This is a genomic window from Candidatus Pelagibacter sp. PS_37, from assembly GCF_059417825.1.
The window spans coordinates 113,958-171,628 of record NZ_CM182067.1; the positions used below are offsets into that span (position 1 = coordinate 113,958).

The 57,671-nt window shown below is 24.2% G+C and carries 55 protein-coding genes, 2 tRNA genes, 2 rRNA genes and 1 pseudogene (2 of these 60 cut by a window edge); 38 read left to right on the plus strand and 22 right to left on the minus strand.

The window, feature by feature from the left end; genetic code table 11:
* From AC5SL9_RS00600 to AC5SL9_RS00615, 4 genes are all read left to right on the plus strand, one after another.
* Window positions 1–778 (plus strand): 16S ribosomal RNA (locus AC5SL9_RS00600); it begins 697 nt to the left of the window's first position.
* Window positions 779–876: 98 nt separating this feature from the next.
* Window positions 877–953, plus strand: a tRNA-Ile gene (locus AC5SL9_RS00605).
* Between the two features lie 11 nt (window positions 954–964).
* A tRNA-Ala gene (locus AC5SL9_RS00610) sits at window positions 965–1,040 on the plus strand.
* Between the two features lie 149 nt (window positions 1,041–1,189).
* Window positions 1,190–3,943: ribosomal RNA gene (locus AC5SL9_RS00615) — 23S ribosomal RNA — on the plus strand.
* The 16S and 23S rRNA genes sit together here with 2 tRNA genes alongside, the layout of an rRNA operon.
* A 95-nt stretch (window positions 3,944–4,038) precedes the next feature.
* Here the strand turns inward: AC5SL9_RS00615 and AC5SL9_RS00620 are convergent.
* From AC5SL9_RS00620 to AC5SL9_RS00640, 5 genes are all read right to left on the minus strand, one after another.
* A complete protein-coding gene (locus AC5SL9_RS00620) occupies window positions 4,039–4,605 on the minus strand; it encodes an SDR family NAD(P)-dependent oxidoreductase (RefSeq protein ID WP_494574379.1) in 567 nt (188 codons plus the stop codon).
* 82 nt (window positions 4,606–4,687) lie between these two features.
* A complete protein-coding gene (locus tag AC5SL9_RS00625; protein WP_494574103.1) occupies window positions 4,688–5,416 on the minus strand; it encodes a class I SAM-dependent methyltransferase in 729 nt (242 codons plus the stop codon).
* 2 nt (window positions 5,417–5,418) lie between these two features.
* A complete protein-coding gene (locus tag AC5SL9_RS00630; protein ID WP_494574104.1) occupies window positions 5,419–6,945 on the minus strand; it encodes a hypothetical protein in 1,527 nt (508 codons plus the stop codon).
* 8 nt (window positions 6,946–6,953) lie between these two features.
* Window positions 6,954–8,003: an N-acetylneuraminate synthase family protein gene (locus AC5SL9_RS00635; protein ID WP_494574105.1), complete on the minus strand. Its 1,050-nt coding sequence runs from the start codon at window positions 8,001–8,003 to the stop codon at window positions 6,954–6,956.
* Window positions 7,993–8,655, minus strand: a complete 663-nt coding sequence (locus AC5SL9_RS00640; RefSeq protein ID WP_494574106.1) for a glycosyltransferase family 2 protein — start codon at window positions 8,653–8,655, stop codon at window positions 7,993–7,995. Before AC5SL9_RS00640 ends, AC5SL9_RS00635 begins: the two co-directional genes overlap by 11 nt.
* Window positions 8,656–8,677: 22 nt before the next feature.
* On the opposite strand from AC5SL9_RS00640, the gene AC5SL9_RS00645 reads away from it, so the two are divergent.
* Together AC5SL9_RS00645 and AC5SL9_RS00650 are read left to right on the plus strand one after the other, a co-directional pair.
* Entirely contained in the window at window positions 8,678–9,448 is a 771-nt protein-coding gene (locus tag AC5SL9_RS00645) for an SDR family oxidoreductase (protein ID WP_494574107.1), read from the plus strand.
* The gene (locus AC5SL9_RS00650; protein WP_494574108.1) at window positions 9,426–10,235 is read left to right on the plus strand and encodes a cytidylyltransferase domain-containing protein; all 810 of its coding nucleotides are present in this window, start codon (window positions 9,426–9,428) and stop codon (window positions 10,233–10,235) included. Before AC5SL9_RS00645 ends, AC5SL9_RS00650 begins: the two co-directional genes overlap by 23 nt.
* Here the strand turns inward: AC5SL9_RS00650 and AC5SL9_RS00655 are convergent.
* The gene (locus AC5SL9_RS00655; RefSeq protein ID WP_494574109.1) at window positions 10,229–11,470 is read right to left on the minus strand and encodes a DegT/DnrJ/EryC1/StrS family aminotransferase; all 1,242 of its coding nucleotides are present in this window, start codon (window positions 11,468–11,470) and stop codon (window positions 10,229–10,231) included. The genes AC5SL9_RS00650 and AC5SL9_RS00655 overlap by 7 nt on opposite strands.
* Window positions 11,467–13,170 carry an ATP-binding cassette domain-containing protein gene (locus AC5SL9_RS00660; RefSeq protein ID WP_494574110.1) on the minus strand — a complete coding sequence of 568 codons (1,704 nt, stop codon included), beginning with the start codon at window positions 13,168–13,170 and terminating at the stop codon, window positions 11,467–11,469. The genes AC5SL9_RS00655 and AC5SL9_RS00660 overlap by 4 nt, the downstream gene beginning before the upstream one ends.
* Before the next feature lie 23 nt (window positions 13,171–13,193).
* On the opposite strand from AC5SL9_RS00660, the gene AC5SL9_RS00665 reads away from it, so the two are divergent.
* From AC5SL9_RS00665 to AC5SL9_RS00675, 3 genes are read left to right on the plus strand one after another with little or no spacing between them, the layout of a single operon-like run.
* The gene (locus AC5SL9_RS00665) at window positions 13,194–13,862 is read left to right on the plus strand and encodes a PIG-L deacetylase family protein (protein WP_494574111.1); all 669 of its coding nucleotides are present in this window, start codon (window positions 13,194–13,196) and stop codon (window positions 13,860–13,862) included.
* A 19-nt stretch (window positions 13,863–13,881) separates the two neighbouring features.
* Window positions 13,882–14,958, plus strand: a complete 1,077-nt coding sequence (locus AC5SL9_RS00670; protein WP_494574112.1) for an N-acetylneuraminate synthase family protein — start codon at window positions 13,882–13,884, stop codon at window positions 14,956–14,958.
* On the plus strand, window positions 14,933–15,910 hold the full coding sequence (locus AC5SL9_RS00675) for a Gfo/Idh/MocA family protein (protein WP_494574113.1): 978 nt from the start codon (window positions 14,933–14,935) through the stop codon (window positions 15,908–15,910). Before AC5SL9_RS00670 ends, AC5SL9_RS00675 begins: the two co-directional genes overlap by 26 nt.
* On the opposite strand, the gene AC5SL9_RS00680 is transcribed toward AC5SL9_RS00675, so the two are convergent.
* Entirely contained in the window at window positions 15,907–16,620 is a 714-nt protein-coding gene (locus AC5SL9_RS00680; RefSeq protein WP_494574114.1) for an NAD-dependent epimerase/dehydratase family protein, read from the minus strand. The two genes, AC5SL9_RS00675 and AC5SL9_RS00680, sit on opposite strands and share 4 nt — an antisense overlap.
* The gene (locus AC5SL9_RS00685; protein WP_494574115.1) at window positions 16,613–17,437 is read right to left on the minus strand and encodes a Gfo/Idh/MocA family oxidoreductase; all 825 of its coding nucleotides are present in this window, start codon (window positions 17,435–17,437) and stop codon (window positions 16,613–16,615) included. The genes AC5SL9_RS00680 and AC5SL9_RS00685 overlap by 8 nt, the downstream gene beginning before the upstream one ends.
* 3 nt (window positions 17,438–17,440) lie before the next feature.
* Between AC5SL9_RS00685 and AC5SL9_RS00690 the strand changes: the two genes are divergently transcribed.
* Window positions 17,441–18,127 (plus strand): acylneuraminate cytidylyltransferase family protein, encoded by a 687-nt coding sequence (locus AC5SL9_RS00690; protein ID WP_494574116.1) that lies wholly within the window; start codon window positions 17,441–17,443, stop codon window positions 18,125–18,127.
* Here the strand turns inward: AC5SL9_RS00690 and AC5SL9_RS00695 are convergent.
* Window positions 18,111–19,292: an aminotransferase class I/II-fold pyridoxal phosphate-dependent enzyme gene (locus tag AC5SL9_RS00695; RefSeq protein ID WP_494574117.1), complete on the minus strand. Its 1,182-nt coding sequence runs from the start codon at window positions 19,290–19,292 to the stop codon at window positions 18,111–18,113. The two genes, AC5SL9_RS00690 and AC5SL9_RS00695, sit on opposite strands and share 17 nt — an antisense overlap.
* A 47-nt stretch (window positions 19,293–19,339) precedes the next feature.
* On the opposite strand from AC5SL9_RS00695, the gene pseB reads away from it, so the two are divergent.
* The 12 genes from pseB (at window position 19,340) to AC5SL9_RS00755 (ending at window position 29,503) form a co-directional block, all read left to right on the plus strand.
* Window positions 19,340–20,341, plus strand: a complete 1,002-nt coding sequence (gene pseB / locus AC5SL9_RS00700; RefSeq protein WP_494574118.1) for a UDP-N-acetylglucosamine 4,6-dehydratase (inverting) — start codon at window positions 19,340–19,342, stop codon at window positions 20,339–20,341.
* On the plus strand, window positions 20,322–21,398 hold the full coding sequence (locus AC5SL9_RS00705; RefSeq protein WP_494574119.1) for an N-acetylneuraminate synthase family protein: 1,077 nt from the start codon (window positions 20,322–20,324) through the stop codon (window positions 21,396–21,398). The genes pseB and AC5SL9_RS00705 overlap by 20 nt, the downstream gene beginning before the upstream one ends.
* Window positions 21,388–21,990, plus strand: a complete 603-nt coding sequence (locus AC5SL9_RS00710) for an NAD-dependent epimerase/dehydratase family protein (RefSeq protein ID WP_494574120.1) — start codon at window positions 21,388–21,390, stop codon at window positions 21,988–21,990. The genes AC5SL9_RS00705 and AC5SL9_RS00710 overlap by 11 nt, the downstream gene beginning before the upstream one ends.
* Before the next feature lie 299 nt (window positions 21,991–22,289).
* Window positions 22,290–22,751 carry a GNAT family N-acetyltransferase gene (locus AC5SL9_RS00715; RefSeq protein WP_494574121.1) on the plus strand — a complete coding sequence of 154 codons (462 nt, stop codon included), beginning with the start codon at window positions 22,290–22,292 and terminating at the stop codon, window positions 22,749–22,751.
* Window positions 22,738–23,340 (plus strand): class I SAM-dependent methyltransferase, encoded by a 603-nt coding sequence (locus AC5SL9_RS00720; RefSeq protein WP_494574122.1) that lies wholly within the window; start codon window positions 22,738–22,740, stop codon window positions 23,338–23,340. The genes AC5SL9_RS00715 and AC5SL9_RS00720 overlap by 14 nt, the downstream gene beginning before the upstream one ends.
* Before the next feature lie 16 nt (window positions 23,341–23,356).
* Window positions 23,357–23,485 (plus strand): hypothetical protein, encoded by a 129-nt coding sequence (locus AC5SL9_RS00725; RefSeq protein ID WP_494574123.1) that lies wholly within the window; start codon window positions 23,357–23,359, stop codon window positions 23,483–23,485.
* A gap of 176 nt (window positions 23,486–23,661) precedes the next feature.
* Window positions 23,662–24,324, plus strand: coding sequence for a glycosyltransferase (locus tag AC5SL9_RS00730; protein WP_494574124.1), 663 nt, complete (start codon window positions 23,662–23,664; stop codon window positions 24,322–24,324).
* A complete protein-coding gene (locus AC5SL9_RS00735) occupies window positions 24,324–25,022 on the plus strand; it encodes a WbqC family protein (protein WP_494574125.1) in 699 nt (232 codons plus the stop codon). Before AC5SL9_RS00730 ends, AC5SL9_RS00735 begins: the two co-directional genes overlap by 1 nt.
* Entirely contained in the window at window positions 25,019–26,497 is a 1,479-nt protein-coding gene (locus AC5SL9_RS00740) for a capsular polysaccharide export protein, LipB/KpsS family (RefSeq protein WP_494574126.1), read from the plus strand. The genes AC5SL9_RS00735 and AC5SL9_RS00740 overlap by 4 nt, the downstream gene beginning before the upstream one ends.
* Window positions 26,498–26,778: 281 nt before the next feature.
* Window positions 26,779–27,645 (plus strand): glycosyltransferase family 4 protein, encoded by an 867-nt coding sequence (locus AC5SL9_RS00745; protein ID WP_494574380.1) that lies wholly within the window; start codon window positions 26,779–26,781, stop codon window positions 27,643–27,645.
* Between the two features lie 2 nt (window positions 27,646–27,647).
* Window positions 27,648–28,385, plus strand: coding sequence for an asparagine synthetase B family protein (locus AC5SL9_RS00750; RefSeq protein ID WP_494574127.1), 738 nt, complete (start codon window positions 27,648–27,650; stop codon window positions 28,383–28,385).
* Window positions 28,355–29,503: an asparagine synthase-related protein gene (locus AC5SL9_RS00755; protein ID WP_494574128.1), complete on the plus strand. Its 1,149-nt coding sequence runs from the start codon at window positions 28,355–28,357 to the stop codon at window positions 29,501–29,503. The genes AC5SL9_RS00750 and AC5SL9_RS00755 overlap by 31 nt, the downstream gene beginning before the upstream one ends.
* Window positions 29,504–29,505: 2 nt before the next feature.
* On the opposite strand, the gene AC5SL9_RS00760 is transcribed toward AC5SL9_RS00755, so the two are convergent.
* Entirely contained in the window at window positions 29,506–31,344 is a 1,839-nt protein-coding gene (locus AC5SL9_RS00760; RefSeq protein ID WP_494574129.1) for a hypothetical protein, read from the minus strand.
* Between the two features lie 19 nt (window positions 31,345–31,363).
* A complete protein-coding gene (locus AC5SL9_RS00765; RefSeq protein WP_494574130.1) occupies window positions 31,364–32,212 on the minus strand; it encodes a glycosyltransferase family 2 protein in 849 nt (282 codons plus the stop codon).
* A gap of 81 nt (window positions 32,213–32,293) precedes the next feature.
* Here AC5SL9_RS00765 and hisH point away from each other — a divergent pair, with 81 nt between their 5' ends.
* The 8 genes from hisH (at window position 32,294) to AC5SL9_RS00805 (ending at window position 40,498) form a co-directional block, all read left to right on the plus strand.
* Complete coding sequence (gene hisH, locus AC5SL9_RS00770) at window positions 32,294–32,896, plus strand: imidazole glycerol phosphate synthase subunit HisH (protein ID WP_494574131.1); 603 nt, start codon at window positions 32,294–32,296, stop codon at window positions 32,894–32,896.
* Window positions 32,896–33,645 (plus strand): HisA/HisF-related TIM barrel protein, encoded by a 750-nt coding sequence (locus AC5SL9_RS00775; RefSeq protein WP_494574132.1) that lies wholly within the window; start codon window positions 32,896–32,898, stop codon window positions 33,643–33,645. The genes hisH and AC5SL9_RS00775 overlap by 1 nt, the downstream gene beginning before the upstream one ends.
* 4 nt (window positions 33,646–33,649) lie before the next feature.
* A complete protein-coding gene (locus AC5SL9_RS00780; RefSeq protein WP_494574133.1) occupies window positions 33,650–34,735 on the plus strand; it encodes an N-acetyl sugar amidotransferase in 1,086 nt (361 codons plus the stop codon).
* Window positions 34,735–35,889, plus strand: a complete 1,155-nt coding sequence (locus AC5SL9_RS00785) for a glycosyltransferase family 4 protein (protein WP_494574134.1) — start codon at window positions 34,735–34,737, stop codon at window positions 35,887–35,889. Before AC5SL9_RS00780 ends, AC5SL9_RS00785 begins: the two co-directional genes overlap by 1 nt.
* Window positions 35,889–36,239, plus strand: a complete 351-nt coding sequence (locus AC5SL9_RS00790) for a Gfo/Idh/MocA family protein (protein ID WP_494574135.1) — start codon at window positions 35,889–35,891, stop codon at window positions 36,237–36,239. The genes AC5SL9_RS00785 and AC5SL9_RS00790 overlap by 1 nt, the downstream gene beginning before the upstream one ends.
* A gap of 98 nt (window positions 36,240–36,337) precedes the next feature.
* Window positions 36,338–36,943: a Gfo/Idh/MocA family oxidoreductase gene (locus tag AC5SL9_RS00795; RefSeq protein ID WP_494574381.1), complete on the plus strand. Its 606-nt coding sequence runs from the start codon at window positions 36,338–36,340 to the stop codon at window positions 36,941–36,943.
* A 14-nt stretch (window positions 36,944–36,957) separates the two neighbouring features.
* Window positions 36,958–38,694, plus strand: coding sequence for a carbamoyltransferase family protein (locus AC5SL9_RS00800; protein WP_494574136.1), 1,737 nt, complete (start codon window positions 36,958–36,960; stop codon window positions 38,692–38,694).
* 1,231 nt (window positions 38,695–39,925) lie between these two features.
* Window positions 39,926–40,498: a hypothetical protein gene (locus tag AC5SL9_RS00805; RefSeq protein ID WP_494574137.1), complete on the plus strand. Its 573-nt coding sequence runs from the start codon at window positions 39,926–39,928 to the stop codon at window positions 40,496–40,498.
* 75 nt (window positions 40,499–40,573) lie between these two features.
* On the opposite strand, the gene AC5SL9_RS00810 is transcribed toward AC5SL9_RS00805, so the two are convergent.
* From AC5SL9_RS00810 to AC5SL9_RS00820, 3 genes are read right to left on the minus strand one after another with little or no spacing between them, the layout of a single operon-like run.
* Window positions 40,574–41,506: a hypothetical protein gene (locus AC5SL9_RS00810; protein ID WP_494574138.1), complete on the minus strand. Its 933-nt coding sequence runs from the start codon at window positions 41,504–41,506 to the stop codon at window positions 40,574–40,576.
* Window positions 41,506–42,249: a glycosyltransferase family 2 protein gene (locus AC5SL9_RS00815; protein ID WP_494574139.1), complete on the minus strand. Its 744-nt coding sequence runs from the start codon at window positions 42,247–42,249 to the stop codon at window positions 41,506–41,508. Before AC5SL9_RS00815 ends, AC5SL9_RS00810 begins: the two co-directional genes overlap by 1 nt.
* A gap of 29 nt (window positions 42,250–42,278) precedes the next feature.
* Window positions 42,279–43,385 (minus strand): DegT/DnrJ/EryC1/StrS family aminotransferase, encoded by a 1,107-nt coding sequence (locus tag AC5SL9_RS00820; RefSeq protein ID WP_494574140.1) that lies wholly within the window; start codon window positions 43,383–43,385, stop codon window positions 42,279–42,281.
* A gap of 11 nt (window positions 43,386–43,396) precedes the next feature.
* Here AC5SL9_RS00820 and AC5SL9_RS00825 point away from each other — a divergent pair, with 11 nt between their 5' ends.
* Entirely contained in the window at window positions 43,397–43,849 is a 453-nt protein-coding gene (locus AC5SL9_RS00825) for an acyltransferase (RefSeq protein ID WP_494574141.1), read from the plus strand.
* On the opposite strand, the gene AC5SL9_RS00830 is transcribed toward AC5SL9_RS00825, so the two are convergent.
* The 3 genes from AC5SL9_RS00830 to AC5SL9_RS00840 are packed head-to-tail and all read right to left on the minus strand — an operon-like array spanning window position 43,846 to window position 46,580.
* Window positions 43,846–45,132 (minus strand): O-antigen ligase family protein, encoded by a 1,287-nt coding sequence (locus AC5SL9_RS00830; protein ID WP_494574142.1) that lies wholly within the window; start codon window positions 45,130–45,132, stop codon window positions 43,846–43,848. The genes AC5SL9_RS00825 and AC5SL9_RS00830 overlap by 4 nt on opposite strands.
* Window positions 45,119–45,901, minus strand: a complete 783-nt coding sequence (locus AC5SL9_RS00835) for an FkbM family methyltransferase (RefSeq protein WP_494574143.1) — start codon at window positions 45,899–45,901, stop codon at window positions 45,119–45,121. The genes AC5SL9_RS00830 and AC5SL9_RS00835 overlap by 14 nt, the downstream gene beginning before the upstream one ends.
* 7 nt (window positions 45,902–45,908) lie before the next feature.
* Window positions 45,909–46,580, minus strand: coding sequence for a glycosyltransferase family 2 protein (locus AC5SL9_RS00840; RefSeq protein WP_494574144.1), 672 nt, complete (start codon window positions 46,578–46,580; stop codon window positions 45,909–45,911).
* A gap of 201 nt (window positions 46,581–46,781) precedes the next feature.
* Between AC5SL9_RS00840 and AC5SL9_RS00845 the strand changes: the two genes are divergently transcribed.
* Window positions 46,782–48,323 (plus strand): hypothetical protein, encoded by a 1,542-nt coding sequence (locus tag AC5SL9_RS00845; RefSeq protein WP_494574145.1) that lies wholly within the window; start codon window positions 46,782–46,784, stop codon window positions 48,321–48,323.
* Window positions 48,324–48,330: 7 nt separating this feature from the next.
* Here the strand turns inward: AC5SL9_RS00845 and AC5SL9_RS00850 are convergent, their stop codons facing one another.
* Window positions 48,331–48,933: an FkbM family methyltransferase gene (locus AC5SL9_RS00850; RefSeq protein WP_494574146.1), complete on the minus strand. Its 603-nt coding sequence runs from the start codon at window positions 48,931–48,933 to the stop codon at window positions 48,331–48,333.
* 148 nt (window positions 48,934–49,081) lie between these two features.
* On the opposite strand from AC5SL9_RS00850, the gene AC5SL9_RS00855 reads away from it, so the two are divergent.
* A complete protein-coding gene (locus AC5SL9_RS00855; RefSeq protein ID WP_494574147.1) occupies window positions 49,082–50,023 on the plus strand; it encodes a glycosyltransferase family 2 protein in 942 nt (313 codons plus the stop codon).
* Between the two features lie 2 nt (window positions 50,024–50,025).
* Here AC5SL9_RS00855 and AC5SL9_RS00860 read toward each other — a convergent pair whose 3' ends face one another.
* Both AC5SL9_RS00860 and rfbG read right to left on the minus strand, forming a co-directional pair.
* A complete protein-coding gene (locus AC5SL9_RS00860) occupies window positions 50,026–50,802 on the minus strand; it encodes a sugar phosphate nucleotidyltransferase (RefSeq protein ID WP_494574148.1) in 777 nt (258 codons plus the stop codon).
* Window positions 50,803–50,804: 2 nt separating this feature from the next.
* Entirely contained in the window at window positions 50,805–51,860 is a 1,056-nt protein-coding gene (rfbG, locus tag AC5SL9_RS00865; RefSeq protein ID WP_494574149.1) for a CDP-glucose 4,6-dehydratase, read from the minus strand.
* A gap of 51 nt (window positions 51,861–51,911) precedes the next feature.
* On the opposite strand from rfbG, the gene AC5SL9_RS00870 reads away from it, so the two are divergent.
* Complete coding sequence (locus AC5SL9_RS00870; RefSeq protein ID WP_494574150.1) at window positions 51,912–53,219, plus strand: hypothetical protein; 1,308 nt, start codon at window positions 51,912–51,914, stop codon at window positions 53,217–53,219.
* On the opposite strand, the gene AC5SL9_RS00875 is transcribed toward AC5SL9_RS00870, so the two are convergent.
* A complete protein-coding gene (locus AC5SL9_RS00875; RefSeq protein WP_494574151.1) occupies window positions 53,205–54,857 on the minus strand; it encodes an LIC_10190 family membrane protein in 1,653 nt (550 codons plus the stop codon). The two genes, AC5SL9_RS00870 and AC5SL9_RS00875, sit on opposite strands and share 15 nt — an antisense overlap.
* 4 nt (window positions 54,858–54,861) lie before the next feature.
* Between AC5SL9_RS00875 and AC5SL9_RS00880 the strand changes: the two genes are divergently transcribed.
* The 4 genes and pseudogenes from AC5SL9_RS00880 to AC5SL9_RS00895 form a co-directional block, all read left to right on the plus strand.
* Window positions 54,862–55,611 (plus strand): glycosyltransferase family 2 protein, encoded by a 750-nt coding sequence (locus AC5SL9_RS00880; RefSeq protein WP_494574152.1) that lies wholly within the window; start codon window positions 54,862–54,864, stop codon window positions 55,609–55,611.
* Window positions 55,612–55,623: 12 nt separating this feature from the next.
* A complete protein-coding gene (gmd, locus tag AC5SL9_RS00885; protein ID WP_494574153.1) occupies window positions 55,624–56,652 on the plus strand; it encodes a GDP-mannose 4,6-dehydratase in 1,029 nt (342 codons plus the stop codon).
* Window positions 56,653–56,658: 6 nt separating this feature from the next.
* Window positions 56,659–57,597: a GDP-L-fucose synthase family protein gene (locus tag AC5SL9_RS00890; RefSeq protein WP_494574154.1), complete on the plus strand. Its 939-nt coding sequence runs from the start codon at window positions 56,659–56,661 to the stop codon at window positions 57,595–57,597.
* Window positions 57,584–57,671, plus strand: a pseudogene (locus AC5SL9_RS00895) (NAD-dependent epimerase/dehydratase family protein); it runs 823 nt beyond the window's last position. Before AC5SL9_RS00890 ends, AC5SL9_RS00895 begins: the two are co-directional and overlap by 14 nt.

The following is a 57,671-nucleotide window of genomic DNA, read 5'->3' on the forward strand; positions in this document are numbered from 1 at the left end:
CACTGAGGAACGAAAGCATGGGTAGCGAAGAGGATTAGATACCCTCGTAGTCCATGCCGTAAACGATGTGTGTTAGACGTTGGAAATTTATTTTCAGTGTCGCAGGGAAACCGATAAACACACCGCCTGGGGAGTACGACCGCAAGGTTAAAACTCAAATGAATTGACGGGGACCCGCACAAGTAGTGGAGCATGTGGTTTAATTCGAAGATACGCGCAGAACCTTACCAACACTTGACATGTTCGTCGCGACTCTAAGAGATTAGAGTTTTCGGTTCGGCCGGACGAAACACAGGTGCTGCATGGCTGTCGTCAGCTCGTGTCGTGAGATGTTGGGTTAAGTCCCGCAACGAGCGCAACCCTCACTTTTAGTTGCCATCATTAAGTTGGGCACTCTGAAAGAACTGCCAGTGATAAGCTGGAGGAAGGTGGGGATGACGTCAAGTCCTCATGGCCCTTACGTGTTGGGCTACACACGTGCTACAATGGCATCTACAACAGGAAGCAAAACGGCAACGTTAAGCAAATCCCGAAAAGATGCCTCAGTTCGGATTGCACTCTGCAACTCGAGTGCATGAAGCTGGAATTACTAGTAATCGTGGATCAGCGTGCCACGGTGAATGCGTTCCCGGGTCTTGTACACACCGCCCGTCACACCATGGGAGTTGGTTCTACCTTAAGGCAAGGTTTTAAACCCTTGACCACGGTATAGTCAGCGACTGGGGTGAAGTCGTAACAAGGTAGCCGTAGGGGAACCTGCGGCTGGATTACCTCCTTTCTAAGGATGAGTGAAAGTAAAATTTCACTCTAAATAATATACATCGGTAATGTTGACCGTCCTCATTTCTCTTCTTAAAGTAATGTTTCCTTCTTGTAGGGCCGGTAGCTCAGTTGGTTAGAGCACACCCTTGATAAGGGTGGGGTCGAAAGTTCGAGTCTTTCTCGGCCCACCAAAAACCTAAATGGGGGATTAGCTCATCTGGGAGAGCGCCTGATTTGCATTCAGGAGGTAGCAGGTTCGATCCCTGTATCCTCCACCAGGAAACATTTAGTTATTAAAATTGTAAATAAAAATAATTTATATCAATATCTATATCCGAACATTAAAAGTTATTATTTAATGTTCAAAATAAAAATTTGATCACAACATAGATAAATTTTCTGTTAAAAGAATTTTTTTCTGTGCATAAATCAAGCGTTTAAGGGCGTGTAGTGGATGCCTTGGCACTGAAAGCCGATGAAGGACGTGATATACTGCGATAAGTTTCGGGGAGCTGTATGTAAGCTTTGATCCGAAAATTTCCGAATGGGGAAACCCACCACTTTATGTGGTACTTTAAACTGAATACATAGGTTTAAAGAGACAACCTGGAGAACTGAAACATCTAAGTAACCAGAGGAAAAGAAATCAATTGAGATTCCGTTAGTAGTGGCGAGCGAACGCGGAGTAGGCCAGTAGTTTTGTTAGAAAAATTTGAATAGTTTGGAAATGCTAACCATAGAGGGTGATAGTCCCGTATGAGTAATGTCTAACAAAATTCTTGAGTAAAGCGGGACACGAGAAATCCTGCTCGAATATAGGGGGACCACCCTCTAAGCCTAAATACTCTTCAGTGACCGATAGTGAACTAGTACCGTGAGGGAAAGGTGAAAAGAACCCCTATTAGGGGAGTGAAATAGAACCTGAAACTGCATGCCTACAATCAGTCCGAGCCCTTTTTAGGGTGAGGGCGTACCTTTTGTATAATGGGTCAGTGACTTAATTTATTAAGCAAGCTTAAGCCATCTAGGTGTAGGCGCAGCGAAAGCAAGTCTTAATAGGGCGATTAGTTTAATGAATTAGACCCGAAAACGAATGAGCTTACCATGAGCAGGTTGAAAGTTGGGTAACACCAACCGGAGGACCGAACCAGTTGACGTTGAAAAGTCTTTGGATGACTTGTGGTAAGGGGTGAAAGGCCAACCAAATTCGTAGATAGCTGGTTTTCCGCGAAAACTATTTAGGTAGTGCGTCGAATAAATAGATGTTTAGAGGTAGAGCACTAAATGGGCTAGGGGGAAGAGATTCTTACCAAACCTAATAAAACTCCGAATGCTAGACATTGTTCTTCGGCAGACAGACTGTGGGTGCTAAGGTCCATGGTCGAGAGGGAAAGAGCCCAGACCACCAGATAAGGTCCCAAAATCATGATTAAGTGTGAAAGGATGTGGAAATTCCTTAACAGCCGGGAGGTTGGCTTAGAAGCAGCCATCCTTTAAAGATAGCGTAACAGCTCACCGGTCTAATAGAGTTTCTGCGCCGAAGATGTAACGGGGCTAAAATCATGTACCGAATCTGTGGCTTTGCAAAGTTTTCGAACTTTGTAAGGGGTAGCGGAACGTTCTGTAAGCCTGCGAAGGGATACCCGTGAGGGATCCTGGAGGTATCAGAAGTGCGAATGCTGACATAAGTAACGATAAACGAAGTGAAAAACTTCGTCGCCGAAAATCTAAGGGTTTCTATGCAAGGTTAATCCGCGTAGAGTTAGTCGGCACCTAAGGCGAGGGCGAAAGCCGTAGTCGATGGAAACAAGGTTAATATTCCTTGACCTGATGGTAGTGACGGATTTCGTAAGTTGTGAGTTCTTAATGGATTGAACTTGCCGCGAAGAGGTCCCAAGAAATAGCTCCATCATGAAGACCGTACCCGAAACCGACACAGGTAGATTAATAGAGTATATTTAGGCGCTTGAGAGAATGATGTTGAAGGAACTCGGCAAAATGCTTCCGTAACTTCGGGATAAGGAAGACCCTTTTGTAGGCAACTATAGAAGGGTGGCACAAGCCAGGGAGAAGCGACTGTTTATCAAAAACACAGGGCTCTGCTAACACGTAAGTGGATGTATAGGGTCTGACGCCTGCCCGGTGCTGGAAGGTTAATGCGGTTGGTGCAAGCTAACTTCTGAAGCCCCAGTAAACGGCGGCCGTAACTATAACGGTCCTAAGGTAGCGAAATTCCTTGTCGGGTAAGTTCCGACCTGCATGAATGGCGTAACGATTTCTCCGCTGTCTCCAACATCAACTCAGTGAAATTGAATTCTCCGTGAAGATGCGGAGTTCGCGTAGTTAGACGGAAAGACCCCGTGCACCTTTACTGCAACTTTACATTGGTGTTAGGAAAAACATATTTAGCATAGGAGGGAGACTTTGAAACAAAGGCGTCAGCTTTTGTGGAGTCACCAGTGAAATACCTCTTTTGTTTTTCTTGACATCTAACCGCTAGCCGTCATCCGGCAGCGAGACATTGTATGGTGGGTAGTTTGACTGGGGCGGTCGCCTCCCAAATAGTAACGGAGGCGTGCGAAGGTAGGCTCAGAACGGTCAGAAATCGTTCGTAGAGTGCAATGGCATAAGCCTGCCTGACTGTGAGACTGACAAGTCGAGCAGAGACGAAAGTCGGTCATAGTGATCCGGTGCTTCTGAGTGGAAGGGGCATCGCTCAACGGATAAAAGGTACGCCGGGGATAACAGGCTGATACTGCCCAAGAGCTCATATCGACGGCAGTGTTTGGCACCTCGATGTCGGCTCATCACATCCTGGGGCTGGAGCAGGTCCCAAGGGTTTGGCTGTTCGCCAATTAAAGTGGTACGTGAGCTGGGTTCAGAACGTCGTGAGACAGTTCGGTCCCTATCTGCTATGCGTGTAGAAGAATTGAGAGGAGTTGACCCTAGTACGAGAGGACCGGGTTGAACATACCACTGGTGGACCTGTTGTGGCGCCAGCCGCAGTGCAGGGTAGCTAAGTATGGAAGAGATAACTGCTGAAAGCATCTAAGCGGGAAACTCACCTCAAAACTAGTTCTTCCTATAGAGCCGTGGTAGACCACCACGTTGATAGGCTGGATGTGGAAGCGCAGTAATGCGTGTAGCTGACCAGTACTAATAGCTCAATTGGCTTGATTTATGCACTGAAAAAATTTTTAAGTAACCAGAAAGATAGTTGATATTTTATTTTATAACCCCAATCTAAACAGTTGGGGTTTTTTTATAATATTAAAATTATGTTTTTACTGAACCGAATCCTGAATCCAAATAGATTAAGCTTGAATTTAATTCATTATTATTCTCAATAAAATTTATTGAATTAATAATGCTTTTGTCCTTACCAATTTTTTTTGATGGTATTTGTTTTGTGATATTATTTTTCTTAATATTGTCTAGTTTATCCCATAAGGGTGATTTAAAAAAACCCAAAACTAAAGTATTACATCTTAAATTAAATTGAGAATATTCAATTACAATTGCCTTCATTAAACTTTCCAAAGAAACTTTTGATGAAGAATAAAGCAACGTACCAGTATCAACTTTTTTTCCTAATGAGGAGCTAATAAAAATTATATTTAAACTTTTAGAGTAAAAATTTTTTATTAAATTTTGAACAAAATAAATATTAGAAAATAAATTAATTGAAAAAGTTTTTTTAATATCTTTGTTTTTTATATTTAAAATTAAATCATCTTTTTTATAAGTAGCAAAATTAATAAAAGTGATTTTTTTAAATTTTTGAATGTAAGAATGTTGTTTCTTAAAAAAATTTTCTATTTGTTTTTTATCTTCAATGTTTATCTTAAACCTTTACCTGTTATGCTCCTGTGAATTGGAAAAATTTCTTTTGCAAAAGTATAAATTTGTTTACCTATTTTTTTATTCATAATTTTTTATTGCTAGCAATAATAAAATACCAATTCATCAAAATTGGACCAGAAATTTGAATTCTTTCATTTTTGTTTTCAACAGTATAAGTTCCAAGTTGTTTTTTGTTTGTTGTATAAATTTTTTTATTTGGTATGAATTTTAATATTTTAATGTACTTATAGCCTAATTTTTTTAGAAATAACTTATATTCAGGTAAAGAATAAATATTGTAATTGACTATTTTTTTTCTTTTTAAATTTTTACATTTATTTACATTGATATCAAAACTTAAATCTGAATCCCAAAAAAGACTTGATACAGATATAAAATCTGGATTTAGTTTTGTTAAATTTATAATTGCCCGCTTATAATTTTTTAAAAAACTTAAAACTTGAATTGAAATTATACCACTATTACCTTTTTTTAAGCTATTTTTATTTGTAATTTGATTGATATCATTAACATAGAATTTTATATTTTTAATTTTTTTGTAATTTGATTTAGCAACTTTAATTAAATCTTTAGCATTATCAAAACCAATTAAATTACTTTTTAGTTGATAATTTTTAACTAAAAAGTCTAAATTAGCTCCATTTCCGCATCCAGCATCAATCAAATAGTCTTTCTCTAAAAGACCAAATTTATTTAAAAAGTTAAAAAATGCTACTGTAGATAATAAAGGTTTTTTTATTTGTTTTTTAAAATAATTATTTTTTTTATTCCACACTTTGATCTTATTCATAGTTAAATATTTTTGAATATTTCTATAATTTCTTGAATATATTTATTGTAATTTTTTTTATTTTTAAGATTTAAAGTTTCATCTTTATCATATAATGGATAAGAATCATTGTATTTAAAAGAAAATGTTTTCTTATAAATTTTATGATAAATTTCTTTTTTAAATTTTTTAATATCTATTTTTAAATGATTAATCTTATTTTTAAAAATTATTAAGTCACTTACGTCCTTAATCATAAAATTACCCTCACAATTAGCAAACCAGGTATTTCCAAAAAGAATACAAGGCTTATTATTTAAAACTGATTCTATTCCAATATCTCCAGAGATCGTAGCATTGAAAAAAGAATTTTTTACTAGATCTGCTTGATTAAAATTATAATTGACTAATTTTATATTGTCCATATCGGCAATAGTTTTAAATGATATTTCATCTATATAATTATGAGATATATTATTTCCAATAAATGATAATGGATGAATTTTATAATAAATGGGAATTTTTTTTCCAAAGACTTCTCTAATTAGTCTTAAATTTTCTATATCGTTATAATTATTTATTGCGTCTGGTATTGTTGATTTTTCTGGCAATAAACTACCACTGTAATAAATATATTTTGTATCTAGGTTAATTTTTGAACACATTTTTATATATTTTTTATCTAATATCTTATTTGTTAAATTATTTTTTATTGAAAATATTAAATTATCTTTTTCACTAACCAAATTCTTTAAACTTAAGTAATTCTCTTTTTTATAAGTCCATATTATTGAGTTTTTATTAAATAATTTTTTACTAGGGGATAAAAGTGTCCTCATAAACAAATAAATATAATACAAAATACCAAGTTTATATTTAATTGCTTCTCTTTTTTGATAATTTTTTATATCTGAAATATAAGAAAAAGTAATTTTTTTTCTATTCTCTAGAAATTTTTTAATTTCAAATTTATCATGAGCTCTTTTATGCACTTTGTTCAAAGTTAATTTTTCAAAATAAGGTAGCTGCTCAATTTTGTTAATAAAAAAATAAGTTTTTATGTATTTAGTAGATTCCAAAATTATTATTTTTAACTTTAATAGCTTAGCTATCTGATAAATTGCATAGTCATGTATTAAATGTGGTGTATAGAATAGAAATATAGTTTTTATATTTTTTAAAATAATATAATGATGCCAGGCATTGATAATTTGCTTAATATATGTTTCGCGATTGTATAAATTGAATATATTTTCTGGATCAACTCTAGAAAATAGATTTATAAATTGATTATAATTATCATAAAATATTTTTTTACAATTAAGCTCTATTTTCTCAGTATTTTTGAGAGTTTTTTGGCTTGGTTCAAATCCTCTAATACAAAAGTGTATATCAAATATGTCTATGAATTTATTTTTATTTTTTAAATCTTTTATTAAATATTTATCTAAACACCAGCCAACTATTTCATGTTTTTTTTTAAACTCTCTAGAATTAAATACATCAATAAAAATTTTTGAAGAAAATCCTGAGACAAATATTTTTTCCATTTAAAGATTTAAAAGTGATTTTTTTTAATTATCTCATCTTTTTTAATACTTTTCTTGGCTTTTTTATTTAAAACTTTTGTAATCATTTTGGGGCTGATCCCAGTGCCTGGTCTTTTAAAGTCTAAGTTATCTAATGAAAAATATTCATTTATTTTGATATTTTTTTTTGCAACAATACTTCTTCTGGCATTTCTTCTTGCAAGTTTTTCACAGTTTAAAACTTCTTTATTTTCTCTACCCAAAGATAATAGTGCCATATCACCTTTTTTTCTTATCTCTTCAAGCTCCCTAGGATCAACTGAGAGCCAATGGTCTGCTGATTTTTTTAATTTTTTGTTTATAGTAAAATGTTTTTCAACTACTCTTGCACCAAGCACTATCGACATTACAGGCGCTATTACACCCAATGTATGATCGCTTAAACCAATAATTTTATTTGGGAACTTTTTTTTTAAATAAGTTATTGAGTGCAAGTTTGCATCACCTATCTTTGTTGGGTAGCACAATGTACAATGCAGTATACAAATTTTATTATTCCCATTTTTTTCAATAAATTTTACACTTTCTGCTACTTCTTTTATATTTGAACCACCAGTTGATAAAATAATTGGTAAATTTGTTTTGGCTATGACTTTAAGAAGTGGAAAATTTGTTATATCACACGATGCTATCTTAAATCCTTTTACACCAATTTTTTTAAGCATTACTACAGCATCAAAATCAAATGGTGTAGACATAAACTCAATTTTGTATTTATCACATAATTTTTTTAGTTTTACGTATTCTTTTTCCTCAAAACTGTCTAATCTTTTATAGGAATCATATTGAGATCCTTTTTTTTTTACTTCACCTTTCCAATTCCAAAATCTTGGGGCTTTTTTAATTGTTAATTTTTCTGATTTATAAGTTTGAAATTTTATTATATCTGCTCCACTTTTTTTTGCTTTTTTTATTAACTGCTCTGCAATTTTGAGACTTCCATTATGATTTACACCTGCTTCAGCAATTAGAACAAACTTGTCTTTATTAAATTCGACCTTACCAATTTTAAATTTCATTTTTTTTTAACTTAGATATTATTGATTTTCTTCCTTTTTTATTGGAAATATTTTTTTCATGTTTAAAATACCTATATAATGGAACAGGAAGGTAAAATCCATTATATTTTTTATTTAATCTTGTAATCAGGTCGTAATCTTCACAAATTTTTAAATTTTTATTATATCCCCCAACTTCTTTCACAGCAGTCTTTCTAAACATAATACCTGCCCCATGATTTTTAACCTTGGAAATAGTATTTAGTTTAACTTTTTCTATAACTAAACCCTTAGAATCAACTTTATAATGATCGCAACAAACGTAAGCAATATCCTTGTTTTCTATGAGGATACTGCTCATCATTTCGCATGCATGCTTATTAATAAAATCATCTGAATCAACTCTTATAAAAAATTCACCCTTAATTTTTTCTAGGGCCCTATTTGATGAAAAACCTATTCCTTTATTCTTATTGTTTTTAATAATTCGTAAATTTGGTATTTTCTGTGACCTAGCAATCGCTATTGAGTTGTCTGTCGAGCCATCATCTAGTAAAAGTATTTCAGATTTTTTATTAAATAAAATTTGATCAGTACAAGATCTAAGCGCTCTATCTATAAAATTTGCTCTATCATAATTAAGAATAATCAAAGAAATATCTTTAAAATACATAAATAACAATTATCATATTTTTATGAATAAAAATAAAAAATATATTTTAATAGTAGGGGGCAGTGGCACTATTGGTAGAAATCTTATTAATTATTTTTTAAAAAAAGAACATTTTGTCATAAATTTAGATAGAAATCCCTATTTAAATCAGTCTATAAATTATAGATTTATTAAGGTAGATATAACTAATAAAAATAATCTAAACAAAAAATTTGAATTTTTAAAAAAAAATTTTGAAAAAATTGATACATGTATAAATTTGTTTCATTTTAAGGGTGGCTCCAAACTCAAGCCTCATGCTAAATTTTTTAATTCTTTTGAGGATTACTCATTTAAAATCTGGAAAGAGACTATTGATACAAATTTAAATAGCTTGTTTTTGATCTGCCAACATATGGTAAAAATTTTTAAAAAAAATAAAAGTGGAGGCACCATAGTCAATACCTCTTCAACTTATGGAATTAATTCCCCAAATCATACAATTTATGGTGACTCAGGAATAAATAGCCCAATTTCATATGCCACAACCAAAGGTGCAATTATTAATTTTTCAAAATATTTAGCAACTTATTATGCAAGAGAAAAAATAAGAGTAAACGTTGTATGTCCTGGGGGAATTCAAAATAAAAATCAATCAAAGGAATTTATTAAAAAATATTCAAAAATTACTCCCATGAAAAGGCTTGCTAAAGAACATGAGTTTAACGAGATTTACGAATATCTTTCAATTGGTAAATCTGATTATGTAACAGGGGCTATTTTTACTATTGATGGAGGTTTCACTGCGTGGTAAAAAAATAGGTATTTTTATACCTTGTAGATTAAATTCCTCAAGATTAAAAAAAAAACTATTGTTAGATCTTTATGATGGTAAAAAGATTATAGAAATTTTACTTTCTAATTTATGTAAAAGTAAATTTGTTGAAAAGAAAAATATAATTATCTGCACTACTAAAAATAAAATAGACAGTGAGTTAAAAGAATTCATTAAATTTTTAGGTTATGGAGTTTTTGAAGGAAGTGAAAAAAACATAATAAAAAGATTTTATAATGCCAATCAATATTATAATTTTGATTTAATAGCAGAGGTAGATGGAGATGATGTTTTTACAGATGTTGAAATATTAGATAAATTAATAGAAAAATCACTAAGTAATAATTATGATTATCTTTATACTGAAAATTTACCCTTAGGCTTAAATTGTAAATTATTCACTAAAAAAGGCTTAAAGAAAGTTTATCAAAATATTGTAACTAGAAATAACCAAAATGGATTTATGTTATTTTTTTTAAATCATCCATACATCCAAAAAAAAAAATTAATTATAAAATCTAAAATTTTTGAGGGCAGGTTTACCCTTGACTACATAGAAGACTTTCAATTATTTAATAGTCTTTATCAATTTTTAAATAAAAAAAATTTTACTTTTAATATAAAAAATTATCTCACCTATATAAAAAAAAATAAAAAACTATTTTTAAAATCTTTAAATCTTAACAAAAAATGGATATCAAGAACTAAATCAATTTTAAACTTAAAATATAAAGCAAATAATAAGATTTATAAAATAAATTACTGATTTGTTTTTCCAAAAAAAGCCAAAGTTTTCTTTAATGCATTTATTTGTCTTAACATTTCCGATTTATTATTTTGATTAGTCGTAAATTGCATTAGATTTTTTTGCAACTCTTTTGCTATTGGTGTTAAACCCCAGCCATAACTATTTGTTAGTTGCATTGATCCTGACTTTAGTCCTTTTAGCCTACCTTCTTTGAAAGGCTTTTCATCACTAACTAATTTCCAAGCAGCGTATATTCCATCTCCACCAAATGAAATAAATTTTAATCTAAACTCTTCCCATTTGATTCCATATTTACCTCCATTAAATAAACAAGCAAATGTGTAATATGTGTGAAAGAATTTTTTTGGTGTTTTTTGAGGAATGAGTAAATCATTTTTAAACGATTCTATAGTTTTTAAAAACAAATCACCCATTAATATTCTTTTTTTTAAAAAAAAATTTAATCTTTCAAGTTGTGCTAAACCCACGGCTGCACAAATTTCAGATAATCTATAATTGTAACCAAACATCTCATGCCTAAACCAATTCGGATTTTGAAATTTATTTCTATCAATTCTAATTCTTCCAGTTTTTGCAGTAAGGTTTTTGTATCCTGCGCTTGCAAATTTTCTCATATTTTCAGCTAATTTTTCACTATTAGTGGTAACGATACCACCATCTCCGGTTGTTATATGTTTTGTATTTTCAAAACTCCAACTTCCAACGTCAGAACATGCACCACTAATTCTATTTTTTTCATCTCTTCCCAAGAAGCATTGAGCAGAATCTTCTAAAATATAAAGATTATGATCTTTGGCTATTTTTTTAATAGAAGTCATATCTGCCATTAATCCATAAAGGTGTACAACCATTATAGCTTTGGTTTTTTTAGTAATTTTTTTTTTTATATCATTAGGATCAATTAAAAAAGTATCATTCTTAACATCAGCATAGACTGGAGTAGCTCCACATTGCCAAATAGCAAAACCACAAAGAGTAACTGTAAGAGCTGGTAAAATCACCTCATCACCATGACCAACCCCAAAAGCATTTAAAGCCATGTGCAATGTTGAAGTTCCGGAATTTGCCGTAATTGCATATCTTTGTTTGTGTTTTTTTGCAAATAATTGCTCTAATCTTTCATTATATGTTGAGGCATCACCAGCTGCAAAATCTTTTGATAGCAAATCTTTTAAATAGGTGATTTCATTACCTTTAAATCTCCAACCTTGTTTTTTTTTCTTTATGTTCATTTTTTTAAATTATCTAAATCTATAACTTTATCACAGTATTTTAAATTATTTTCATGATGAGATACGATTATTATAGTTTTATCTTTTTTTAAAGTAAAAAAATTTTTAATTAATTTTTTTTCTGTATTTTTATCCAATGAGTTTGTTGATTCATCCAAAATTATTAATTCCGCATTAGAGTACATAGCTCTGGCAATACCAATTCGCTGAGCTTGACCACCACTAAGTCTTGACGCTCTGTCACCAACGGTAGAATTTAATTTTTTTTTCATTTTTTTTACAAAATCATTAAGCATGCTGTACTTGCATATTCTTCTTATAAAATCCTTGTCTATATTTTTTTCATCATCAAAAAACGTAATATTATTTAAAATTGTATTATCAAATAAATATATTTTTTGAGGAACATAGCAAATATTTTTCTGCCAACTGACAATTCCATTAGTTGTTAATTTCTTTTTATCTATAAAAATTTCTCCATTAGAAACTTGATAAAAGCCACAAATTATATTGATTAGCGTGCTTTTGCCAACACCAGATTTTCCTTTAATTCCAATTTTTTCACCAGATTTAATTTTTAAGTTAAAATTTTTAAAAATATTTAGTTTATTAGGATAAGAAAAGTTTATATTTTTAAATTCTAGAAGATTATTAAATTCAACTTTTTCCTTATTAGCATTTTTTTTATTTGAATAAATTTTTTTTTCAAAATTGATTTCATTTTTAATATTATCAAAAGCAGATATATCTCCTTTGATTTGAGCAAGACTAATATAAATATTTTGTGCAGCAGGTAGCATTTTATAAAATGAAAAAACAAATACTCCAAAAACTGGAAGCATAGAAAAAAAACTATTACTTGAAAAAAAAATTAACAGAAAGACAATTATAGAAAAAGAAAAAAATTCAAGTAAATATCTTGGTGTAAGAGCTAAAGAGGAGTTTATCCATTTCAATTTTGCAATTTTATTTGAAATGGAATTAAAAATATCAAGTACTATGTGCTCTTTATTGTATATCTTTAATTCCCTGAAAGATTCGATTCCTTCAAAAAGTTTTTTTTGTCGGATTGGAATAAATTGGCTGATTTTTTTCCCATTCTTTTTTATTAATTTTCTAGTAAAAAAATAAATAATAAAAAATATAAAAAATAGAGTTAAAGATAGGTAGATAGTTAATTTCGGATTGATTATAATCAACCCTATATTTATTGTAATTATCAATAAAGATTTACTGATTAAATTTAATGTTGAATTTATTACTCCATTTGCAACCCTGGTAGTTTCCTCAAGAACTTGACCAGTAATCTTTGAACTATTAATATTTGAGTAGTAACTTAAACTTCTTCCAAGAAAACTTTTTAGAATTTTTTTTGCTAAATTATATTCCAAATTAACTATAAATCTATTTACCATCCATATATTAAAAATATTTAATAAAGTAGAAAAAAAAATTATTATTATAAATATGAAACCTAAAATTAATCTTATTTTTTTTTCATCAATATATTGATTAGCAAAAAAATTTTTTATAATAAAAAATTCATCTAGTGTGCTAGGATCGATTAGAACACTTAAAAAAGGAATTATTGACATAATTCCAGCTAATTCAAAAATACTTAATATAAAGCCTAGAAATACCAATAAATAAAAAAGATTTTTCTCTTTTTTTGTTAAAAAGTTTATTATATTAAAAAGCATACTCAATTTATATACTTATAGTTATGAAAAAAAAAGTTTTAGTTATTGCCTCACATCACGACGATGAAGTATTTGGATGCTCAGGAGCTATCTTAAAGCATAAGTTGAACGGTGATGAAATAAATATAATTTTTACAGCTGATGGTTTTACCTCGAGAAAACACACCAATAAAAAAGAAAATTCGAGACATAATGAGTTGAAAAAAGTAAATAAAATTTTAAATTTTAAATCTATTCATCATTTAGATTTTTTAGATAATCAGATGGATAATTTTTCTAATTTAGAAATAACTTTAGAAATAGAAAAAATATTTAATCAAATAAGACCAAATATTATTTATACACACCATCCAAATGACTTAAATATAGATCATAGAAAAACATCAGAGGCTGTATTGACAGTTTTAAGAACAAAAAATTTGACCAACATTGAAAAGATATTATTTTTTGAAATTGTATCTTCATCACATCAATTTTATGATAAGCATAATCAATTTTCTCCAAATTATTTTGTAGACATTTCGAAATTCATAAATCTTAAATTGAAATTGTGTAAAATTTATAATCGAGAACTAGATAAATTTAAAGGTCCCAGATCGCTGGAAGCGATAAAATCGCTAGCCATATTTCGTGGAAGTCAAGTAAATGTAAAATATGCAGAGGCGTTTGAGGTTTTTAGGGTTATAACTTAATAATTTTAAAAATTAATTTATGATTGCAAAAATTGGTAATGCAAGAATTGGAGAAAGGCAAAAAACATTTATTGTTTTTGAAGCTGGGGCAACTCATAAAGGTCTTTCTTCTGCTAAAAAATTAGTTGATTTTTCTAAAGCAGCCGGAGCAGATGCTATAAAGTTTCAATTAGTCAGTAATATAAATAAAATTACAAAAAATAAAAAAATTAATTTTTCTTATAAAATTTTATTAAAAAATAACAAATTTAAAAAAATTACAGAAAAATATCATAAAATTATAAAAAGAAGATCAATGAATTTGGACGAGTGGTCTAAACTATTCAGCTATTGTAAGAAAAAAAAAATTAAGTGTTTTTGCTCAATTGAGGATTTTGAGGATATAGAATTTGTAGCTTTAAAAAATGTTGACACTATAAAGATTTCATCATCTGATTGTGTTAACTTGCCTTTAATTGAATATGCAGCAAAGACAAAAAAATGTATACAAATTGACACTGGTAACTCTACTCTAAAAGAAATTGAACAAGCAATTTCAACAATTCGTAGTTCAGGAAATAATAATATTATTGTTCATTACAATCCACCTAATTACCCTACTGAAATTAGAAATGTAAGTTTAAAAAATATTAATTATTTAAAAAAAAAATTTAATGTTGTGGTTGGTTTTTCAGATCATTCTCCGGGTGAGCTAATATCTTATATATCAATAACCAGAGGAGCAAATTTAATTGAGAAGACTATTACACTAAATAAATATGAAAAAAGTGTAGAGCATTGTATGTCTTTAGAGGCTCATGATTTAGCAAAATTTGTTCAAAATGTGAGAGATATAGAGACTATAATAAATTCAAAAATTAATTTTATAAAAAAAATTAAGTCTAATGTCAAAAAAACGAGAAAAAGTTTATTCTGCAATAAAAATATTAAAAAAGGGGAAATTTTAAAAATAACAGACTTCAGCTTTTTATCACCAGAGGCTGGCTTAACACCAAAAAAATTTTACGAAATTGTTAAAAAAAAGAAATTGGTTGTGGCAGTCAGAAATATTAAAAAAGGGAAAAGGTTATTTGCCACAGATATTAAAATTAAATAAAAAAAATATTTTATTAATTGGATATGGATCTATTGGTAAAAAATATTTTAGTTTTTTAAAAAAAACTCATAATGTATTTATTTTTGATATTAAATTTTATAAATTAAATAATAAAATTTTACTATCAAAATTAAGAATTTTTTTGGAAAAAAATTCTTATAAGATTAATTATGCTATTATTTGCACACCTCCAGACCAAAGGATTGAATATTACAAACTCTTGTTAAAATATAATATTAATTTTCTTGCAGAGAAGCCTATTTGCAATAATTTAAATGGACTATCTCAAATAAACACTTTGATTAACAAAAAAAAATTAAAAGTTGCAATAAGTTGCAACTTGTTATTTGATAATTTTTATACTTTTCTTAAAAACCAAATAATTAAAATAAAACCAGATAAATTAATTCATATTAATTTTCTATTTTCATTTGATGTTAAAAATATGAGAACTCAAAACAATAATAAAGCTTATTATCAAAATAATTCAAAAGGAGGAGGTGTTTTAAACGATGTATTATCTCATGAATTACAATTAATAACTAAAGTTTTTGGTAAAATAAAATCAATTAAATCTCTTGTTAGGCAAACAAAACAAAAAAATAATATTTATGACTCACTAAGTAGTATTATTTTAGAATTTAATTCAAAAATTACAGCATGCATAGATGTAAATTATTTAAGTAATTATCGAGAGCGTTTAATTCACTTTTATTTTAATAAACTTAAAATAATTTACTCTGAAACCAATAAACCAATAAAATCAGAAATAATTATTTCAAATAAAAAAAAATTGAAAAAAATAAAGTTAAAAAAAAATAACAGTTTAAAAGATCAATTACTTTATTATGAAAAAAAATTGTTAAGTGGGAAAAAAAAATACAACAAAATGATCACATTTGAAGAGGGTATTAATTTTCTTAAAATTATAAAAAAAATTAGAAATAATTAAGATCTAAAAAAATAATCAAATTGTAAAGTTCTACCAGTTATATATCCATTCTCATTTTCGAAAGCATCTTCAAATATTTTATTTAAATCATTTTTAGTTAGCATGGATTTACCAATTGTATGTTGTTTATATTTATTTAAAAATTTTCTATTTGCTCTCCCTTCAACACCACCTAATTTAATACAAAAAACTGGAAATTTATAAAGTTCAGCCATATACATTGTCAATTTTTCAACTCCAGCTTTAGCAACTGAATAATTTATAGGGAAATTTTTGATATTTTTATGAAGCTTTTTAGGGGGAAGTAGATCTGAATATATCGAAGAAATTAAAATAAATTTTTTGATATTAAAATTTTTATCTAATTTTTTACAAATAAAATAAGGCAATGTAATTTGATCTTTTAATTCATTATTCCAAAGGTTAAAATTATCATTTTCATAATTTTTATTATTCCTATAAAGATACAGAATTGACAATTCTTTAAAATTATTTTTTTTCAAAAATAATACTAAATTTTTTAAATTTTTTAATTCGTAGTCAAAATAAAATGAGTAAAAATTATCAGAATTTTTGTATTTTTTTTTTAACTGGTCCATTCTTTTTTTTGATGAACTGACAGATATTACATTATTTTTTTTTAATAAATTAGAATAAATAATTTTTGCAATATGGCTTGTGCCTCCAAAAATTAATATATTTTTACTCATTTGTTAAATATTCCAATGTTTTAAATGATTTTTTATTGTTTTTGTAGGTTGAACTTATAAATGAAATTAACATATTTCTCATTGAATTTAATGTATCAGAACAATGAAATTTCTTCTTATTTTTTGGTGTAATTACTTCAATTGAGGGTTTTATTTTATTTTTGTAAGTGATTATTTCAATAATTTGAGAATTAGTTTTACGGATAATAATTTTATTTTTTTCTTTCAGTATATTTACATCATTTAAATTAGGTAGTGCATTTCTTATGAAATCTAAAATATGTATTCCGTAATATTTCCAGCCTTTGCCAATTTTACATATAATTTTAAATCGATTGTTTTTATTTATAATTTTCTCAAATTCAGCTCTATCTTTTGAAAAATAGAAACTTGAAATAGAAAAAAATTTACTTTTGTCTTTTTTATATTTATTTAGATATTTTTTTGAAGTGCAAAGAGGCTTATCAATAAAAATTGGTATATTAAATTTTTTAAAATAGCTGAATATTTTATGCTTAGCTTTTTCTTCATTAATCAAAATCATAACAGCATCAATCTCTGGTGCCATTTCTTTAAAATCTTTACAAACAATATCAATTTTAGCAAACTTAGAAATTCTTTTAGATATACTTATATTTTTACACCATATGTGTGTAACTTTAGCAGGACTTAAATTTTTTTTATAGTTTCTTAAATATTTTTTTATATATTTGTAGGGACATATGTTGTAATTTTTTCTATTAGTTCCATTAATTATAGCTGATAAAGAATAAGGATGACCATTAAATTTTGAATAACCAATAACACCAATTTTCATATTATGAGAATAGCAGTAATCCCCGCAAAAAAAAACTCAATAAGATTAAAAAATAAGAATATTAAAAAATTTAATGGTAAGCCAATGCTTTATTGGACAATAAAAGCTTGTTTAAAATCAAAAATTTTTGATTATGTTTTTGTTAGTACAGATTGCAAAATTACCCAAAAAATTTCTATAAAATATGGAGCATCATGTCCATTTTTAAGAAAAAAACATAATACCAATAGAAGTTCAACAGATGATGTTGTTTATGAGAGCTTGAATGAAATAAATAAAAAACTAAAATTAAATTATGATGAAGTTTTTTTATTAATGCCTAACTGTCCACTAAGAAACTCAAAAGATATCATTAATTTCAAAAATTATTTTGTTAAAAATAATTTATCTTTTTTATGTACAATTATTAAGTTTCCAAATTTTTTAAATCCAAATTATTCATTATATGGAAAAAAAATGGATCACCTTAATTTTTTATATAGAAAATTTATAAATACAAAATACAAACCTACAAATCATTTTTTTTCCTTAACGGGAGCTATACGATCAGCAAAAGTTAGTGATTTTTTGAAACATAAAAATTTTATTAATAAAAAAACTAAATATTATGAGATTAAACTTATTAATGGAATTGATATAGACGACATTACTGATTTTGAGTTTGCGGAAAGAACTAAACTACTAACTTAATACATTTATCTAGTTTAGCTAATATATTATTTTGTTTTTTAATGCTCAAATCATAATATAGAGGAATTGAAAAACAATTTTTGAAATACTTTTCAGAATTTGTAAAATTTTTAAATTTTTTTTTTATATAATTTTTTATTAATGGGTGCTTATATAGTGGCACATAATGTAATTGTAATTTTATTTTATTCTTAAGCATTAATTTATAAAATTTTATTTTTTGATTTATACTTATATTTTTTTTAGTTTTAATTATGAATAAGTGGTAACTTGATAAATTGTCTTTTTTAATATTTTGAAAACTAAAAAAATTACTATTTTTAAGTTTTTTTTTATAATATTGTGCGATAAAATTTCTTTTTTTTACAATTCTTTTAAGATTTTTTAACTGACTTATACCCAAAGATGCCTGAATTTCTGGCAATCTAAAATTGTAACCTAATTTTTTGACCTCATAATACCAGTGATGCTTAAAATTTTTATTAGATTTACTCGAAACTCTATCAATTCCTAGGGTTCTTAATATATCTATCTCTTTATAAATATTATATTTATTAGTTGTTATAATGCCTCCCTCTAAAGTAGTAATTGTTTTTACAGGGTGGAAGCTAAAAACAGTTAAATCAGAAAATTTGCAATTCCCTATATAATGACCTTCATATTTTGAACCAAGCGCATGTGAGGCGTCTTCAATAATTTTAAATTTAAATTTTTTTTTTAATTTATAAATTTCTTTCAAGTTGCATGGGTTTCCACCTAAATGTGTCAAAATAATTAATTTAGGTAATTTTTTAGTTCTTTTTGCATTTATTAGCTTTTTTTCTAATATGCTTACGTCAACATTAAAATCTTTGTCTGAAATTTCTACTAAATCAATTTTTGATTTAAACTGCATTGCACAAGATATGCTGCTAATAAATGTAATTGAGCTACACCACACAATATCATTTTTGTTTATTTTCATCGCTGCGCAAGCAAGATGTAAAGCTGCGCTTGCATTAGAAACTGCTAAAGAATATTTTGAGCCAACAAATGCTGATATTTTTTTTTCAAATAGATTTATAAATTTACCTTGGGTTAAATATCCTGATTTCAAAATTTTAACAACATTTTGAATATCTTGTTGGAATATTTTGGGTTTCGAGTAGTTAATAAGATTGCTCATTATCTTTTTTTATTGATTATTAATAATTAATCAATATCTATTATCTCATGTTTAATAATAAAAATATATTAATCACTGGTGGCACAGGAACTTTTGGTAAAGAGTTTGTGAAAAAAATTTTAAAAGACTACAATGCAAAAAAAATTGTAGTTTATTCAAGAGATGAAGTAAAACATTATGAATTATCATTTAGATTTAAGTCTAAAAAAATGAGATTTTTCCTCGGTGATGTTAGGGACAAAGAAAGACTAAATTTAGCTTTGAGGGATATAGATTTTATTGTTCATGCAGCAGCAATGAAGCAAGTTCCTCTTTCTGAATATAATCCTATGGAATGCATTAAAACAAACATTATAGGATCACAAAATTTAATTGAGTGTGCATTAAATAATAAAGTAAAAAAAGTTTTAATGATATCTTCAGACAAAGCTTGTGGACCAGTAAATCTTTATGGTTCAACTAAGTTAGCGGGAGAAAAATTATTTATTGCTGCTAACAATTTATCTGGAGGAATTAATACAAAGTTTTCAGTAGTAAGATACGGCAATGTATCCGGATCTAAAGGCTCAGTAATACCGATTTTGGAAAAAGTAAAACAAAATAAGGAAAATTTTTACTTAACAGATAATAAAATGACGCGTTTTTGGATAACATTAGAAGAAGGCGTAGATTTAGTTGTCAAAACTTTAAAAATTATGTCTGGAGGCGAAATAATAATACCGAAATTAAAATCATATTATATTAAAGATCTTGCAGAAATTTTTTTATCTAAAAATAAAATTTTTATAACAGGTGTCAGACCAGGTGAAAAAATAGATGAATTTCTTTTTTCAAGAGATGAAACACCACATATTATTGATTGTAATAAATTTTTTTTAATTAAACCAGGAATTAAAACCATCAATTTCAAAGCACCTAAAAAATTTAAAAATTTAAAAAAAAATGATATTTTAAATGATGGTTATTCATCATCTGATAAAAATTATATTATGAGCGCTAGTGAACTTAAAGCAAAAATGAAAATGTTTAATGCACAGGAAAAAATTTAAAACTCATTTGAAACTCCACAAAAGAAAATTAACAGATCAACTAAATTTTGATCAAAATAAACCACTTTTAATTGCAGAAGTTGGAATTAATCATAATGGAAATTTTAATTTAGCAAAAAAAAGTACAATTGCAGCTTTTAATTCGGGAGCCGATATTGTTAAATTTCAAAATTTTAAAACAGAAGATTTTTTAAATAATAAAAAAATCTTATGGTTAGACAAAAACAGAAATTCAAAAAGTTTATTTGATATTTGTAAAAAAAATGAATTTCAAAAAAAATGGATGCTAGAGCTAAACAATATTGCAAAACATTATAGAAAAAAAATATTTTATACTCCAACATCAATTTCAGGCATTAAAGATATAAAAAAATTAAATATTGATTTTGTTAAAAATGGCTCTGATTTTTTAACACATATTGATTTTTTGAGTGATTTATCAAAAAATTTTACAACTATTTTTTTATCTACTGGAATGGCTACTATTGATCAAATTCATAAAGCGCTAGATGTAATTGAAAGAAACGGAAAATCATCTGTTATTCTTATGCATTGTGTCAGTCTTTATCCAACAGAAATTAAAGACGCTAACATAAATAGAATGACAACATTAAAAAAAAAATTCAAGTTAGAAATAGGTTATTCTGATCACACCAAAGGTACAGTGGCACCTTTAATCGCAGCATCGTTAGGAGCAAAAATTATAGAAAAACATTTTACATTAGATAAAAAACTTAATGGGCCAGATCATTGGTTTAGCTCAGACCCAAAAGAATTTAAAAAATTATCAGTATTACTTGATAAAATTTGTTTAGCAAAAGGTAGTGGAGATATAATGCCAAATATTAAAGAAATGGATAATAGACATCAAATCCAAGTAGCCTTGAGTTTTTCAAAAAATACAAAAAAAAATACAATATTAAATCAAAAACACTTTAAAATTATGAAAAATTTAAATATCTCTTTACAAGCGAAAGATTTATCAAAAATTTTAAAAAAAAAATTAAATAAGAATAAATTAAAAGGTGAACCAATCACACTAAATGATGTCAAATAAAAAAATATTGGTTACTGGAGGGTGCGGCTTTCTTGGATCACACATTGTTGATGAATTATTAGGAAAAAAAAATAAAGTAGTCGTAGTAGATAATCTTTCATCAGGAAGATTACAAAATTTAAATAAATCATCAATTTTTTATTCAATAGATATTGAAAATTTCAGTGCATTAGAAAAAATATTTAAAAAATATAATTTTAATTACGTTTTTCATATGGCAGCAAAAATAAACACTTCAATTAAAACTGAGAATACAAAGGATGATGTAAATAATCAAATATTAGGCAGCTTAAATATTATAAATCTATCTGTTAAATATAAAGTTGCTAAATTAATATATGGATCAAGTGTTGCTATTTATGGTCATCAAAGAAAGTTACCAGTTAAAGAGAATGCAAAAAAAGACTTATCCAATTCTTATAGTATTTGTAAAGCGACGGTAGAACATTATTTAGAATATTTTAATAAATTTTATAAACTGCAATTTAATTCAATCAGATACGCAAATATCTACGGACCAAGACAAATTGAAAAGGGAGAAGTTGGAGTAGTAGCAATATTTATTAATAATATTTTAAAAAAAAAAAATTAATTTAATAGGTAAAGGATTAAATTCCAGAGATTATATATTTGTAAAAGATGCAGCAAAATTAACATTAAATACATTAAATAATAATTACTCAGGACATATTAATTTAGGATCAGGTAAATATACAAAAACAATTGAAATTTATAAAATTTTAAAAAAAATTAATCCTGGAATTCACTTTAGGTATAAACCAAATAGAATAAATGAAATAAAAAATTTTTGTTGTGATGTTAAAAAAATGAGAAAATATTTAGGAAATACTGAAACAAATTTAGCTGACGGTATTAAAAAAACTTATATGTATGATAAATTTTAAAATAAGAAATTTTGAAAAAAAAGATTTTATAGATATATATAAATGGGAGAATGATTATTTAGCGCTTGCAAATTCATTTGGAAAAAAAAATTTTAGTTATGGTAATCATTATTTGTGGTGTTATGATAAATTAAGATCAAATAATTTTTCTATTTTTATATTATACGATAAAAATAAAAAATTTGGGTTGGTAAAAATAAAAAAATACAAAAACACTGGCATTATATCAATAAACCTAAATCCAAAATTCAGAGGAAAAAAATTAAGCACAAAATTTTTATTAAAATCTGAAAAAGAATTGCCAAAAAAAATTAAAATTTTAAGAGCCTATGTTTTTAAGAGTAATAATAAATCAGTAAAAATGTTCACAAAATGCGATTATCAAAAAATTAAATTTATTGATAATAAAATAAAATTTGAAAAAAAAATTAACAATGGATTACAATAAAATATTTTACGAAATAAAAAACAAATCTAAAATCGTAAAAAATAATTATGATTTTGTCGGATGGGGATCTAAAAAGAGTCAAATGATAAGATTTTATCAATTAGAAAAATTTTGCAATATTGAAAAAAAAACCATTTTGGATATTGGGTGTGGTAGAGGAGATTTCTTCAAATATTTAAAAAGAAAGAAAATAAAATCTTTTACTGGAATAGATATGAATAAGGATTTTGTCAACTTTTGTGAAAAAAAATATAAGAGTAAGAATGTAAAATTTTTTAACAAAAATTTTTTAGATTTAAAATTTAAGAAAAAATATGATATAGTTTTTATGTCTGGATTATTAAATTTACCATTCGATAATAATTTTGAAACTTTAGAAAAAATAATATTCAAAATGTTCAATTTATCAAAATATTGTATTTTGTTTAATTTTTTAAGCACACAATCAAATAAGATTTTTGTTAATCAAAATTACTATGATGCTACAAAAATTCTGAAATTAGTAGAAAAAATATCCAATAATTATTTGTTAAATTCCAATTATTTATCACACGATAAAACATTTATAGTTTTTAAAAAACATTTATAGTTTTTAAAAAAAAAATATGAAAAATAATGTTTTTTTTTACTTATGGCCAAATTATTCAGACAAAGTTGGATTTGGACACCTTAGAAGATTAAAAAATTTATCATCAGGTTTAAAAAAAAAAAAATTAATTATAATTTTATTTTAACAAAAAATAAAGATTCATCAAAATTAAAATTTAAGAAACTTATTTACATAAATAAATCACTTAAAAATATTAATTTAGAAAACTTTTCCAAACTTTTTTTTAGAAAAGAAAAAAGAAAATTTATTATTTTTGATAATTATCAATTAACAAATAATATTTTATCTAAATTTAAAAAAATGGGTTATAAAACAATTTGTTTTTCAGATAACCCCCAAAAAAAATTGAAAGCAGATTTAAATATTCACTTGGGAAATAAAATTAAAAATAAAAATTTTATATCTGGTTTATCTTATATTCCTTTCGATCTAGATATTAAAAAAAATCTAAAAATTAAGAGAAAAGTTAATGAAGAAATATTAATTACTTTTGGAGCCTTTGATCACTATAGCTTAAGTTTAAAAGTAATAAATATTTTAAAAACTCATAATTTTAAATTTAAAGTAGTAATAGGAAGATTTTATAAAAAAGACTTAATTAGTAAACTAAAAAAATTAAAAAAAGATGGTATTAAAATAAAATTTATAATGTATCCAAAAAATATTATTAACCATATAAAAATATCTAAAATTATAATTTGTGCAGGTGGGTTTACCATCTATGAGGCATTATTATTAAAAAAAAATGTTATTTGTTTTGGGCTATGGAATAATCAATTAAATAATCTTATTTACTTAAGAAAAAAAAAATTAATAGAATTTGTAAATATTGATAAAATTCAAAAAAAACTAAGTAATTTAGTACTTAACATTTTTAGATATCAAAATCTTGCAAAATCAACAAAATTAATTGATCATCTAGGTTCTATACGAATAGTTAATAAGATATTAAAAATTAAATAATGATACTTTCTGCTCATCAACCAACCTATTTGCCTTGGGCTGGATTGTTTCATAAAATTTGGTTATCAAATTTATTTGTTTTTTTAGATACAGTTCAATATTTACCCAAAGAATGGATGAATAGAAATTATATTAGATGTAAAAATGATCCTATTTGTTTATCTATACCTGTACTTGATAAAAATTTTCTTAAAATAAAAACAAATGAGATTAAAATTAATAATAATTATAATTGGCAAAGAAAACATCTAAAATCAATTTATTTAAATTATAAAAATGAAAAATATTTTGATTTTTATTTTAATAAATTAAAAATTATCTATGAAAAAAAATATGATTATCTAAGTATTTTCAATTATGAAATATTGATAATGTTATTAAAAGTCTTAGAAATTAAAACTGAAGTAGTAAAATCAAGCGATCATAACTTTCAATTAAAAAAGTCAGATTTAGTTTTAGAAATGTGTAAAGAATTTAAAGCTAGCACTTTTATATTTGGAGAGCAGGGAAGAAATTATGCTAAAATAGAAGAATTTAAAAAAAATAACATAAAAATTTTTTTTCAAGATTATTTAGTTCCTGAACAATTCAATCTAAAATCCAAAAAAAATTTATCTGTGATAGACTTACTTTTTAGATTTGGAGGTGATGCTAGAGAAATTATATTCTTAAATCAAAATAACTTTGATTTAAAATGAAAACTACCAGTTTTTTTTGTATTGATTTCGACGATAATTTTTGGGTTGATTTTTTTATAAAGCAAAAATTTTATAAACCTGATATTTGGATAGAAAGAAAAGAATTTACTAAAAAAAAATTTCAAAAAAATTTCAAGAATTCAAAATTTATAGATTGGCAAATGGCTATTAGAGGACAACTTAAGATTAAAAAAGAATATATATTAAATAGAAAAGAAGAAAAATATTATGAGCTTTGCTATGAAAAACTTTATTTTACTCTTAAAAGATACGAAAAATATGATGATAAAATTTCTAAAGTTAAAAAAAGGGAGTACATAAAAAAACAATTTATAAAATGGAAATCATTTATTAAAGAAAATAAACCGGATGTAGTCATGTTTAAATCTATTCCTCATCATGGATTTGATCTCATTATCTATCATATTTGTAAATTTCATAAAATTAAAACAATTATTTTTAATAAATTAAACTTCAGAGGATACGCATATTTATCTCATAACTATAATGAGAAAAATATAAGAAAAATTCTAAAAGAACAAAGATTAAAACAATCAAATTTTGAAATTCAATATAAAGAATTTAATATTAATTTTCTAAAAAAATGTAAAAAGGAATATAACCAAAATATCCCATATTATATAAATTACAGTTATATTAATCAGTTTTCACTAACAAAAATAATCATTTTAATTTTGAAATGTATAAAGAATTTTTTTTTCAAAAATTCAATTTCTTTAATAAATTTTAATAACAATCTAAAACTAGATCAAAGAAATGATTTAGATTCTTTTCAGTTAAGTATGATTTACTTAAAATCATATTTTACAATATTAGACAAATTTATATTCTATAAAACTTTATGTGAAAATGTAAATTATGACGAAAAATATATATTATTTTCCGCAAGCTACCAACCTGAAAGAACAACATCCACAGATTGTGATAAAAATTTTTATGACCAGTATAAAATTTTGAAATTTTTAGATAAAAATTTACCTAAAAATTTAACAATTTTTTATAAGGAACACCCAAGTATGTTTTCAATGAATAGAGTCGATCACGATATTAAAAATATAAATTATTATAAAAAAATACAAAATGGAATTAAGAGAGTAAAGTTTATTTCAACAGATATAGATACGTATAAATTGATTGATAATGCAGAATTTGTTGTTTCAGCTAATGGTACAATAAATATTGAATCAATGATTAGAAATAAGAGATCAATAATTTTTTCACAAAATTATTTGAAACTATTAAATGGTATTACGTTTATATCAAATAAAAAAGACTTAAGAATTTTTTTAAAAAATTACAAAAAAAATTACAAAAAAAATTATTTATCAATAATCAATGATTGTCCAATAATTCCTGAATTGAGTATAGATGATTTTTATAATGATAAAATTAAAAATTTTGATATTAATAAAAGATACAAAAAAATTGCAAATTTAATAAATAAATTTTTATAAATCATTAATAAAATAATGCACATATTATTAGTACCTTCAGAGTATCCTACAAAAGATCACAAATTAGGAGGAATTTTCACAATGGAACAACAAATGTATCTGAAGAAAAATAACTCAATTGGATTAATTTATATTTATCTATTTTCTATAAGGAAAATATTAACAAGTCTATTTTTCAAAATATTTACTTGTGAAAAAAATTATAGAAATTTTATTTTTTATTTTCCAAGAGTACCGTATTTTAAAAATATAAATTATAAAATTCATTATTTTTTTTTTTAATTTATTTTAAAAAATATATTAAAATTTATGGAAAACCTGATTTGTTGCATATTCATTTTTCAGAATTTTCTATTTGGACTGCTTATAAAATAAAACAAAAATATAAAATACCTTATATTGTAACTGAACATTCCACAGATTTTTTAGATGGAAAGTATGAAAGAAATTATCCAAAAAATTCAAAAGTATTTTTAAACATTTCTAAAGCCTTTAGAAGTAGCAAAAAAGTGATATGCGTTAGCTCGATTTTAAAAAAAAAGGTAAAAAAATATTTTAAACTAAAAAAAAATTTAGTCATTGTTATACCCAATTTATCAATTAGTATAAAGTTTAAAAAATATAAACAAAAAAATAGTATAATATTTGTTGGAAGTTTTGAGGAAAGAAAAAATCCACTATTATTATTAAAATCTTTCAAAAAAATTTATAAAAAAAATTTAAAATTAAATTTGGTAGGGAATGGGCCATTAAAATCTAAGATTGATAGTTTTGTCAAAAATAATGATTTACAAAAAAATGTTAAAATATTTACCACATTAAATAGAAAGAATGTTTTAAAATTGATAAATCAAAGTAGTATTTTGGTTCTACCTAGTAATTTTGAAACTTTCGGTGTTGTTGTGATTGAAGCTTATTCCATGGGTGTTCCAGTGGTAATGACAGATAGTTTGGGTGTTAGAGACCTATATAATTCTAATTGCTCCCTATTAATTAAAAAAAATTCACCAACCGCTCTAATCAAAGCAATTTTAAAAATATTAGGTAATAAAAAAAAATATAAACCAAATAAAATAATCAATTTTTATAAAAAAAAATTTTCTCCAGAAATAGTGACAAAAAAAATACAACTAGTATATAATTCTTAAATATGTGTGGATTTTCATTCTGTATCTCTAAAGAAGAAGTTTCTTTGCAGAAAATAAAGAAAATGAATTATAAAATTAGTCACAGAGGCCCAGATAAAGAAAACTATATTACATATAAAAAATTTAAAAATTTAAGAGATCATAGTATTAAATTCTGTGCTGGATTTAGAAGACTTAAAATTATTGATTTATCAAATAAAGCAAATCAACCAATGTTTTATAACAATAGATATCTGATAGTATTTAATGGAGAAATATACAACTATCTTGAATTAAAGAAGGAACTTTTACAAAATAATTATAAATTTAAATCAAAATCAGATACGGAAGTCATATTAGCAGCATATGATTTTTGGGGAAAAAGTTGTTTTAATTTATTCAACGGAATGTGGTCAATGATAATATATGATCTCAAAAAAAATAAATTAGTTGCTTCAAGAGACAGATATGGTGTTAAGCCATTTTATTATATAAAATTACAAAATACTATTTACTTTGCATCAGAAATTAAACAATTACTTATTTTAAATAAAAAAAATGAAGTAAATAAAAAATCACTATCTTCATATTTATTTCATGACATTAGTTATTTTGGAGATCAAACTTTTATAAAAAATATTTTTCAACTTAAGCCTGGAAATTATTTTGAAATTGATAAAAATAATTTCAGTTTGAAGCAAAAAAAATGGTATAGATTTAAAAAAAAAAATTGGCTAATAATAAAATTAAAAGTGAAATAAAAAATATTTTATCTGATTCTGTCAAATTGAGGTTAAGATCTGATGTGAATATTGGTATTTCTCTATCTGGAGGGATAGACTCAAGCGTCATTGCAAGCATAGTTGCAAATTTAGACCAAAAATACATAAAAAAAATATATACTTTTTCAAGCAGAACCTTTGATCGTAATGATGAATATGAATATGTAAAAGAATTTAGTAAAAAATATAAATTTAAAAATATTCCAATTAAATTAGAATTTAAAAATTTTAAAAAAGATTTTACTAAAATGGTCAAAAGTCATGATAATCCAATACCTAATTTATCTGTATTTTCTGAATGGGAAGTATTTAAAAAATTAAAAGAAAAAAAAATTAAAGTAAATTTGGATGGTCATGGTGCAGATGAACAACTTTGTGGTTACGAAAATTATTATTCTTTATATTTAATTGAGCTGCTAAAGAGTTTTCAAATATTAAAGTTTATTAATTTTTTTATAGATATTTTATTTTCAAATTTTAAAAATAAATTTTTCTTTTTAAAAAAATTATTTATTAACTTTTTGCCTGAAAATATTTCAAAGAAATTAAAAAATAGTTTTAATCATGGATTTAATAATAAATGGTTAAATTTAAATACTACTTACAAAGTAAACAGAAAATTTCATAACAATTTAGTATTAAATGAAAATTATAAACAATTTTTTGAAACAAGTTTACCGAAACAACTAAATTGGTCAGACATAAACTCAATGGCTCATTCTGTAGAGACAAGATCACCTTTCTTAGATTTTAATTTTGTTGAAAATATTCTTTCAACAAAAATGGAAAATAAGATTCAGGGGATTACAAGTAAATATATTTTGCGGGAAGCTTTTAAAAGCATTCTTCCTCTCAAAATTTATAAAAGAAATTTTAAAGTTGGTTTTTTAGCACCAGGAGAAGAATGGACAAAAAATAATAGAATGTATATTAAAAATATGTTTGAAAATTATTTTAACTATTTAGATAAAATATTAGATATTGAATGTAAAAATAAGGCATTAGATATAATTAGAGGGAGGTCTGCTTATAGTGATTGGATATGGAAAGTAATATTTCTAGGAGCATGGATAAAACATCATAAAATTAAATTATAATATTATTTGTTATAAATATTAGAATTAAAAATACTCTCAATTTTATTATAGTCATTGTTAATTAAAATATCGTCATATGTTTTATTTTGGTTGTAATTAATCACTATTTCATAACTATTTAATCTTTTAATAATTTGCTCATCGTTTTTATAGTCACAATTAAACATATATGGTGTTGGTTTTTTATTTTTTCTAAATGACCAACACTCTTTATTGATAAAATCAGGATATAAATATATTTTAAACATATTAAGCACAAACCCATCATCACTATCTATAAGAACATAAATTTTTTTGCTTTTATAATTTTTTTGAATAAAATTTGATAATTTCTTAATTTGTTTTTTATCATATTTTATATGTTGCATTTTACTATCGAAGTTATTGAATCTCTCCGGAATTAAAATTTCTATAGATTTTGCAGGAGCTATAAGTAAAAATATAGATAGTAAAATAAACTTAAACTTAGATAAATTAAAGTCATTAGTAAAACCATTATAGATTAAAAATATTGTATATGGCATGAAATATAAACCTATGTATCTTCCAAAACTTGCCATTGCAGATGCCTCATTAGGCCCAAAAAAAATTGTATATGAAGTCAAAATTAAAAAAATATGTAGATAGCTAATTAAATACATTGATAGAAATAAAATAATTTTTTCTTTATATTTTTTTTTATTAGAAAAAAATAAAAATAAATTCATTAAAGATAAAAAAATTAACCAAAATATTAAATTTGTTTTGAATTCATAAAAAAATTCTGTTTTGGAAAAAATTTTTTCTATGATTTGATTGGGTATTCTAAAAATAGATCCTTGGAAAATATTTATACTATTTATCTGCTCCCAGTTTATACGCGTAGTAATTAATTTTTCAAATAATTCATTTATGTTAAAGCTACTAATGGTTGTTGTATGTTTTAATTTAAAAGAAATAAATTTTTGAAAAATAATTGTTACAAATGTTGAAAAAGAAAATATATATGTATTTTTTATATTTAGATATTTTTTTTCTTTATTAAAAAAACTTATTAAAAGAATTAAAAATATATATACGATATAAAATAAAGAAAAATCCTTAAAAAAAATAATTAAAAATACTATTGGAAATAATTCAAATAATTTTAATTTTGAGTTGTCTATTTTTTTTATGAATAAAATAGAGATTATTTTAATAAATAATAATGATGTAATTACACCCGTATAAATTGAAAATAGACCATAATTAAAAATAAATGCTAAAAAATATATTAAAAGAAAATAAATAAAAAAATTTAATAATAAATAATTATCAATTTTAAAATCATTAAAAATATTTTTTAGCAATAAGATAGTTAGGGTAAATTGAGAAAATATAATTATACCCTCATCATATGTATGATACTTAAGAAAAATATAATGAAGTAAATTTGAACCAAAGGGTTTGTTTTGATTTGTTATAATATTTTCATAATAAATTGAATTATGAATTAATAATTCTTTTGTTTTTAAGCCCCAGCTAGAAAATTCGTCCCACCAAAGGAATTCCTTATTTATGCACAATAACAAAATACAATTTAATATTAGTATTGTTTTTACAAAATTAAATGAATCAATTTGAAGTATTTTTTTAAAATTAAATGATAAATAAAAAAATAAGATAAATGTTACTATTAGATGAAATTTATCTAATAAATTTAAACTTGAAAAGATAATAATCAAAACTGTTAAATATAAAACACCATATAAATATAAATCTAAAGATGTGTATTTATCTAGAAGTTTATATTTTTTTTTAATAATCTCACCGAAGATTAAAATAATAAAAAAGTATAGGTTTATTATCAAATATTTTTCCATTTTTAATCTTAAGCTGTATCTAAGTTTTGTCTTTAATAATGAAAATAGTTATTAAAATTATAAGCAAGAAAATAAATTTTTTAATAAAAAATGAAATAAAAAATGAAAATAAAATACTCATTAATAAAAGTATTATAAATATTTTATTATTTTTTATATACTCACGATTTATTCGTTTACAAAAAATAATTATATGTCCAAAAATAAAATCTAACAATATTTTTGATATAACTATATTACTTTTTTCATCTTTATAAATTGTTTCTATATTGATATCTAATATATCACATTTTATTCTTCTCATTTCTGCAATCATAGTTGTTTCAAAAAAAAAATTGTCTGCAATATTTTCTAATTTTAAGTTTTTATAAACTTCTTTGTGTATAGCAATAAAGCCATTTGTGACATCAAAGGTATTATATTGACCAGTTGTAATTTTTGTAACTGTAGAAAGTAAAAAATTACCAATTATTCTCAGTAATGGCATTTTAAAAAATTTTTTATGAAGGTGAAACCTATTTCCTTTGACATATAAGTAATTTTTTTTAAATTTACTTACAAATTTGGTTATATTATCAGTATCCATTTGGCCATCACCATCAATTTTAAAACAGATATCAATTTTATTATCTTTAAAGGCTTCAGAAATACCTTTTTTGGTAGCACCTCCAATTCCTAAATTTACTGAATTGTATAAAACTTTAACTCTTTCATCTTTTACGTTATCATTTACTAAATCACCTGATTTTTGAGGACAACAATCGTCTATTACATATATTTTACTAATCTCAGGACCTATTGATTTAATTACATCAAGAATGCTGTTAGAAACATTATAACAAGGGATTACCACTGCTAAATTGGCCATTATTTTTTATATATATCTTAATATTAATAAAAAATTGATACTATATTGAAATTTCTATAATTGAAGATTTAATTAGACAAAATGAAAAAAAAAATAGTTATAATAGAATACAACACTGGAAATGTTTCAGCTATTTCAAATATGCTTTCTAAAATTGGTGAAAAGTCTGTAATTACATCTGATCCTAAAATTATTAAAGATTCTGAAATCATAATATTACCTGGAGTAGGTAGTTTCGACAGAGCAATAAAAAAACTAGAAGAAAAAAACTTAATTGATATTTTAAAATTGAAAATATCTGAAAACACTAAAATACTTGGTATTTGTCTAGGTATGCAAATCCTTACTCTTGGAAGTGAAGAGGGTGATAAAGAAGGTTTAAAAGTTTTTGATACTTATTGTAAGTCATTTAATAACCAAAATTCAAAAGATATCTTTATGGGGTGGTCAAACACTAAAGTAAAAAAAAATGAACATAAATTTGATTTTTTAAATAAAAGCAAATTTTATTTTTTACACAAATATTATTTTCCATATCATCAAGACTATACAATTGCAATTTCTGAAAATAATTTAGAATTTTCAAGTGTTGTAAGAAAAAATAATGTTTTTGGAGTCCAATTTCATCCAGAAAAAAGTCATAATTTTGGTATTAATTTTTTCAAAAATTTCATAAACATATAATGATTTTTTTTAGAATAATTCCTATTTTATTAATTGAAAATCAAAACTGCATCAAAACAATAAAATTTAAAAAAAAGATTTATTTAGGTGATCCAATTAATATTGTAAAAATATATAGCGAACTTGGTGTTGATGAAATTTTGATAAATGATATTTCAAACAGTGATATACCAGATTTTAAATTACTAAAACAAATTTCTGAGGAATCGTTTGTACCTCTAAGTTATGGTGGTGGTGTAAAAAGCTTTAATGACATTGAAAAAATTTTATCTTATGGATATGAAAAAATTTGTTTTAATTCACTTGTTTTTAAAAAATTTGAATTTATTGAAAAAGCAATTAAGGAATTTGGTAATTCTAGTATTTCTATATCTGTAAATCTTAAGAAAAATTTTATTAAAAAATTAAGATTATTTAATAATAAAAAAAAAAGTTTTTATAATGATACAATTGAAAATCATCTAGAAAAAATTAATATGCTAAATCCTAGTGAAACACTTTTAACCTTTGTGGATTTAGAAGGAACAAGAAGTGGGTATGATAAAGAATTAATAAGTAAGTACTCTAAAATTATTAAAACTAATCTAATTATAAATGGTGGAGCAAAAAAAATTGATGACTTTATATTTCTTAAAAACTTGGATATAAGTGGAGGAGTAGCTTCTAGCCTATTTTCATTTAAAGGTAACAATGAAAGTGTACTTGTAAATTACTTATCTAACGAAGAAATAGAAAAAATTAATAGTTAATTTAATGATTTGCAAAACATGCGTTCTTGATTCATCTATAGAAAGTCTAAAATTTACAAATGAACAGTGTAATTATTGTTTAAAATACATACCTTTATTAAAAAAAAAACATATTGAAAATAGTTCAAATAATCAAATTATTGAAATTTTTAACAAAATATCAAAAATAAAAAATAAATATAATTGCCTTATTGGTGTGAGTGGAGGAGTTGACAGTTCGTATATAGTCTATTTGGCAAAAAAATATAACTTAAGACCACTATTATTACATTTTGATAATGGGTGGAACTCAGAATTAGCTGTTTCAAATATAAAAAAAATTACTAATAGTTGTGGTTTTGATCTTCAAACATATATTGTAAATTGGAGTGAGTTTCGAAATATACAAAGATCATTTATTAAATCAGGAGTTATAGATATTGAGCTTGCAACAGATCATGCAATCTTTGCTAATCTTATCAATACAGCAAAAAAAAACAATATAAAATATATTTTAAGTGGTACTAATATTTTTACAGAACACGCAATGCCTAAAGAGTGGATGTGGAGAAAAAGTGATATAAGAAATATAAAATCTATTCATAAAAAGTATGGATCAATAAAAATTAAATCATATCCAACAATGGGTTTTTTTGATTGGTACATTGCAAAATATTTAAATTTTGGTCCTAAATTAGTAGAACCCCTAAATATGATTAATTATAAAAAAAAAAATGCTATAGAAATTCTTAAATCAAACTATGGTTGGTCAGAATATGAAGATAAACATTTTGAATCTTTATTTACAAAATTTTATCAAGCTTATATTTTGAAAAAAAAATTTAATGTTGATAAAAGAAAATCTCACCTATCTTGCCTAATACGAAATAATGAAATTACTAGAGATAATGCATTGAAAATATTATCAAATAATGACTATCCAGGTGATCTTGAAAGAGAAAAAGATTATTTTTGTAAAAAATTAGATTTTTCTAAAGAAGAATTTGATAAAATTTTAAGTGAAAAACCAAAAAGTCATTTAGATTTTGATAACTCAGAAAAACTTTTTAAATTTTCTAAAAAAATATATAAATTTTTTTATAAATTTTAATGAAAAAAAAAATACTAATAATTCAACATCATAGTAAATTTGGTGGTGCATCAAAAAGTATATCTGAATTCATTTTGAAATTACAAAATAAATTCGATTTTGATATAATTTGTCCAAATGGATCTACGTATGAATTTTTTAAGAGCAAAAAACTAAATGTTCATAAACTTTTAGGTATTCCATCCTATGATATTACAGAAATTGGAAGTTATTCAGGATTTAGAAAAATTTTATTGCTAAGAGAATTTTTTTATTTTTTTAGTTTTTTATTTAAAATTTTTAAAATAAAAAAAAAGTACGATATAATACATTTAAATGATACCAATCTCATCGTAATTGCTCCATTACTAAAATATTTCTTTAAATCAAAAATAATCTGTCATGTGAGGACACGTGTTAATAAAAAAAAACTATCTAAAGTAATTTTATTTATATCAAAAAAATACATAGATAGATTTATTTGTATAGACAAAAGTACTTATTCTACATCACCTTATAAAAAAAAAAGTATCATAATTTATAATATTTTTAATTCTCAAAATTTAAAAAAAATAATCTCAAAAAACAAAAAACATTTATTTTATGTTGGTTTTTTAGGATCACTTGATTTCCATAAAGGACTTGATTTTTATTTTGAATGCATTTCTGAAATAAATAAATCAAAAAATAATTTTATTTTTTTAATTGGTGGATCTTTATCTGTAACAAATAAATTTCTATCAATTATATTAGACTTATTTAATATTAAAAAAAATTTTACAAAAGTTTTTATTAATTTTAAAAGAAAAAAATATCATAATGTAAAGTTTTTAAATAATGTTACAAACTTAGATAAATTTTATAATAATATTGATGTAATATGCTTTCCTTCAAGAATGAATGCATTAGGTAGGCCAATAATAGAAGCAGCATCACATGCAGTTCCATCTGTTGTATGCTTAAAAGAGTATTTTAAAGATACAATTATTAATAACAAAACAGGTTATGTTTTAAAATTTGGAGATAAAAAAAATTTTATTAAAAAATTAGAATATTTAAATAAAGATACAAAAAAATTGAATGAACTAGGTTTAAATGCTAAAAAAAATTATCATTCAAAACATAATGTGATAAATAATACTCAAAGATTGCTTAAAATATATAAATCTATCTAATGAAAAAATTTAAATTAGCTATTATTGGTTGTGGAAGAATTTTTAACAAACATTTTATAGCCATACAAAAACTAAAAAATAAATTTGAAATTGAATCTGTATGTGACTTAAATCCTTTAAAGATCAAAAAAAATATTTTAAATACTAAAACCAATATATATAGTTCCATTAATGACTTATGTGAGAAATCACAAGCAGACTTGATTGTAATCTTAACACCTAGTGGTTTACATTTTGACCATATAATTCAAACTTCAAAATTTTTTAAAAATGTAATTGTAGAAAAACCTATGGTTATGAATACTCAACAAGCTGAAAAAATTAAGATACACTGTAAAAAAAAAAAATAAATTTATTTATAGTTAAGCAAAATAGATTTAATCCAGCTATTCAAAAACTTAAACAAGCAATTGATCAAAAACGTTTTGGTAAAATATTTTTAGCAACAATAAGAGTTAGATGGTCAAGAAATGATAGCTATTTCTTGCAAGATAGTTGGAGAGGAACTTGGAAATTTGATGGTGGTGTGTTAGCTAACCAAGCAAGCCACCATGTAGATTTATTGCAATGGCTTATGGGTAATGTAAAAAGTGTTTTTGCTAAAACACTAAAAATTACAAAAAAAACAAATGCAGCTGATACTTGTTTAGCTATACTAAAATTCAAAAGTGGTGCACTTGGATCTATTGAAGCTACCACCGCTACAAGACCCAAGGACCTTGAAGGGTCGATTTCCATATTGGGAGAAAATGGTACAGCTGTTATAAGTGGTTTTGCAGTGTCTAAAATAGAGACTTGGGAGTTTAAAAAAAGAAAAAAGGCGGATACAGATATTTTTAAATATTCATCAAATTATAAAGACGTTTATGGGTTTGGTCACATTGAATTTTATAAAGAGGTATACAACTTCTTACATAATAAAAAAAATTCTGCAACAACACTTGAGGAAGGGTCAAAAAGTGTAAAAATTATTGATAAAATTTATTCTTCTGCTGAAATTTCTAAAGAAGTATTTTTCAATGATAATAATTATTCAAAAAAACTTGGAAAATAGATTACTTTTATAAGATGATAATTTTAGGTTTAAACATTTTTCATGGTGATGCTGCAGCATGTATAATTAAAGATGGGGAAATATTAATTGCCATAGAAGAGGAAAGAATAAACAGAGTAAAGCATTCTTCAGGCTTTCCTATTGAATCAATAAAATATTGCTTAAGTTACTGTAATTTAAAGATATCTGACATTAAGTTTGTAACTATTAACCGAAATCCTAAAGCTAACATAATAAAAAAATTATGTTTTATCTTAAAAAATAAACCTAATTTAAGATATTTAGTGAATAGATTTAATAGTTTAAAAAATATTACATCTGTAAAAAAAATATTTAATCATCACTTCAAAAAAGAAAAAATAAATTTTAAAATTATCAATATTGATCATCATTTGTCTCATATCTCGAGTGCATTTCATCTGTCAGGATTTGAAACATCATCTGTTTTATCTGTTGATGGGTTTGGAGATTTTGTAAGTACAATGTACGGTGAGGCAGATAGAAATGGTATTAAGATAAAAGATAGTGTTTTTTTCCCTCATTCTTTAGGAATATTCTACACAGCTATTACACAGCACCTTGGCTTCCCAAATTATGGTGATGAATACAAATTAATGGGTCTATCGTCTTATGGTGAAGATACACAAAAAAATAAAATATATAAACTATTCACTAAAGTTACTCATAATTTTAAATTAAATTTAAAATATTTTAATCATACTAATAATAAATTTAATTTAGATTTTTATGGACAAAAACCAATAATTGGTAATTTATTTAATAAAGAGGTAAATGAAATTTTAGGTCAACCTAGAAATTCAACTGAAAACATTAGTCAATATCACAAAGATATAGCCAAATCAACTCAGAGCGTTTATGAGGAAATTTTTTTTAAAATATTAAATAATCTTTATAAAAAAACAAATAACAAAAACTTATCTTTATCTGGTGGTTGTGCTCAAAATTCAGTAGCTAATGGTAAAATTCTTTCTAACACTAAATTTGATAAAATTTATATAAGCTCTTCAAGTGGAGATTCAGGCGGTGCAATAGGAGCAGCAACCTATTTTTTATCCAAAAAAAATATTTTTTTAAAAAAAGAGGAAGGTGCATTTTATGGTCCAGAATTTAACGAGCAACAAATTCAGATGAGTATAGAAAAAAATCAAACAAAGTTGAAAGAAGTAAAAAAAATTATTTTTGATACAGAGGATGAACTAGTAAGTTTTATTTCAAAAGAAATATTAGAAAAAAAAATTGTAGGATGGTTTCAGGGAAAAATGGAATGGGGACCAAGAGCACTTGGGAATAGATCAATTTTAGCAAACCCAGCTGTTGCAAATATTAAAGAAATTATCAATATTAAAATTAAACGAAGAGAAAGTTTCAGACCATTTGCACCATCTATTCTTGAGGAATATGCAAATCAATGGTTTAATAGTAATCATGAGTCGCCATTTATGTCATTTGTGACTCAGGTAAATAATGATAAACGTCACATTATTCCCTCTGTCGTTCATACTGATGGAACAGGTAGACTACAAACAGTAAATAAAAAAACTAATCCAAGGTTTTATAAATTAATTAAAAGTTTTTATAATTTAAGTGATATTCCATTATTGTTGAACACATCATTTAATGAAAATGAGCCAATTGTAATGACACCAGATCATGCAATTTCATGTTTTATAAGAACCAATATGGATATATTGGTTATGGATAAATTTGTCTTGATAAGAAATATTAAATAATTAACTTAAATTTTACACCAAAATAAATATGACTAAATTTTTACTTAATTCGATTAGATTTGATAAAATAAATTCATATATATTTATACTATTGGCATTATCCACATTTAGATTCTTCACCATAAAATTCAATTTTATTTATTTTAATGAAGTCAAAGCGCTGGCGATTTTTGGTGAGAGTTGTTTTTTATTATTAATCTTAATATCGTTAATCTACCTGTTAAAATTGACTAAAAAAAATATTATTTATTTAACAATTATTTCGTTAATATGGTCATTATTTTCTATCACGTTTAATTATGACATCATAAATTATATTTATATTAAAAAAAGTTTTCAAATAATCTATTGTTTTTTTATATTTATTGTTTTTGCTAATTTGAAAGACAAGTTAAATTATAAACTTATCGAAAGTTTAATTATATTTCTAATATGGGTAAGTACAGCGATACAAATATCGATCTCAATTTTTGTTTATGAATCTCGTAATATTATATTTAATTCAAAAACAATTAATGAAATACAATATTATCATAATGAAATTACAAATGCTAATATAGATTGGATTATTTTTATTAGCTTTCTCTCTGCAATAATTGTTACATTATTTATGTATTTTAAGTATATAAAAAACAATTATATAATAAACTTTCTAATTATTTTATTTTTAATAATAATTTTTATTAATAAGTTTTTAATTGATGTACCATATGATATTTTTGACGTAGGGTCGTTTACTAGACGAAGTAGTTTTTCGTGGATATTTTTATCGTTTTTTTATTTAATTCTTTTATTTAGAGATAATGATTTAAATACAAAATATAAATCTTCTTTACTTTTTTTAATAATTTTATTTTCTTATGTTTATTGTACTATTTATATCTTTTTGGTTGAAATTTTAATTGTAATATTATTTTTAATTAAAAAAAAATCTCAAATTTTTTTTAATATTAGTTGTTCTCTAATTTTATTAAGCATTTTCCTTTATCTATTAACGATTACATTTTATTTGGACACATATGTATATATTTTAAATAAAGCATTTAATTATATATTTAATATAAATAATCTAGGTATAATTAATATTAAAGATCAAAATTTTTCTTATACTTATGAAATTTCACAAATTAATTATACTATCAATAAACTCGGTACAGAATTATATCTTGGGCTCATTTATAGAGCAGCATTAGCCAAAATATATATTCTAAATATTTCTAATGGGATATACATGAGTGATAACCATATAATTAATATAGAATATTATTCATTTTCTTTTATTAATCCTGAAAATACAGCTTTTGACAAGTCAGAGTTTGTTACAAACTTCAAATATTACTTACAAAAATGTATTCATTTACAATTATCAGCTGAGAGATGTGCGAATTATTTTGGTTATGGATATAGATTAATTCAAGTTGAGGTTCCTAATGAGTATGGGGCTGCGGCGCTAACAGTAAGAGAACAAATTTACCCAGGTTTTAGCACAAGCTATATTTATGACCTTAAAGGTAACCAAACTTTTAATTCTCCACACAATCAATTTTATGATTTGGTTAATCATTTTAAAGTTTTAGGAGTGGTTCTAATATTATTTATGGTATTTAGTATTTTAAAGATATTATTATTTACTAAAAATAATACTAATTTTTTAATCATTGTGTTGTCTATGATTATAATATTAAATTTTGATAGTTATCTTTTTTATAATTATTTTAATTTATCTTATTTTTTATGGGTGGTACTAGGTTTATCCATTAATTTTAATTTAAAACGAAATACTGATAAGTTATCAAATGAATAACTACTTTTGTAACACCAATTATATTTTATTTATAATAATATTTTATTAATTTTTAGTTACATAAATTTTTTTGTTTTATAAAACTAAGTAAATAGAAATCGATATCAAGACTATTTGAGAAAAAATTGAAATACTATAATATTTTTTAACACCGTATTTGACTATAGACCTCTTAAATATAAAATCATTGTGTCTTACAAATATTGATTTTTTAATTATAATTCTTTTTAAAAGGACTATTAGAATATCAGACATAAAAAATAAATTTATCAAAAGTGCACTTAACAAATGTCCCATATTTATTAATGAGATTATCATCCATCCAAGAATAAATCCTGCAGGGATAGATCCAGCATCACCAATATACATTTTAAATTTTTTGCCTAAGTTAAATGGTATAAATAAAACACCCACAAAAACCATCAATAATGAAACTTGAAAGTGAAAAATTTCATTGATTATAAAAAATATTATGGACAGTGCAAAAAAACATGTTGTAATTTGAAAGCTAAACATTCCATCATATCCATCAATAAAATTTGTAGAATTAATTATAAAGACCCAAAAAGTTATGGTTAAAATCATATCTATTTTAACTGGAAGCAAACCATTAAAAATTGGAGTTTGAAAATTAAAATCTGGATTTACTGGAAGCAAGGAAACACAAAGGTAAACAATTGATAATTGCAAGAAAAGTCTTGCTTGAAAAGCTATATAATGCAAATCATCATAGAACGAAATTAATGTAAAAATTAAAATAGAGAGTGGTGCCATCCATATATTTGGAATATTAAAATAATAATCACTATACTCAGAAGTGCTAAAATAAATTGAACAAAATATTATAAATGCTAATAAAATAAATGGTACTATTCCGCCAGATGTTAAAACCTTTATTTTTTGAATTTTATTTTTTCCAGGTTTATCAAAGTTTTTAATACTTTTATTAATTTTATAGCTAATAAAAAAGGAAATTAAAATTGTGATAAATTGTAATAAGTAAATCATTAAATAAATTGGTTGTATCTGTGTTTAAACTTATAATATATGAATTTCATATAACTAAAATTTTTTTCGTTTCTTAAAATTTTAATATTCTCAATATTTTGTTTAATAATATTTATTAAATTATTGTTTGATTTCCCACCAACCTTCATATTTATTAAAATTTCGTTGATGTAATAGTATTTACACTTAGTTTTTTTTAAAAATCTATACATAATCTCTATATCTGCAGCATATTTATATTTTAAATTAAATGATCCATATTTCTCATATACTTTTTTTTTTACTATGAAAGATGGATGTGCAGGACTCCACCCCTTTAAAAAACTTTCTTTTAAAAAAATTCCAGCATTCCATCTTCTGGTTATTTTTTTATTTTTTGTGTAAATTAAGTTTCCATATAATAAATCTAATTTATTATCTTTTTTGAATATATTAACAATTTTTTCTACTACTTTTTTGTTATAAAATGTATCATCTGAATTTAGTATGAAAATAATTTTACCTCTGGCTAATTTAATACCCTTATTCATGGCATGGTAAATTCCCTCATCCTTTTCAGATATTAAAATAGAAGTTTTTTTTCTCATATTTTTTTTGATTATATTAATTGTATTGTCATTCGAACCACCATCTATAATAATATGTTGAATATTTTGATATGATTGTTTTTTAACTGAAATAATTGTTTCTAAGATTGTTTTATCACTATTAAATGTAGCTGTTATTATTGTTATTTTTGTCATGATTAAATCATTATTTATCAGCTTAAAATTTACTCAAAAGTATTTACCACATTAATTATTCTTTTTATCTCATTCTTTTTGAGATTTGGATTAATAGGCAAACTCACACATTGCTTCGCAAGTATCTCTGAATTTAGAAATTTTTTATTTTTAAAATATTTTTTTAATAATCTTAAATTATTAATGCTAGTTGAATAGTGTATGCCATACTCTATTTTATTTTTTTTTAAATGGTATAAAAATTTTAACCTATTTTTAGTTTTAATTACATATTGATGATAAACACTACCATTTTTATAATCTAATTTTTTTATTTTTGAATTATTTATTTTTAGATTGTAAATTTCAGCAATATTTTTTCTTTTTTTATTTAATAAATCTAACTTTTTTAGTTTTTCGTTTAATATAACAGCTTGTAAAGTATCCAATCTAGAATTTATTCCTAAAATATTACAATCTGATTTATTTTTGTTATTAAATATTCCAATATTTCTAAGTGATAATATTTTTTTATAGTATTTTTTTGAATTTGTTGTGATACAACCAGCATCTCCATATGCACCCAAATTTTTACCAGGGTAAAAACTAAAACACCCGAGGTCACCTATAGAGCCAACTTTTTTTTTAGTTTCACTTTCAATTGCACCATGTGCTTGAGCCGCATCTTCAATAATCTTTATATTCTTTCCTTTTATTATTTTTTTTATTTCGTGTATCTCTCCAGGGTTTCCATACAAATGAACAACAATGATTACCCTTGTTTTTCTATTTATTTTTTTTGATAAATCATTCAAATCAATATTTGAGTTGTTTTTATTTATATCTACTAAAATAGGCGCAAGATTATTATTAAGAACTGAAGTAACTGTAGATTTCCAAGTCATAGCAGGAATTATTACTTCTGAATTTTCTTTTAAGTTAAGAGACTTTAGAGCTAAATATAAGGCGTCGGTCCCGTTTGCAACACCAATGGCATATTTTGTATTACAATACCTAGCAAATTTTTTTTCAAACTCACTTACTTCTTTTGTAAGAATAAAATTATTATTTTTTATTGCCCTAGAAATATTAGCTAAAATTTTTTTAAATATTTTTTTATCTTGATTGTAAATATCTAAAAATTTAATATGAGACATAAACTTTTTATATGACTATTTTTATTAAATCTCAAATTATAAAAGTAAAATTTGGTAAGAAAATTAAAGTGATTGAACCAGTCAACTTATATGGTTGTACCATTGAGGATAATTGTTTTATAGGACCATTTGTTGAAATTCAAAAAAATGTTTTAATTAAAAACAATACTAGAATTCAAAGCCATACTTTTATTTGTGAAAAAGTAACAATTGGTAAAAACTGTTTTATTGGTCACGGTGTAATGTTCACAAATGATAAATTTGAAAGTGGAAAACCAAGTGGTAAAAATAAAATTAAATCTACATATGTGGGCAATAATGTATCAATTGGTAGCAATAGCTCCATTTTACCAATTAAAATTTGTTCAAACGTAGTTATTGGTGCTGGAAGTGTGGTTACAAAAAATATTACTAAAAAAGGAACGTATGCTGGTAATCCAGCACGCCTTATTAAAAAAACTTAAATTTCTTCTGATATAGAAAAGACGTATCCAAATAAAATCGAATATATTATTATATTCATAGAGGCATACACACTACCCATTGAGGCAATTGGCCATAAGTTAGCGAACAAACCTAATACTGCAAAAGTATGATTAATATTTTTAGTTCTTATGCAAATTTTAATTTGATTGTAATAAAAAAATAGAAGAATAATAACAAAATAAAAACCACCAATAAATCCATTTTCAGAAAATATTTCTAAGTAAATATTATGTGGATGAGTTGAACATCTATATTTTGAAGCATAGCTATCAATTTTTTCATATTCCTTTTTTTGACATTCATATCTAAAACTTCTAGTTCCAGAACCAATTATAGGATTATTTTTTAAAATTTCTATTGTAGTTAAAAAGTGCGCACCCCACATGCTATCTTTAAAAGAAATTTCAACGTTCAATAAATCTGAAATTTTATTTATACTTTTTTTGTTTCCACTATCATCAAAAGTAGGTTTCACAATTCCACTACCTGTAGAAAAAAGAGATAGATATCTTTTTTTTAAAGAAGTATCACCAATCAGTGTTGTAGTTAATATAATTAGAGTTAAGGCTGAGTAAGTTATAAATAATCTAAATTTTTTTTGGTATAGAACGACGAGACCAATAATAAAAAAAATCAATAAAGATGTAATAAAAGGCATTCTTTCTTGGCTAACTAAAATCATAAAAATCATAAAAATAAAAAAAGCAAATGAAGTTAAATAATTTTTTTTAAAAATTAAAAAACTACCAAGAATCACAGGGCACAAAAATTTTACTATGAACGATCCTACTATTTGTTCGTCTCCAAAAACACCAGTTAACCTTTGTCGATGTATATTAGTTAAATCTATAGTATTACCTAGTAGATTAAATCCAAAATAGTATTGAACGAGAGAGTCGAATGCTACAAAAAGAGTTGTAAAAAATATTGACAATAAAAATAGATTATTTTTTTTATATATTTTTATAAAGTACTGAATAGATAATATTAATATTGGGTATCTAATTAATAATAGATTCTTTAGTATAATTTTCTCAGTATATTCAGAGCTTACTGAAGATATTAAAAAAACTATATAAAGCAATAGTAATGATAAAAACCATTTTTGTTTTAAATATTTGAAGTCCTTATTTTTAATAAGTTCAAAACATATTCTTAAGATAAAGATTGTAGATGCAAAATTGAATGCTGCAGCACCAATTATTAAAGAGAATAATAAAAGGAAAAAATATAGATTTATAAATTTGTTATTTAAGAACATTTTTTTTGAAAATGATATTGATACTACTTCTTTTTTTAATTGCAATTTTTTCAAATTTTCTACATTCTTTGATCAGTTTTAATTTTCCATCAAAATATGTATGTGCTTTATACCCAAATTTATTTAACTTCAAAAAAATTTTTTCAAAATTATTGGAATTATATTCTATAAATAAAAGTGGCTTATCTTTCTTCAGTACGCTTGTGATATGAGATAAAACTAAATGCTCAGATCCTTCAACATCAATTTTAATAATTCCAACTTTATTTTTAAGCTTAGGTAGCTTATCAAACTTAAATTTACTTTTTTTATATTCAATTTTTTGTTCATCTAAATGTGTAAATTTTTTAATTCTATCTTTTAAAAGCATTAAGTCTGAGGAACCCCACAATGATAGCTGTCTATTATTACAATAAGGAAAATAAATATTTTTTCTTTCTTTCTTACCAATACCGTAATTAAATGTTTGTATGTTTAGATTTTTTGTAACATTTTGCAATTGCAGATAAGTATACTTGTTTGGCTCAAATGAAATTATTAAATTATTAGGAAAAAACTTTCTAAAAACAATAGCTGACTCTCCCCAATGGGCACCAATATCTAATATTATCTCATTTTTTTTAAGTAAAAATTTTTTGAAAAAAAACCAATCTTGTTCATAAGGTAGTAAAAAGTTAAACTTTCTAATTATAAAATTAGATAATAAAATTAAAGTCAGGTTCGATTTAATTATTTTTTCTAATTTAGTGTTTCTCAAATATCTGAGCATGAAATAATTAATATTTGATTAAACAATATATTGCCGAAAAAGCATCTTTCAGTCCAATTTTTTTTCCCTCATTGTATGATCTCATTTCATAGCTGACAGGGACCTCATACATATTCAAATTTAGTTTAGATAATTTTCTTATTAACTCAACTTCTATTCCAAATCTTTTTTCTTTTAGATCAATTTTTTTTAATATTTCTTTTGATACAGCTTTGTAACCACATTCTATATCTGTAAAATTTGTATTAGATTTTAAATTAACCAAAAAAGTAATTAATTTATTGAAAACTGTGTGATAAAAATAACCTATTTTACGTTTATTTTTTGTCTGAAATCTTGTCCCAATGACAAAATCAGCACTTTGATTTACAAAAGGTTCAATTATGACTTTTAAATCTTGAGGATTGTATTCTGGATCTGCATCTTGAACTATGACTAAATCTCCTGTCGCAGCTGTAAATCCTCTTTGTAAACAATAACCCTTTCCTAAATTTTTATCATTTTTGATTAATTTTAATTTAGGATTGTCAATTTCATCAACTATTTTTACCGAGTCATCTGTTGAGCCATCATCAATTACCAAGATTTCAAATGGATCAATATTTTCAAATACGTTAGTTATTGTTTTTTTTATAAAATTTTCTTCATTAAAACAGGGAATTAATATAGATATTTTCATAGCATGTCTTTTATAACGCCTTATTTATTTGTTACTGGCTTTTATAGTTTAACACTTTTTTTTCAAGAAAAGAGTAAAATAAATTACAATAATTTATTGTTTTCAATAATGTCATCTATATTGTTGATTGGTCTATTATTCCCAATAATTTATCTGACAGAGTATGCACAATATATAATTTACTCACTTTTTTTTTTGTCAATGATAACTTTATTGAGGTTTGTCTATTATAAACACACAATAATTAAAAGAGATGTTGTTAAAAATAAATGGTTATTTATTGCGTATTTTTTTTTCTCATTCTTAACTTTAATTCCAATTAATGGAGCTGACAGTTATGCTTATCATTTAGCTTGGCCTAAAAGTTTAATTGATAACTCAACATTGTTTTTCGATAAATCGTTCATGGAGTTTGGTGTAGTTGGCTTGGGAGAAATAGTAAACTATATAGGTTTATCAATAGGTTTAGAAAATTTACAATCATTTTTAGCATTTACTGTTTTAACTTTTTATCTATTTAAAGAAAAAAGATTAAATAAATTAATTTATTTTTTAGCAACACCAATTTTTGTAAAATTTATTTTTGATCAAAAACCGTTCCTATTACCAGCTATTATTCTAGTAATATTTTTAAATGAATTTATCAATAAATTTGAAACAAAAAATATTAATAAATTAGATTATTTAGGAATTTTACTAGCTATAAGTTTTTTTGCGAATACCAAATATCCATTCATTGTTATTAGTTCAGTCATATTACTATATATGTTTTTTTTATGTAGGAATTTAAAAAATTATAGTTCATTTTTTTTATTAGCTATATTAGTTTTTATTTTCAATTATTTGCCAGTTCCATTAATTAAATTTTTAGAATTTTCAGATCCATTTCATCCTTTTCTCAATGGATTTTTTAATGATTATAATACTGATGTGGAACGTTTAAAAAGTATGTATACAAGTTGGGATGGTTTTTTAGCAAAAGAGTTTAGCCCTACTTTAAAATTGCTCAGAAATATTTTTAATTTTGTTATACCAACATCACCATTTTCATTTTTAGATGTTTTTGGTGTATCTGCAGTCCTAATTTTTATTGCGCGATTTAAATCGAGTATTAAACGAAATATATTTTTTATATGTTTTATTACTACTGCAGTATTAGTGGGATATACAAATTTTCAATCTAGATGGTTCATGCTTGCATTTTTATTTATAGCCATTTGTCATGACCACTTAATTTTAAAAAAAAATATAAAAAATATATTTGATTATATGTCATTTGCATTTTCAGCCATGATAGTATCATTATTTATTCTATTTTTTCTTAAGGTTTCAACCATTACGTATAATAAAAATTTTGAGGAAGCAAAAAATGAACACATCTACTTATATAAAGATATAAAAGAAATAGAACAAGTATCAAAAGATTCTAAGATCTTATCAAACACTAGAGGAAAATTTCATTCTAAAAATTTAGTTGGATATAAATACAAAAATTATAGTAATAAAGCTTTAGTCAATAATTATGATGAAATAAAATTTGGCTTTTTTTCTATTGGATCAGATAAATCTTATACAAGTGAATTTCTTCAAAATGAAACAATACTTTCTAATTTTAAAACAGATTGTTATATGATTCTAAAAGTTTTTAATTCAAAAGTTGCAAAGAGAAACTTTCTTTCAAATGATCAATATGAAAGCTTTGTATTTATTAAGTTTATTAAACCCTATAGAGAATGCATTTAGTATGGAGTTAACTTTTAATAAACAAAAAAACATTTTCTTTTTTATCTATTAAACTAAATCCTTTGTTCAAAATATAACTATTAAGTTCATTCAAATCTTTTTTTGGTAAGTGATTTTCTAAAAGAATTGATGCACACTTGTCAAGCCAAGCATTATTTTTTTTTATAACATTAATTTCTTCACCTTCAATATCCAAAACTAACTGAAAATTTTTGATTTGATATTTTTCTATTATATAATTAAGTGAAATTGTATCTACATAATCTACATTTTTCTTTTTAAAATTGTAATCTAATGCCTGATTGCTGATAGTATTTGCCATATCACTCTCATATGTTTGAAATTCAACCTTTTCTTTTTCACTATCACTTAAAGCATAATTTAAAATTTCTAATTCATCTAAATTGAATTTGTTAATATTAAAGTTATTATGAATAAGATTGTTCATTTTTTGATTAGGCTCAATCATAATCAATTTTTTATTTTTAGCTTTTTTTTTTAAATACATTGAAATAAGCCCTATGCCAGCACCTGCTTCGATAATATCTGTATTATCAAGCATCTTCTGAAGCATCACTCTTTCTTTTTTTTCATATAGATCAAATTTCATTAGAAATTTTGATATTGGGTCAAAATTTAAGGGAACCTGATAGATATAATCTTTTGTTTTAAAGTTAGTTTCATTTTTAAATAAAAATGATATTAATTTTATAACTGGCAAAAATATTTTAAACTTTATGAGGTAATAATAAATTTCCATGGTGTCTAACTACATTAATAAAAAAATTATTTCAATATGTATTCCAATTAGAAATGAAAGTAAAAACATTGAGCCAATGTACAGTCAACTTAATGAAATTTTTAAGAATGATCTAAAAGAATATGAATTTGAAATTATATTTACAGACAATCTGAGCACTGATAACTCATTTCAATTAGTAAAAAAAATATCTGTAAAAGACAATAGGGTTAAGGGATATCAATTTTCAAAAAATGTTGGCAAAGAAAGATCTCTGCTATTTGGTTTTCAGCAAGCTATGGGAGATGCTATAATACAAATAGATTGTGATTTCGAAGATCCTCCTGAACTTATCCCAGATTTTGTGAAGAAATGGGAAGAAGGAAATGAAATTGTTTATGGAATAAGAAAAAAAAGAAATAAAGATTTATATGCCTTTTTTAGACATTCATTTTACAGAATTATTGATTTAATTTCAGATGATAACTTGCCAAATGATTCTGGTGATTTTAGACTGTGTGATAAAAAGGTTGTTGATAAAATTATCGAAGTTAATGATCAAGACCCATATGTCAGAGGTTTAATTTCCTCGATAGGCTATAAACAAATAGGCATTAATCATAATCGAGGCATAAGAAACAATGAAAAATCCAAGTTTAATTTTTTTAATTATTTTAATAATGCTCTAAATGGAATAACAAATCACTCAATTGTTCCTTTGAAAATTGCAACTTATCTTGGTTTCTTAGTTTTTTTTATATGTTTAATTTTAACGATTTTCTATTTATTTCATGCTGTTACTACAGGAAGTAAATCTCCTGGCTTTACAACTCAAACGCTCTTAATTCTTTTCGGAATAGCATTTAACTCAATATTTTTAGGAATCCTAGGTGAATATGTCGGCAGAATTTATAGGCAGGTTAAAAAGAATGATATATTTATTATAAAGGATAAAACTTAAGTTTAATTAAAAATCCCTTCAGGGTTTTTTTTGTATAATTTATTTAATTCAATTTTATCTTTAAGAGTATCCATGCAAGCCCAAAATCCACTATGTTTAAAAACCTTTACTTTTTTTAACTTAATAAATTTTTGTATAGGCGCATGCTCGAAGAAAGTCGAAAAATTTGGTATATAATTTAAAACTTCATAATTTATTACAAATACACCAGCATTAATCCAGTTGTTATCATTTTTGTTAATATTTTTTTTTTCATTAAAGCTAACTAAATTAGTTCCTCTACAGTAAGCTAAACCAAATCTATTTTTTGGTCTTGTAATACACATTGTAATTTTTGCATTAGTTTTATTGTGTTGTTTGATTAATTTATCAATTTTTATGTTATGAAGACCATCACCATAAATCATCATAAAATTATCATTTTGTTTTAACTTATTTTTAATTTTAAGTAGTCTACCTCCAGTACCTGTATTTAAACCAGTTTTAATAAATGTAATTTTTACATTTTTTAAATCTTTGTTTAAAAAAATTATAGAAGAGTCTTTTTTATTGTATTTGAATGAATATTTTTTGCTTGCCAGTTCTACAAAATAATCTTTTATCAAGTTTCCTTTGTAACCAAGGCAAATTATGAATTCCTTAATATTGGAAGACGCAATATATTTTATAATATGTTGTAATATAGGCTTTCTGCCTATTTCAACTAGAGGCTTAGGTTTGATTTTAGTTTCTTCAAAAAGTCTAGAACCAACACCACCGGCTAATATAACACATTTCATTTTTATCTATAATCTAAATATTTACTTAATTGATTTTCAGAAAAATTATCTTTCTTTGTTTTAAAACTTTTTAAATACCAGTCAAATGTTAAATCTATTGACTCAGCTGTATTTAGCTTATTTTTAATATTTAATTTTTTAAATAATTTGGTTGAATTGAGATTCAAAAATTTTTTTTCAACATTTTTACTTTTAATTAATTTAATAACAATTTTTTTAGATATTTTTTTTTCAATCATTTTTATAATATTTTTTACTGAATAGTTTTTTTTAGTTAAAGGACCAATATTCCATATTTCAAAATTAAATTTTTGTAGAGTATATTTTTTTGAAGCTATAAGTGCATAACTGTTTATAACATCAAATATATGTTGCCAAGGTCTTGTATGATTAGGGTTTCTAATTTTTAAAATCTTTTTTGTTTTTAATGAATTTGCAATATCTGGTATTAATCTATAATTAGACCAGTCTCCACCACCTATAATATTTCCACTTCTTAAAATATTTATTGAAATATTTTTATTTTTTAAAAAAGATTTATAGTAACTTAGGCAAATAATTTCTGCACAAACTTTTGAGGCACTATAAGGATCTTCACCTCCTAAAATGTCATCTTCGGTAAAATATTTTTTTATTTCAGAATTTTGATAAACCTTGTCAGTTGTAATTATATTTACAGATATTTTTTTTTTAGTTTTGGAAGTTCTTATAATTTCCATTAAGTTTAATGTGCCTACAGTGTTTGATTGAAATGCATCAGTTGGATATTTATAACAATCTTTTACTATAGCATTTGCAGCAAGATGAAACACAAAATCAGGATTTGATTTTTTATAAAATTTTCTTAAATTATCATCATCTAAAACATCCCCTTCTTGAAAATATATTTTTTTTTTTAAATTAAGTGTTTGAAATAGGCTATTTTTAAATGGAGGTTTTTTAGAATATCCATAAATTATAGCACCCATTAACTTAAAATACAAAATTAACCACCCACCTGTAAAACCAGTACAACCGGTAATTAGTATTTTTTTGTTCTTAAAAATATTTTTTTGCATTTATAAAATTTCTTTATTAATAGTTTTTTATGTATATTGGTAAATATAGCAATGAAATTTTCATTAACATTTTTTAATAATATTAAAAAAATAAATTTAACTGGGTATAATTTATTCTATTTATACTTACTATTTGTATTTATAATCTTAATTATAAATTTCATATTTAGTTATTTATATACAGTCAAATTTCCCAATATAGTTGGAGATAATAACCAATTCATTTTAGAAAATGTTGGTTTTAATTTTGGTCAAATAATGAAGAACCTTGAATTAGGTAATGGGCTTAAGGCTACGTACTTTGGAATAGATTATTATGTATCAAGAATGCCACTTTTACCATTAGTACTGCATTTTTTGTACAACTATGTATCAGAAAATTTTTATGTAATATTATTTGTAAAAAATATTTTTTTCTTTTCAATCATTTTTTTTATATTGGTCAATTTAACAATTAAAAATAAATTTTTATTTTTACTAATTTCTTTAATGATATTTTTATACAATCCTCATAATTTAATAACTACACTTTCGATTAACTTTGAAGAGGGAATTTTAAATTACTTAATTATTATATTATTTTTACTATTTTATTCAGAATTTAAATATCGTAATATTTATATAGGACTAATAATAGCGTCAATTTTTTTTCTTAAATCTTCTATGATATTTTTGTGCACGGGGTTAAGTATTTTTTTTCTTATTAATGACCATAAAAAAAGAATTTTTAATTATTTTCCGATCATGATTTTTTTGATCTCTAGTTTATCTTGGGGAATTTACTCTTATCAAAAAACTAAGGTTTTTGCTTATGGTACAAATTTAGTGTCGTATAATTCTTTCACTCTAAATCACGCCTATAATGAAAAATTTAATTCAATTTATCCAGAAATAAGCCCGGATACTCTTACTAAAGAAATTGAAAATAAACTACCTAAGAATATTTTTAAAGATGAATGGGAAATTAATGACTACTATTTTAAAGATAGTATAAATTATTTAAAACTGAACCCTTATGAGGTGTTCCTAAGTGTCCTAAAAAAAATTCAAGTTATATTTATTTATCTTAATAAAGATTCACAATTTTTAGATCAAAATAATCAATTAATAAATGAACTTAGAATTTCAAATATTCCAAACAAAATATTGTTTATAACTTTTACTTTTTTAATAATCAAAAATTTTATTTATCAGAGATCATCTAAAAATATTTTTATGATTCTTTTAGTTTTGTTATATTTTTTTCCTTACATGGTAGGTTTTATTTATACTAGACATTGCACATCATTGTACATGATTGCATCATTCTATTTATTTTATGAATATATTTATATTAAAAAAAAATTAGACTTTTTTTAAAAAAAATAAGAAACCATTTTTTTTAATAATTTCAATATTTATTTCATATGGTGTGCATGGAGCCTTACTGTACATACAATAACCTTCTTTTTGTATAAAAATTTTTTTTCCATTAATCATCTTAAAATTTAATAGAACTTTTTTATTATCATTGTTATGTGAATTATATCTAGGAAAAGGATAATTTAAATATTTTTCTGTAAATATAATTCTATTAAAATTCTTTAATAGAAAGGCTAAGAAAAAAATAAAAATTAAAGAAAAAAATAATTTGTTAGAGGTGCTATTAAATTTTCTTTTAGATAATAAATAAGCGAATGGAATAGAAACGAGACTAACAATAATTGAATAAGCATATCTATAATCAGGTGTTTTAAGAAACCAGATAGTTGTCAAAAAAATTAGGATTGAAGTAAGTGTCATCATTTTTGGATTATGGTGTTTTTTAACATTCTCAGACTTAAAAATTAACAAAATGTAGATTGTTAATAATAGCAATATAAAGGCAAATAATTTTTCTCTTTGTTCATTTGTAAATTTTTTTAACCATGTATTTACCCAATTAAAATTTTTTATATACTCTTGCTGCGTTGTACTAATTCTATTTTTATATGATGGCCAGTTCTTAGAAAATGCCTCGTTTTCTATTGATATTTTTTTAACACTAATAATATTTGTCCATTTAATTTTTTCTATACAGGTTGAATGAATTGGAAAAATTATACACCCAGAAATAATTATGTTTTTAAATAACCATAATATGCCAAACAATAAAATAAAGTAAAATTTGAATTTTTTTAATATTGAAATTGAAATTAAATTATTTTTGATCAACAATATTAATGGTAATAGCAAAACTCCAACTAGAGTAAATTTATTAAGCACAACAAATACACTTAAAATACTTAAATTTAAAATTTTTTTTAAATTTATTTTTTTATTTGAATTTAAATATTCAGAAAATAAATAAAAGGTAATAAAATGTGCAGGTGCATCATTTCCATATTCACTATATCTATTCATTTTAAAAAAAATGTATATGAGTATTGAAAGTATATAAAAAAAATGAAAATCATAATTATTATTTTCTACAGCGTTACGAAATTTAATTAAAAAATTAATAATAATAGTTGATGCAATTAATGCACTTGGAATAACAATTCCATTAATGCCAAAAAAGATATTAAGATTTATTGCAGAAAGATATTGTAATATCGATGTGTGTCCATATCTAAAATGCAAGTTAGTTAAACCAAAAATAATTTTTTCTTCATTTAATATGTTTACAAAAGGTAAATGATATAATCCTGCATCTGGTCTATACGTGTGAGATGCAAACAATAATATTGTTGATAGAAATGAACCAAACAATAAAAAAGAATAAAATTTTTTAGTATTAAGCTGTTCTCTAAATTTAATAAAAATTAATAAACACGGTATAAAAAGTAATGAATTTATGTTTTTGGAAAGGGGAGCAAAAAAATTTATTACTAATGCTATAAATGAAATTGTAATAATGCCATAAATTACCAAATCAGTAAAGTATGTGTTATTAGCTTCAGTCTTTTTTTTTATAAAAAAGCCAAAAGTAGAGTATAAAAATAACGTACAGAACGAGTAAAAAAATATACTAAGCATTTATATGAACAATACTCCTCAAAGTAATATAGTTTCTATTATAATTCCATGTTTTAATGAAAAAGATACTATTAAAAAGATTATTAATTTAATTCACAAAAATAATAAATTTAAAAAAGAAATTATTTTAGTAGATGATTTTTCAACAGATGGAACCAGAGAGATAGTTAAAAAATTTACTAAAAGTTTTGTAGACAAGGTTATATTGCATAAGTTTAATAAAGGTAAAGGGGCTTGTATTAAGACAGCTAGTAAATATTTAAATGGAGAAATAATTTTAATTCAAGATGCAGATTTAGAGTATAGTCCTAGTGATTATGACAGGTTACTAAACCCAATTAGAAAAAATAATTTTAAAGTAGTTTATGGATCGAGGGTATTAAATACCAAGAGATATAATTCAAAGAATTTTACATCAAAATATAGGATATTTTTCAATCATGTTTTAACTATCCTATCAAATATAATTAATAAGCAAAATTTAACTGATGCTCACACATGCTACAAAGTCTTTAAAAAGGAAATATTTAAAAAAATTAATTTAAAAGAAAATAGATTTGGATTTTGTCCAGAAATTACTACAAAAGTCAGTTTGTTAAATGTTAAAATCCATGAAGTGCCTATAAGATATAATGGAAGAAGTTATAAAAATGGAAAAAAAATATCCATGTTGGATGGTCTTAGAGCAATTTACTGTTTATTTTTTTATAGATTTTTTGAATTAGGTTTTTTAAAAAAAAATGATAAACAATAATTAATTTATATTATGAAAAAAAAAGCATTAATTTTTGGTGTAACAGGTCAGGATGGTTCTTATCTTTCAGATTTTTTAATCAAAAAAGGTTACCATGTTCATGGTGTTGTAAGAAGATCATCTTCTATAAATACAAAAAGAATAGACCATTTATATCAAGACCCTCATGAAAAAAAAATTAATTTTTCTTTACATTATGGTGATGTTACAGATTCAATTTCCGTTTCTTCTTTAATTAAAAAAATTCAACCAAATGAAATCTATAACCTAGCAGCACAATCACATGTTGCAGTTTCTTTTGAGGTTCCCGAGTACACAGCAAATGCCGATGCATTGGGTGCGCTTAGAATTTTAGAGGCTATAAAGTTTCATAAGCTTATAAAGAAAACTAAATTTTATCAGGCTGGAACATCTGAAATGTTTGGCAAGGTAACTGAGATACCTCAAACTGAAAGAACTCCATTTTATCCAAGAAGCCCTTACGGTGTGGCAAAAGTTTATGCTCACTGGATAACTGTAAATTATAGGGAGGCTTATAAAATTTTTGCTTGTAATGGAATTTTATTTAATCATGAAAGTCCTGTTCGTGGTGAAACATTTGTTACAAAAAAAATAGTTATGGCATTGTGTAGAATAAAATCAGGAAATCAAAAAAAATTATATTTAGGAAATTTAGATGCAAAAAGAGATTGGGGACATGCTAAAGATTATGTTGAGGCAATGTGGAAAATGCTACAAAATAAAATTCCCAAAGATTATGTCATCTCTTCTGGTAAACAATATTCAGTAAGAAACTTTATTGACTTGGTATTAAAAGAATTAAGAATTAAGAATTATTGGAAGGGACAAGGAATTAATACCAAATGTTATGATAAAAACGATAACTGTATCATTGAATGTGATAAGGCTTATTTTAGACCATTAGAAGTAGATACTTTGTTGGGTAATTCAAAAAAAGCTAGAAAAGAATTAAATTGGAAGCCAAAATATAATATAAAAAGTCTAGTTAAAGAAATGGTAGAATCCGAAATAAAAAATTAAGCAAACATGCATAAAAAAAATAGCAAAATTTATGTTGCGGGACATAATGGACTTGTTGGTAGTGCAATAGTTAGAGAATTAAAGAGAAATGGTTACAAAAAAATTATTACCGCAAGTAAGAAGAAATTAGATCTTACTGACTCAGTTAAAACTCTTAAATTTTTGAAAAAGAATAAGCCAAAATTCATTTTTATTGCTGCTGCTAAAGTTGGAGGAATATACTTCAATCAAAAACATAAGGCTGAATTTATTTATCAAAATTTAACAATACAATCTAACCTCATACATGGTTCATATTTGTCTGGAATTAAAGATTTGATATTTTTAGGTTCCAGTTGCGTTTATCCAAAAAAATGTAAACAACCTATAAAAGAAGATTATTTACTAACTGGAAAGTTAGAGGAAACTAATGATGCTTACGCAATTGCAAAAATTGCAGGCATTAAAATGTGTCAAAGCTATAACTATCAATATAAAACTAATTATAAGTGTTTAATGCCAACCAATACATTTGGTGAAAAAGATAAATATGATAAATTAAACTCTCATTTCCTTCCTGCTCTTATTAAAAAAATACATGATTTAAAAATTAATAAAAATAATAAACTTATATTATGGGGTAATGGTAAGGCGAAAAGAGAAATTATTCATGTAGATGATTTAGCAAATGCTTGCGTTTACTTTATGAATAAAAAGACCAAACATTTCATCATAAACATTGGCACAGGAAAAGATTATAATATCAAATATTATGCTAATTTGATGAAAAAAATAATTTTACCTAATAAAAAAATATTTATTAAATTTGATACTTCAAAACCAAATGGAACCCCAAGAAAAGTTTTAGATGTTTCGCTTGCAAAAAAATATGGATGGAAATACAGGATAAATTTAAATGAATCTATTCAAAAAACATACAAATCTTACTTAAATGAAATCTGTTAAAAATATCATTATTGTAACGGGTGGAGCAGGATTTGTTGGATCAAATTTAATTTTATTACTATTAAAAAAAACTA

Excerpts from the sequence above, each read along its gene's own strand:
- AC5SL9_RS00625 (WP_494574103.1), bottom strand. The coding sequence starts at position 5,416 with ATGAATAAGATCAAAGTGTGGAATAAAAAAAATAATTATTTTAAAAAA.
- AC5SL9_RS00630 (WP_494574104.1), bottom strand. The coding sequence starts at position 6,945 with ATGGAAAAAATATTTGTCTCAGGATTTTCTTCAAAAATTTTTATTGAT.
- AC5SL9_RS00635 (WP_494574105.1), bottom strand. The coding sequence starts at position 8,003 with ATGAAATTTAAAATTGGTAAGGTCGAATTTAATAAAGACAAGTTTGTT.
- AC5SL9_RS00640 (WP_494574106.1), bottom strand. The coding sequence starts at position 8,655 with ATGTATTTTAAAGATATTTCTTTGATTATTCTTAATTATGATAGAGCA.
- AC5SL9_RS00645 (WP_494574107.1), top strand. The coding sequence starts at position 8,678 with ATGAATAAAAATAAAAAATATATTTTAATAGTAGGGGGCAGTGGCACT.
- AC5SL9_RS00650 (WP_494574108.1), top strand. The coding sequence starts at position 9,426 with ATGGAGGTTTCACTGCGTGGTAAAAAAATAGGTATTTTTATACCTTGT.
- AC5SL9_RS00655 (WP_494574109.1), bottom strand. The coding sequence starts at position 11,470 with ATGAACATAAAGAAAAAAAAACAAGGTTGGAGATTTAAAGGTAATGAA.
- AC5SL9_RS00660 (WP_494574110.1), bottom strand. The coding sequence starts at position 13,170 with ATGCTTTTTAATATAATAAACTTTTTAACAAAAAAAGAGAAAAATCTT.
- AC5SL9_RS00665 (WP_494574111.1), top strand. The coding sequence starts at position 13,194 with ATGAAAAAAAAAGTTTTAGTTATTGCCTCACATCACGACGATGAAGTA.
- AC5SL9_RS00670 (WP_494574112.1), top strand. The coding sequence starts at position 13,882 with ATGATTGCAAAAATTGGTAATGCAAGAATTGGAGAAAGGCAAAAAACA.
- AC5SL9_RS00680 (WP_494574114.1), bottom strand. The coding sequence starts at position 16,620 with ATGAGTAAAAATATATTAATTTTTGGAGGCACAAGCCATATTGCAAAA.
- AC5SL9_RS00685 (WP_494574115.1), bottom strand. The coding sequence starts at position 17,437 with ATGAAAATTGGTGTTATTGGTTATTCAAAATTTAATGGTCATCCTTAT.
- AC5SL9_RS00690 (WP_494574116.1), top strand. The coding sequence starts at position 17,441 with ATGAGAATAGCAGTAATCCCCGCAAAAAAAAACTCAATAAGATTAAAA.
- AC5SL9_RS00695 (WP_494574117.1), bottom strand. The coding sequence starts at position 19,292 with ATGAGCAATCTTATTAACTACTCGAAACCCAAAATATTCCAACAAGAT.
- pseB (WP_494574118.1), top strand. The coding sequence starts at position 19,340 with ATGTTTAATAATAAAAATATATTAATCACTGGTGGCACAGGAACTTTT.
- AC5SL9_RS00705 (WP_494574119.1), top strand. The coding sequence starts at position 20,322 with ATGCACAGGAAAAAATTTAAAACTCATTTGAAACTCCACAAAAGAAAA.
- AC5SL9_RS00710 (WP_494574120.1), top strand. The coding sequence starts at position 21,388 with ATGTCAAATAAAAAAATATTGGTTACTGGAGGGTGCGGCTTTCTTGGA.
- AC5SL9_RS00715 (WP_494574121.1), top strand. The coding sequence starts at position 22,290 with ATGATAAATTTTAAAATAAGAAATTTTGAAAAAAAAGATTTTATAGAT.
- AC5SL9_RS00720 (WP_494574122.1), top strand. The coding sequence starts at position 22,738 with ATGGATTACAATAAAATATTTTACGAAATAAAAAACAAATCTAAAATC.
- AC5SL9_RS00725 (WP_494574123.1), top strand. The coding sequence starts at position 23,357 with ATGAAAAATAATGTTTTTTTTTACTTATGGCCAAATTATTCAGACAAA.
- AC5SL9_RS00730 (WP_494574124.1), top strand. The coding sequence starts at position 23,662 with ATGGGTTATAAAACAATTTGTTTTTCAGATAACCCCCAAAAAAAATTG.
- AC5SL9_RS00735 (WP_494574125.1), top strand. The coding sequence starts at position 24,324 with ATGATACTTTCTGCTCATCAACCAACCTATTTGCCTTGGGCTGGATTG.
- AC5SL9_RS00740 (WP_494574126.1), top strand. The coding sequence starts at position 25,019 with ATGAAAACTACCAGTTTTTTTTGTATTGATTTCGACGATAATTTTTGG.
- AC5SL9_RS00750 (WP_494574127.1), top strand. The coding sequence starts at position 27,648 with ATGTGTGGATTTTCATTCTGTATCTCTAAAGAAGAAGTTTCTTTGCAG.
- AC5SL9_RS00760 (WP_494574129.1), bottom strand. The coding sequence starts at position 31,344 with ATGGAAAAATATTTGATAATAAACCTATACTTTTTTATTATTTTAATC.
- AC5SL9_RS00765 (WP_494574130.1), bottom strand. The coding sequence starts at position 32,212 with ATGGCCAATTTAGCAGTGGTAATCCCTTGTTATAATGTTTCTAACAGC.
- hisH (WP_494574131.1), top strand. The coding sequence starts at position 32,294 with ATGAAAAAAAAAATAGTTATAATAGAATACAACACTGGAAATGTTTCA.
- AC5SL9_RS00775 (WP_494574132.1), top strand. The coding sequence starts at position 32,896 with ATGATTTTTTTTAGAATAATTCCTATTTTATTAATTGAAAATCAAAAC.
- AC5SL9_RS00780 (WP_494574133.1), top strand. The coding sequence starts at position 33,650 with ATGATTTGCAAAACATGCGTTCTTGATTCATCTATAGAAAGTCTAAAA.
- AC5SL9_RS00785 (WP_494574134.1), top strand. The coding sequence starts at position 34,735 with ATGAAAAAAAAAATACTAATAATTCAACATCATAGTAAATTTGGTGGT.
- AC5SL9_RS00790 (WP_494574135.1), top strand. The coding sequence starts at position 35,889 with ATGAAAAAATTTAAATTAGCTATTATTGGTTGTGGAAGAATTTTTAAC.
- AC5SL9_RS00800 (WP_494574136.1), top strand. The coding sequence starts at position 36,958 with ATGATAATTTTAGGTTTAAACATTTTTCATGGTGATGCTGCAGCATGT.
- AC5SL9_RS00805 (WP_494574137.1), top strand. The coding sequence starts at position 39,926 with ATGAGTGATAACCATATAATTAATATAGAATATTATTCATTTTCTTTT.
- AC5SL9_RS00810 (WP_494574138.1), bottom strand. The coding sequence starts at position 41,506 with ATGATTTACTTATTACAATTTATCACAATTTTAATTTCCTTTTTTATT.
- AC5SL9_RS00815 (WP_494574139.1), bottom strand. The coding sequence starts at position 42,249 with ATGACAAAAATAACAATAATAACAGCTACATTTAATAGTGATAAAACA.
- AC5SL9_RS00820 (WP_494574140.1), bottom strand. The coding sequence starts at position 43,385 with ATGTCTCATATTAAATTTTTAGATATTTACAATCAAGATAAAAAAATA.
- AC5SL9_RS00825 (WP_494574141.1), top strand. The coding sequence starts at position 43,397 with ATGACTATTTTTATTAAATCTCAAATTATAAAAGTAAAATTTGGTAAG.
- AC5SL9_RS00830 (WP_494574142.1), bottom strand. The coding sequence starts at position 45,132 with ATGTTCTTAAATAACAAATTTATAAATCTATATTTTTTCCTTTTATTA.
- AC5SL9_RS00835 (WP_494574143.1), bottom strand. The coding sequence starts at position 45,901 with ATGCTCAGATATTTGAGAAACACTAAATTAGAAAAAATAATTAAATCG.
- AC5SL9_RS00840 (WP_494574144.1), bottom strand. The coding sequence starts at position 46,580 with ATGAAAATATCTATATTAATTCCCTGTTTTAATGAAGAAAATTTTATA.
- AC5SL9_RS00845 (WP_494574145.1), top strand. The coding sequence starts at position 46,782 with ATGATAACTTTATTGAGGTTTGTCTATTATAAACACACAATAATTAAA.
- AC5SL9_RS00850 (WP_494574146.1), bottom strand. The coding sequence starts at position 48,933 with ATGAAATTTGATCTATATGAAAAAAAAGAAAGAGTGATGCTTCAGAAG.
- AC5SL9_RS00855 (WP_494574147.1), top strand. The coding sequence starts at position 49,082 with ATGGTGTCTAACTACATTAATAAAAAAATTATTTCAATATGTATTCCA.
- AC5SL9_RS00860 (WP_494574148.1), bottom strand. The coding sequence starts at position 50,802 with ATGAAATGTGTTATATTAGCCGGTGGTGTTGGTTCTAGACTTTTTGAA.
- rfbG (WP_494574149.1), bottom strand. The coding sequence starts at position 51,860 with ATGCAAAAAAATATTTTTAAGAACAAAAAAATACTAATTACCGGTTGT.
- AC5SL9_RS00870 (WP_494574150.1), top strand. The coding sequence starts at position 51,912 with ATGAAATTTTCATTAACATTTTTTAATAATATTAAAAAAATAAATTTA.
- AC5SL9_RS00875 (WP_494574151.1), bottom strand. The coding sequence starts at position 54,857 with ATGCTTAGTATATTTTTTTACTCGTTCTGTACGTTATTTTTATACTCT.
- AC5SL9_RS00880 (WP_494574152.1), top strand. The coding sequence starts at position 54,862 with ATGAACAATACTCCTCAAAGTAATATAGTTTCTATTATAATTCCATGT.
- gmd (WP_494574153.1), top strand. The coding sequence starts at position 55,624 with ATGAAAAAAAAAGCATTAATTTTTGGTGTAACAGGTCAGGATGGTTCT.
- AC5SL9_RS00890 (WP_494574154.1), top strand. The coding sequence starts at position 56,659 with ATGCATAAAAAAAATAGCAAAATTTATGTTGCGGGACATAATGGACTT.